Source organism: Nocardioides sp. (genome assembly GCF_016462705.1).
Lineage (GTDB): Bacteria > Actinomycetota > Actinomycetes > Propionibacteriales > Nocardioidaceae > Nocardioides.
This window is the reverse complement of record NZ_JAEMSS010000007.1, coordinates 1-44,941: the sequence shown is the minus strand read 5'-3', so window position 1 is coordinate 44,941 and position 44,941 is coordinate 1. Positions and strand designations below refer to the sequence as shown.

General features: G+C 71.8%; 48 protein-coding genes, 3 pseudogenes and 1 riboswitch. Of the genes and pseudogenes, 27 read left to right on the top strand and 24 right to left on the bottom strand.

Annotated elements, in window-relative coordinates; translation table 11 throughout:
• Positions 1-145: 145 nt before the first annotated feature.
• Positions 146-1,177, bottom strand: coding sequence for a phosphatase domain-containing protein (locus tag JHD21_RS01880; RefSeq protein ID WP_292671199.1), 1,032 nt, complete (start codon positions 1,175-1,177; stop codon positions 146-148).
• Between the two features lie 23 nt (positions 1,178-1,200).
• A complete protein-coding gene (locus JHD21_RS01875; protein WP_292671197.1) occupies positions 1,201-1,539 on the bottom strand; it encodes a hypothetical protein in 339 nt (112 codons plus the stop codon).
• Between the two features lie 141 nt (positions 1,540-1,680).
• Between JHD21_RS01875 and JHD21_RS01870 the strand changes: the two genes are divergently transcribed.
• From JHD21_RS01870 to gcvP, 14 genes and pseudogenes are all read left to right on the top strand, one after another.
• Positions 1,681-2,148 carry a hypothetical protein gene (locus JHD21_RS01870; protein WP_292671195.1) on the top strand — a complete coding sequence of 156 codons (468 nt, stop codon included), beginning with the start codon at positions 1,681-1,683 and terminating at the stop codon, positions 2,146-2,148.
• A gap of 115 nt (positions 2,149-2,263) precedes the next feature.
• Positions 2,264-3,610, top strand: coding sequence for a hemolysin family protein (locus JHD21_RS01865; protein WP_292671193.1), 1,347 nt, complete (start codon positions 2,264-2,266; stop codon positions 3,608-3,610).
• Positions 3,607-4,707 carry a hemolysin family protein gene (locus JHD21_RS01860; protein WP_292671191.1) on the top strand — a complete coding sequence of 367 codons (1,101 nt, stop codon included), beginning with the start codon at positions 3,607-3,609 and terminating at the stop codon, positions 4,705-4,707. The genes JHD21_RS01865 and JHD21_RS01860 overlap by 4 nt, the downstream gene beginning before the upstream one ends.
• 22 nt (positions 4,708-4,729) lie before the next feature.
• Positions 4,730-5,374: a CDP-alcohol phosphatidyltransferase family protein gene (locus JHD21_RS01855; RefSeq protein WP_292671189.1), complete on the top strand. Its 645-nt coding sequence runs from the start codon at positions 4,730-4,732 to the stop codon at positions 5,372-5,374.
• The gene (locus JHD21_RS01850; protein WP_292671187.1) at positions 5,367-6,248 is read left to right on the top strand and encodes a DUF881 domain-containing protein; all 882 of its coding nucleotides are present in this window, start codon (positions 5,367-5,369) and stop codon (positions 6,246-6,248) included. The genes JHD21_RS01855 and JHD21_RS01850 overlap by 8 nt, the downstream gene beginning before the upstream one ends.
• Entirely contained in the window at positions 6,245-6,577 is a 333-nt protein-coding gene (locus tag JHD21_RS01845) for a small basic family protein (protein ID WP_292671186.1), read from the top strand. The genes JHD21_RS01850 and JHD21_RS01845 overlap by 4 nt, the downstream gene beginning before the upstream one ends.
• Before the next feature lie 239 nt (positions 6,578-6,816).
• Positions 6,817-6,903 (top strand): annotated as a pseudogene (locus tag JHD21_RS01840) (DUF1290 domain-containing protein); the annotation flags it as partial.
• Positions 6,896-7,678 (top strand): DUF881 domain-containing protein, encoded by a 783-nt coding sequence (locus JHD21_RS01835; RefSeq protein WP_292671184.1) that lies wholly within the window; start codon positions 6,896-6,898, stop codon positions 7,676-7,678. The pseudogene JHD21_RS01840 and the gene JHD21_RS01835, both read left to right, overlap by 8 nt.
• Before the next feature lie 10 nt (positions 7,679-7,688).
• Positions 7,689-8,075 (top strand): glycine cleavage system protein GcvH, encoded by a 387-nt coding sequence (gene gcvH, locus JHD21_RS01830; RefSeq protein WP_292671183.1) that lies wholly within the window; start codon positions 7,689-7,691, stop codon positions 8,073-8,075.
• Between the two features lie 124 nt (positions 8,076-8,199).
• Positions 8,200-8,721 (top strand): FHA domain-containing protein, encoded by a 522-nt coding sequence (locus JHD21_RS01825; protein ID WP_292671181.1) that lies wholly within the window; start codon positions 8,200-8,202, stop codon positions 8,719-8,721.
• The gene (locus JHD21_RS01820) at positions 8,718-9,467 is read left to right on the top strand and encodes a MerR family transcriptional regulator (RefSeq protein ID WP_292671179.1); all 750 of its coding nucleotides are present in this window, start codon (positions 8,718-8,720) and stop codon (positions 9,465-9,467) included. The genes JHD21_RS01825 and JHD21_RS01820 overlap by 4 nt, the downstream gene beginning before the upstream one ends.
• A 66-nt stretch (positions 9,468-9,533) precedes the next feature.
• Positions 9,534-10,001, top strand: coding sequence for a bifunctional nuclease family protein (locus JHD21_RS01815; protein ID WP_292671177.1), 468 nt, complete (start codon positions 9,534-9,536; stop codon positions 9,999-10,001).
• A gap of 403 nt (positions 10,002-10,404) precedes the next feature.
• Positions 10,405-10,956, top strand: a complete 552-nt coding sequence (locus JHD21_RS01810; RefSeq protein ID WP_292671201.1) for a MerR family transcriptional regulator — start codon at positions 10,405-10,407, stop codon at positions 10,954-10,956.
• 26 nt (positions 10,957-10,982) lie between these two features.
• Positions 10,983-11,081: riboswitch (glycine riboswitch) on the top strand.
• Between the two features lie 67 nt (positions 11,082-11,148).
• Positions 11,149-13,974, top strand: a complete 2,826-nt coding sequence (gcvP, locus tag JHD21_RS01805; protein WP_292671176.1) for an aminomethyl-transferring glycine dehydrogenase — start codon at positions 11,149-11,151, stop codon at positions 13,972-13,974.
• 7 nt (positions 13,975-13,981) lie between these two features.
• On the opposite strand, the gene JHD21_RS01800 is transcribed toward gcvP, so the two are convergent.
• From JHD21_RS01800 to JHD21_RS01790, 3 genes are read right to left on the bottom strand one after another with little or no spacing between them, the layout of a single operon-like run.
• Positions 13,982-14,674, bottom strand: a complete 693-nt coding sequence (locus JHD21_RS01800; protein WP_292671175.1) for an Ig-like domain-containing protein — start codon at positions 14,672-14,674, stop codon at positions 13,982-13,984.
• A gap of 18 nt (positions 14,675-14,692) precedes the next feature.
• Positions 14,693-16,108 (bottom strand): metallopeptidase TldD-related protein, encoded by a 1,416-nt coding sequence (locus JHD21_RS01795; RefSeq protein WP_292671173.1) that lies wholly within the window; start codon positions 16,106-16,108, stop codon positions 14,693-14,695.
• The gene (locus JHD21_RS01790) at positions 16,105-17,625 is read right to left on the bottom strand and encodes a TldD/PmbA family protein (RefSeq protein WP_292671171.1); all 1,521 of its coding nucleotides are present in this window, start codon (positions 17,623-17,625) and stop codon (positions 16,105-16,107) included. Before JHD21_RS01790 ends, JHD21_RS01795 begins: the two co-directional genes overlap by 4 nt.
• Before the next feature lie 27 nt (positions 17,626-17,652).
• On the opposite strand from JHD21_RS01790, the gene JHD21_RS01785 reads away from it, so the two are divergent.
• Positions 17,653-18,354 (top strand): sulfotransferase, encoded by a 702-nt coding sequence (locus tag JHD21_RS01785; RefSeq protein WP_292671169.1) that lies wholly within the window; start codon positions 17,653-17,655, stop codon positions 18,352-18,354.
• Here the strand turns inward: JHD21_RS01785 and JHD21_RS01780 are convergent.
• The 3 genes from JHD21_RS01780 to JHD21_RS01770 form a co-directional block, all read right to left on the bottom strand.
• Positions 18,332-19,090: a class I SAM-dependent methyltransferase gene (locus tag JHD21_RS01780; RefSeq protein WP_292671168.1), complete on the bottom strand. Its 759-nt coding sequence runs from the start codon at positions 19,088-19,090 to the stop codon at positions 18,332-18,334. The two genes, JHD21_RS01785 and JHD21_RS01780, sit on opposite strands and share 23 nt — an antisense overlap.
• A 1-nt stretch (position 19,091) precedes the next feature.
• A complete protein-coding gene (locus JHD21_RS01775; RefSeq protein ID WP_292671167.1) occupies positions 19,092-20,579 on the bottom strand; it encodes a DNA recombination protein RmuC in 1,488 nt (495 codons plus the stop codon).
• A 72-nt stretch (positions 20,580-20,651) separates the two neighbouring features.
• Entirely contained in the window at positions 20,652-21,332 is a 681-nt protein-coding gene (locus tag JHD21_RS01770) for a hypothetical protein (protein WP_292671166.1), read from the bottom strand.
• Positions 21,333-21,428: 96 nt separating this feature from the next.
• Here JHD21_RS01770 and JHD21_RS01765 point away from each other — a divergent pair, with 96 nt between their 5' ends.
• Entirely contained in the window at positions 21,429-21,836 is a 408-nt protein-coding gene (locus JHD21_RS01765) for a hypothetical protein (protein ID WP_292671165.1), read from the top strand.
• 67 nt (positions 21,837-21,903) lie between these two features.
• Here the strand turns inward: JHD21_RS01765 and JHD21_RS01760 are convergent, their stop codons facing one another.
• Complete coding sequence (locus tag JHD21_RS01760) at positions 21,904-22,716, bottom strand: formate dehydrogenase accessory sulfurtransferase FdhD (protein WP_292671164.1); 813 nt, start codon at positions 22,714-22,716, stop codon at positions 21,904-21,906.
• 6 nt (positions 22,717-22,722) lie between these two features.
• A complete protein-coding gene (gene pepN / locus JHD21_RS01755) occupies positions 22,723-25,194 on the bottom strand; it encodes an aminopeptidase N (RefSeq protein ID WP_292671163.1) in 2,472 nt (823 codons plus the stop codon).
• A 135-nt stretch (positions 25,195-25,329) separates the two neighbouring features.
• On the opposite strand from pepN, the gene JHD21_RS01750 reads away from it, so the two are divergent.
• The 4 genes from JHD21_RS01750 to JHD21_RS01735 all read left to right on the top strand — a co-directional run bounded on the left by JHD21_RS01750 (position 25,330) and on the right by JHD21_RS01735 (position 28,922).
• Complete coding sequence (locus tag JHD21_RS01750) at positions 25,330-27,138, top strand: SpoIVB peptidase S55 domain-containing protein (RefSeq protein ID WP_292671161.1); 1,809 nt, start codon at positions 25,330-25,332, stop codon at positions 27,136-27,138.
• Positions 27,139-27,311: 173 nt separating this feature from the next.
• Positions 27,312-27,455, top strand: coding sequence for a hypothetical protein (locus JHD21_RS01745; RefSeq protein WP_292671160.1), 144 nt, complete (start codon positions 27,312-27,314; stop codon positions 27,453-27,455).
• A gap of 49 nt (positions 27,456-27,504) precedes the next feature.
• Positions 27,505-28,035, top strand: coding sequence for an OsmC family protein (locus JHD21_RS01740; protein WP_292671158.1), 531 nt, complete (start codon positions 27,505-27,507; stop codon positions 28,033-28,035).
• A complete protein-coding gene (locus tag JHD21_RS01735; protein ID WP_292671156.1) occupies positions 28,035-28,922 on the top strand; it encodes an oxidoreductase in 888 nt (295 codons plus the stop codon). Before JHD21_RS01740 ends, JHD21_RS01735 begins: the two co-directional genes overlap by 1 nt.
• A gap of 3 nt (positions 28,923-28,925) precedes the next feature.
• Here JHD21_RS01735 and JHD21_RS01730 read toward each other — a convergent pair whose 3' ends face one another.
• Genes JHD21_RS01730 through JHD21_RS01720 form a run of 3 tightly spaced genes read right to left on the bottom strand, consistent with a single transcriptional unit; the run spans position 28,926 to position 31,205 of the window.
• Complete coding sequence (locus tag JHD21_RS01730; protein WP_292671154.1) at positions 28,926-29,642, bottom strand: peptidylprolyl isomerase; 717 nt, start codon at positions 29,640-29,642, stop codon at positions 28,926-28,928.
• A 23-nt stretch (positions 29,643-29,665) separates the two neighbouring features.
• A complete protein-coding gene (locus JHD21_RS01725; RefSeq protein WP_292671152.1) occupies positions 29,666-30,721 on the bottom strand; it encodes an alanine racemase in 1,056 nt (351 codons plus the stop codon).
• Positions 30,722-30,752: 31 nt separating this feature from the next.
• Positions 30,753-31,205, bottom strand: coding sequence for a hypothetical protein (locus JHD21_RS01720; protein WP_292671150.1), 453 nt, complete (start codon positions 31,203-31,205; stop codon positions 30,753-30,755).
• Positions 31,206-31,242: 37 nt separating this feature from the next.
• Between JHD21_RS01720 and JHD21_RS01715 the strand changes: the two genes are divergently transcribed.
• Both JHD21_RS01715 and JHD21_RS01710 read left to right on the top strand, forming a co-directional pair.
• The gene (locus tag JHD21_RS01715; RefSeq protein WP_292671148.1) at positions 31,243-32,112 is read left to right on the top strand and encodes an LLM class F420-dependent oxidoreductase; all 870 of its coding nucleotides are present in this window, start codon (positions 31,243-31,245) and stop codon (positions 32,110-32,112) included.
• 56 nt (positions 32,113-32,168) lie between these two features.
• Positions 32,169-32,906 (top strand): sortase, encoded by a 738-nt coding sequence (locus JHD21_RS01710; protein WP_292671146.1) that lies wholly within the window; start codon positions 32,169-32,171, stop codon positions 32,904-32,906.
• 19 nt (positions 32,907-32,925) lie between these two features.
• Here JHD21_RS01710 and JHD21_RS01705 read toward each other — a convergent pair whose 3' ends face one another.
• Complete coding sequence (locus tag JHD21_RS01705) at positions 32,926-33,462, bottom strand: GNAT family N-acetyltransferase (RefSeq protein ID WP_292671144.1); 537 nt, start codon at positions 33,460-33,462, stop codon at positions 32,926-32,928.
• Between the two features lie 97 nt (positions 33,463-33,559).
• On the opposite strand from JHD21_RS01705, the gene JHD21_RS01700 reads away from it, so the two are divergent.
• A complete protein-coding gene (locus JHD21_RS01700) occupies positions 33,560-34,333 on the top strand; it encodes a class I SAM-dependent methyltransferase (protein ID WP_292671143.1) in 774 nt (257 codons plus the stop codon).
• A gap of 144 nt (positions 34,334-34,477) precedes the next feature.
• Here the strand turns inward: JHD21_RS01700 and JHD21_RS01695 are convergent, their stop codons facing one another.
• A complete protein-coding gene (locus tag JHD21_RS01695; RefSeq protein ID WP_292671141.1) occupies positions 34,478-34,705 on the bottom strand; it encodes a WhiB family transcriptional regulator in 228 nt (75 codons plus the stop codon).
• Between the two features lie 128 nt (positions 34,706-34,833).
• Positions 34,834-35,211 carry a nuclear transport factor 2 family protein gene (locus JHD21_RS01690; RefSeq protein ID WP_292671139.1) on the bottom strand — a complete coding sequence of 126 codons (378 nt, stop codon included), beginning with the start codon at positions 35,209-35,211 and terminating at the stop codon, positions 34,834-34,836.
• A gap of 39 nt (positions 35,212-35,250) precedes the next feature.
• Here JHD21_RS01690 and JHD21_RS01685 point away from each other — a divergent pair, with 39 nt between their 5' ends.
• The 4 genes from JHD21_RS01685 to JHD21_RS01670 all read left to right on the top strand — a co-directional run bounded on the left by JHD21_RS01685 (position 35,251) and on the right by JHD21_RS01670 (position 37,273).
• Positions 35,251-35,835: a TetR/AcrR family transcriptional regulator gene (locus tag JHD21_RS01685; RefSeq protein WP_292671138.1), complete on the top strand. Its 585-nt coding sequence runs from the start codon at positions 35,251-35,253 to the stop codon at positions 35,833-35,835.
• Positions 35,836-35,889: 54 nt separating this feature from the next.
• On the top strand, positions 35,890-36,366 hold the full coding sequence (locus JHD21_RS01680; RefSeq protein WP_292671136.1) for an SRPBCC family protein: 477 nt from the start codon (positions 35,890-35,892) through the stop codon (positions 36,364-36,366).
• The gene (locus JHD21_RS01675; protein ID WP_292671134.1) at positions 36,363-36,731 is read left to right on the top strand and encodes a helix-turn-helix transcriptional regulator; all 369 of its coding nucleotides are present in this window, start codon (positions 36,363-36,365) and stop codon (positions 36,729-36,731) included. Before JHD21_RS01680 ends, JHD21_RS01675 begins: the two co-directional genes overlap by 4 nt.
• Positions 36,732-36,820: 89 nt before the next feature.
• Positions 36,821-37,273 carry an SRPBCC domain-containing protein gene (locus JHD21_RS01670; protein WP_292671132.1) on the top strand — a complete coding sequence of 151 codons (453 nt, stop codon included), beginning with the start codon at positions 36,821-36,823 and terminating at the stop codon, positions 37,271-37,273.
• Between the two features lie 2 nt (positions 37,274-37,275).
• Here JHD21_RS01670 and JHD21_RS01665 read toward each other — a convergent pair whose 3' ends face one another.
• From JHD21_RS01665 to JHD21_RS01630, 8 genes and pseudogenes are all read right to left on the bottom strand, one after another.
• Complete coding sequence (locus JHD21_RS01665) at positions 37,276-38,109, bottom strand: alpha/beta fold hydrolase (RefSeq protein WP_292671130.1); 834 nt, start codon at positions 38,107-38,109, stop codon at positions 37,276-37,278.
• A gap of 10 nt (positions 38,110-38,119) precedes the next feature.
• Positions 38,120-40,513: an excinuclease ABC subunit UvrA gene (locus JHD21_RS01660; RefSeq protein WP_292671129.1), complete on the bottom strand. Its 2,394-nt coding sequence runs from the start codon at positions 40,511-40,513 to the stop codon at positions 38,120-38,122.
• Positions 40,514-40,599: 86 nt separating this feature from the next.
• Positions 40,600-40,863 (bottom strand): hypothetical protein, encoded by a 264-nt coding sequence (locus JHD21_RS01655; RefSeq protein WP_292671127.1) that lies wholly within the window; start codon positions 40,861-40,863, stop codon positions 40,600-40,602.
• 1 nt (position 40,864) lies between these two features.
• Complete coding sequence (locus JHD21_RS01650) at positions 40,865-41,275, bottom strand: VOC family protein (protein WP_292671126.1); 411 nt, start codon at positions 41,273-41,275, stop codon at positions 40,865-40,867.
• 10 nt (positions 41,276-41,285) lie between these two features.
• On the bottom strand, positions 41,286-41,729 hold the full coding sequence (locus tag JHD21_RS01645; RefSeq protein WP_365695331.1) for a helix-turn-helix transcriptional regulator: 444 nt from the start codon (positions 41,727-41,729) through the stop codon (positions 41,286-41,288).
• Positions 41,730-41,769: 40 nt separating this feature from the next.
• A pseudogene (locus JHD21_RS01640) lies at positions 41,770-42,492 on the bottom strand (phosphatase PAP2 family protein); the annotation flags it as partial.
• 440 nt (positions 42,493-42,932) lie between these two features.
• Positions 42,933-44,630 (bottom strand): alkaline phosphatase D family protein, encoded by a 1,698-nt coding sequence (locus JHD21_RS01635; protein WP_292671121.1) that lies wholly within the window; start codon positions 44,628-44,630, stop codon positions 42,933-42,935.
• Positions 44,627-44,941, bottom strand: a pseudogene (locus JHD21_RS01630) (IMP dehydrogenase); the annotation flags it as partial. The pseudogene JHD21_RS01630 and the gene JHD21_RS01635, both read right to left, overlap by 4 nt.

Sequence of the window (44,941 nt, the reverse complement as noted above, 5' to 3'; positions counted from 1 at the left end):
ATGTGGGGGACTCCCGAGGCAGGGGACAGGTCGCTGGGCTCCCCCCGCAGAGCTCCTGCAGCACCCTAGGGCAGGCCCAGGGGACTCCGCACGGGGTCTCCGGAATCGGTCACCCCGGGCGACCTGCCCCGGCGTGAGCCGTGGGTCAGGGCAGCAGCCCACGCTCCCGGAGCGCGTCGCGCAGGCCGAAGCCGTCCGGGGCCCGGACCTCGAGACCCGCTGCCGGACCGGCGGGCGTCTCGTCGCGGGCCACGGCCGTCCCGTGACCCACGACCTGCTCGCCGAGGCTCAGCTCGCGGATCGCGATGCCGGCGACCCGGTCGGGATGCTCGGCGGCCACGTCGGCGTAGATCGTCGGGTCGTGCTGCCCGTCGTCCCCCACCAGCAGCCACGCCAGGTCGGGCAGCTCCGCCAGGAGCCGACGGAGCTGGGCGTGCTTGTGCTCCGCCCCGGACCGGAACCAGCCGGTGGGGGTGGGTCCCCAGTCCGTCAGCAGCAGGGGGCCAGGCGGGTATCCGTGGTGGTGGAGGAACCGGGCCAGGGCTCCGGCGGTGTTCCAGGCTCCGGTGGACAGATAGGCGACGAAGACGTCCGGGTGCGCTCGCCCCACCTCGGCGTAGAGCTCGGCCATGCCGGGCACCGGCGTACGAGCGCTCTCGCGGAGCAGGAAGGCGTTGCGGAAGGCGACCAGCGGCCGCGGCAGCATCGTCACGATCACGGTGTCGTCGATGTCGCTCACCAGGCCGAGGCGGGTGCCCGGGCCGACGACCCGCACGGACGCGGATGCCTCGGGGGCGTCCCCGGTCCTCATCGCGACCCGGTGCCAACCCGGCTCGAGGCTCGCCGGGACCTGGACGTCGACGTAGCCGTCCCGGTCGCTGGTGACCTCGTGAGCGCGCCCGTCGACGGTGACGGTGACGGGCTCACCGACCGCGGACGTCGAGACGAACCGGCGCCAGCCCCGCAGGTCGCTCGGCACGCCCGGCCCCTCGCGGTCCGGGCGCGGGCCGCCGGGGGGCGCCAGCAGCACTCGCGCGAGCACCCGCACCCAGGTGGTCGTCCCGTAGCCGACGTGCGGCACCACCCGGGGGACCCAGCCGCGTCCGAGGAGGGTGTCCTCGAGGACGCCGTGGAGCCGGGCCTCGACGCGGGCGGCCCGGTGCGGCTGGTCGGTCACCGCCCCATCATGGGCCAGCCCGGTCAGGCGCCGTCGAAGCCGTTGAGGAGGAGGAAGAAGACGAGGGTGCCGAGGGCGACCATCGCCACGCCCACCAGGGCTCCCGTCCAGCGGCCCTTGGTGGTGCTGGCGTGCGGACCCGCGATGCCAGGGAGCACCGACCCGACGATCGCCCCGAAGACGGCCATGGCCACGAACGCCGCCGGGAGGACCCAGTTCTCCGTGTCCTCGCCGTCGAGGAACAGCGCGGCGAGCGGGAGGCTGAAGACTCCGGCGGCGAGCAGCACCACGACCGCGAGGGGCCGGTGGAGCCCGGGGTGGCCCTCGGCCATCGCCCCACGACTTGAATCCATCTGTGACACAGCGGGACCGTATCGGCTTCGGGCGGTCTTTGACACCCCCGATGTGGGTGGCAGGATGACCCCGCGGTCCACGCGGTCCACGCGGGTCCGGCCGACCGGGCTCCCGACGCCGGCGGCGCCGCCCTGTAGTCAGGAGTTCCTGTGAAGCGTTTGACGTCCCTGCTCGCTGTGACCGCGTTCTCCGCGAGCCTCCTGACCGGCTGTGGCGGCGACGGCGGCGGTGGTGACGCCGACAGCTACTGCGACTCGCTCGAGTCGATCCAGAAGGACTTCGAGGACTTCGAGGCCGCCGACTTCTCCAACTTCGACGAGTTCACCGACCGCGTGGAGGCGCTGGCGGACGACGCTCCCGACGAGGTCAAGGAGGACTGGGAGGTCCTGACCAAGGCGTTCACGGCGTTCGTCGACGCGCTCGAGGAGGCTGGGCTCGAGCCGGCCGATCTCGAGGGCCTCGCCAACAACGAGCTGCCCGAGGGCGTCGACATGGAGGCGCTCACCGAGGCGATGACCGAGGCGCAGGCGCTCGGCAGCGAGGAGGTCGAGAAGGCCACCGAGAACATCGAGAAGCACGCCAAGGACGAGTGCAACATCGACCTCAGCGCGTCCTGAGGCGTCGGGGCCGACGGCTGCGGTGGCCGCGACGGCACCGCAGCCGGCCCCGCAACCAGCCTCGCAACCAGCCCCAGGGGCCGGTGTCGGGCTCCGGCCCTAGACTGAGGGCCCCGTGACCGACCTGCTGCTCCTGGCCCTCGCGCTGCTGCTCATCGCGGCCTGTGGGGTCTTCGTCGCGGCTGAGTTCGCCTTCGTCACGGTCGACCGCAGCACCGTCGACCGGGCGGCGGCTGACGGTGACAAGGCTGCGGCCGGTGTCCAGGACGCGCTGCGCACCCTCTCGACCCAGCTGTCCGGTGCCCAGGTGGGGATCACCGTGACCAACCTGGCCGTGGGCTTCCTGGCCGAACCGGTCGTCGCCGACGTGGTGCGCGGTCCGTTGACGACCATCGGGGTTCCGGACGGGGCGGTCGGTCCCACGGCCGTGGGCCTGGGACTGGTGGTGGGCACCGTGGTCACGATGATCTTCGGCGAGCTCGTGCCCAAGAACCTGGCGATCGCGCTGCCGTTGGCCACCGCGCGCGCCACCCAGGGCTTCATGCGTGGGTTCACCCGGGCCATCCGGCTACCGATCCGCGTGTTGAACGACACGGCCAACGCCATCGTTCGCAGGCTCGGGCTCGAACCGCAGGAGGAGCTGCGCTCCGCACGCAGCTCTGCCGAGCTGGCCTCGCTGATCCAGCGCTCCGCGTCGGTCGGGACCCTGGATCCGGACACCGCCGAGCTCATGGAGCGCTCGGTGGAGTTCGGCACCCGGACGGCGGGCGAGATCATGACGCCGCGGGTGCGGACCCTGTCCCTCGAGGACGGGGACCGGGCGATCAAGGTGATCGAGCTGGCCAGGTCCAGCGGGCACTCCCGATTCCCGGTCCTCGACGCGGACGACGCCGTGGTGGGCACCGTCCACGTCAAGAACGCGGTGGCGCTCCCGGTGCACGAGCGGGCGACGACCAGGGTCAAGCACCTCATGGCCAAGCCGATCGTGGTGCCCGACTCGCTACGGCTCGACCCCCTGCTGACGCTGTTGCGCGAGGACGGCTTCCAGCTGGCGGTGGTGCTGGACGAGTACGGCGGCCACGCGGGCATCGTGACGCTCGAGGACGTGGTGGAGGAGATCGTCGGGGACATCGCCGACGAGCACGACCGGTTCGGTTCGCGGGCTCGCAAGCGACGGGACGGGACCTGGCTGCTGTCCGGCCTGCTCCGTCCGGACGAGGTGGAGGACCTCACCGGGGTCCCGCTCCCGGAGTCGGAGGACTACGACACGGTCGCCGGCCTGGTCCTGCAGGTGCTCGGCCGCATCCCCGAGCGCGGGGACATCGCCGAGGTCCCCGTGGCCGACACCTCCGACGCCGACCAACCCCGGCAGCAGCTCGCCGTGCTCAGCGTCGAGCACATGGACGGGCTGCGGATCGACCGACTGGCGCTCCGCCTCCTCGACGGGGGCACGGACGCGTGAGCCTCCTCACCGCCCTCCTGGTGACCGCAGGACTCCTGGCCGCCAACGCGTTCTTCGTCGGCGCCGAGTTCGCGCTGATCTCGGCGCGCCGCAGCCAGATCGAGCCGCGTGCCCAGCAGGGCTCCCGGATGGCCAGGACGACCATTCGCGCGATGGAGGACATCTCACTGATCCTCGCCGGCGCGCAGCTCGGCATCACCGTGTGCTCGCTGGCGCTGGGCGCCGTGAGCGAGCCGGCCATCGCCCACTTCATCGAGCCGGCGTTCGAGGCGGTGGGCGTACCCGAGGAGTTCCTGCACCCGATCGCGCTGGTCATCGCCCTGAGCCTGGTCGTCTACCTGCACGTCGTGCTCGGTGAGATGGTGCCCAAGAACATCGCGATCGCCGGGCCCGAGCGGGCGGCGATCGTGCTCGGCCCGCCGATGTGGGCGATCGTCACCGTCCTCCGGCCGGTGATCACCAGCCTCAACGCCATCGCCAACCTGACCCTGCGGCTGCTCCGGGTCGAGCCCCAGGACGAGGTCAGCTCGACCTACACCCGTGAGGAGGTCGCAGCCCTGGTCGAGGAGTCCCGCGGCGAGGGCCTGATCGAGCCGGGCGAGTACGACCGGCTCGCAGGTGCGCTGGGCTTCACGGAGCGGACGGTGTCCACGGTGCTCATGCCGCCGGACTCGCTCACCACCGTGCGGCGCGGGTCGACCGCAGCGGACGTGGAGGCGCTGTGCGCCGCCACGGGCTACAGCCGGTTCCCCGTGGTCGACGACCAGGACGGCGGCCTGCTCGGCTACCTGCACATCAAGGACGTGCTCGAGACCGACGAGACCCTGCGTCAGCGGGTGGTCGAGGACAAGTGGGTGCGCCCGTTCGCGTCGGTCGCCGCAGATGACCTGCTGCACGACGCGCTCGAGACCCTGCAGCGCAAGGGAGCGCACATGGCCGTGGTCGTCGACGGGGACGGTGCGACCTTGGGCCTGGCCACGCTGGAGGACGTCATCGAGGAGCTCGTCGGCGAGATCCGGGACGCCGCGCACCACGAGGACCGTCCCGACGAGCGGCCCCCCGAGCGGCCTGCCGAGCGGCCTGCCGAGTCACTGTGAGGCCCACCATTACCCTTTGGTCGTGACTGAGCAGGAGCGGGGGGCGGATCGCGGGACGGAGGCCCGGAGCACCCGCGTCTGGACGCTGCCCAACCTGCTCAGCATGGCCCGGCTGGCGGGCGTGCCGGTGTTCCTCTACCTCGTCCTCGGCCCCGAGGAGGACGGCTGGGCCCTGGCCCTCCTGATGGTCTCCGGCGTCACCGACTACCTCGACGGTTATCTGGCCCGCAAGCTCGACCAGCAGACGGTGGTCGGCCAGATCCTCGACCCGGTCGCGGACCGCCTCTACATCCTCGCGGTCGTGGTCGGCCTCGCCCTCCGCGACGTCATCCCGTGGTGGCTGGCGATCTCGCTGCCGCTGCGTGACCTGCTGATGTGGGGGCTGGTGCCGCTCCTGCGCACCCGCGGCTACAGCGCGCTACCGGTCCACTTCCTCGGCAAGGCCGCGACCTTCAACCTCCTCTACGCCTTCCCCCTGCTCCTTCTGGGCGATGGCGAGGGGACGGTGGCCCGGCTGGCCGAGGTGTTCGGCTGGGCGTTCGCCTTCTGGGGTGTCGGGCTCTACTGGTGGGCGGGCGTGCTCTACGCCTACCAGGTCCACCGGCTCCTGGCGACCACCGAGCGCCGTCCGGCACGCCACCATCACCCGTCGCCTGCCGATGACTGAGACCCGCGAGCGGACGGCCGGCGACCGGGCCCGCACGCCGTTGCTGGAGCTGGTCACCCGGGAGTCGCTCGACCTCGACTACCAGGACGTCGCCCGGCGTCGTGGCGGTGCGGGCGGTGCGGGCGGTGCCGGCGGTGCCGGGGGGCCGACCCCGCACCGCGGGGCAGCGGTGGCCGTCGCCGTCTTCGGCCTGCTCGTGGCCGTCGCTGCGGTACAGAACTCGCGCAACGCCGACGTCGACGAGGCCAGCCGGAAGGCCTTGATCGACCGGGTCGAGACGCGGAAGGAGTCGGTGTCCTCCCTCCAGGACCGGATCATCGCGCTGAGGGAGCAGAACGACACGCTTTCAGAGCGCCTGGTGAGCCTGTCCTCCACCGCCCAGAACCTCGAGCGGACCCGGCTGGAGCTGGCGCTCGGCACGGGGTTCGTCGCGGCGGAGGGGTCAGGCTTGCGGGTCACCGTCGACGACCAGCCGCGAGGCGACCCCGACGGCCTCGTCCGGGCGACCGACCTCAGGGTCCTGGTCAACGGGCTGTGGGAGGCGGGGGCCGAGGCGATCGCGATCAACGGGCGGCGGCTGACCGCGCTCAGCGCGATCGTCAACTCCGACATCGCGATCCAGGTCAACAAGGGACCGCTGTCCCCGCCGTACGTGGTGGCGGCGGTGGGTGGGCAGAACCTGGACGCGGATTTCGTCGAGACCCAGTCCGGCCTCACCTTCCTGGCCCTGGCCGACCAGTTCGGATTCGTCGTCGAACGTGACAGTGTGCCGTCATTGCTCGTGCCTGCCGCACCACCGTCGATGCAGCAGCTGCGCTACGCCGAACGACCGTCGGCTGCCGGACCTGATGACGAGGAGGGGACGACCCCGTGATCGCAGTGCTCGGACTGGTGGTCGGGATCGTGCTGGGCCTGGTCCTGCAGCCCGATGTGCCGCGCGGCCTGGAGCCCTACCTGCCGATCGCGGTCGTGGCCGCGCTCGACGCCGTGTTCGGCGGGCTCCGCGCCTATCTGGACGGCATCTTCGACGACAAGGTGTTCGTCATCTCGTTCGCCAGCAACGTGGTGATCGCCGCCGGGATCGTGTTCCTCGGCGACCAGCTCGGGGTCGGGGGACAGCTGTCGACCGGGGTCATCGTGGTGCTGGGCATCCGGATCTTCGCCAACGTCGCGGCCATCCGCCGCCACCTGTTCCATGCCTGAGCCGCACGGGCCGGTCGAGCCGAGCGAGCCGGGCACGCCCGCCGCCGACGCGGACCCCGCCCGGGGGCGGCTCTGGCGCGCCCTGGTCCGGCCGGCCCGTCGTCAGCTGATCGTGGCGGCGCTGCTGGCCGTGGTCGGGTTCGCCGGGGTGACGCAGGTGCGCACCAACACCGTCGACGACACGTACGACGGCCTGCGCCAGCAGGACCTCATCGACATCCTCAACGACCTCGCCGGGACAGCTGTCGACCGGGGTCATCGTGGTGCTGGGCATCCGGATCTTCGCCAACGTCGCGGCCATCCGCCGCCACCTGTTCCATGCCTGAGCCGCACGGGCCGGTCGAGCCGAGCGAGCCGGGCACGCCCGCCGCCGACGCGGACCCCGCCCGGGGGCGGCTCTGGCGCGCCCTGGTCCGGCCGGCCCGTCGTCAGCTGATCGTGGCGGCGCTGCTGGCCGTGGTCGGGTTCGCCGGGGTGACGCAGGTGCGCACCAACACCGTCGACGACACGTACGACGGCCTGCGCCAGCAGGACCTCATCGACATCCTCAACGACCTCGCCGGGACGACGCAGCGCGCCCAGGCCGAGATCCAGCGACTCGAGACGACCCGCGACGACCTGCTGTCCGAGACCAGCTCTCGCGAGGCGGCGCTCGAGGCGGCCCGCAACGAGGTCGACACGCTGTCGATCATCGCCGGGACCGTCGCCGTCACCGGGCCCGGTGTGCGGATCACGATCAAGGAGGTCGCCGGCCAGGTCCGCGTGGAGCCGTTCATCGACATGGTGCAGGCGCTGCGCAGCGCCGGCGCGGAGGCGATCCAGATCAACGGGTCGGTCCGGGTGGTGGCCTCGACGTCGTTCCAGGACGCCGCAGGCGGGATCCTGGCCGGCGGGCAGGTCCTCAAGGCGCCGTTCGTCGTCGACGTCATCGGCGATCCCGAGGCCCTGGGGGCGGCACTGCGCTTCCCGGACGGCCCCGAGGACCAGTTCGCAGAGGACGACGTCGCAGAGCTGACCTACGACGAGCTGACCTCGCTCGACATCGAGTCGGTGCACGAGCCCACCCCACCGGAGGTCGCCGAGCCCGGGGGTGATGAGTAGGTTGGCGGCCATGTATCCAGATGACCTGCTGTACACCTCCGAGCACGAGTGGCTGCGCCGTCCCGGTGAGGCCGAGGGCTCGGTGCGGGTCGGCATCACCCACTACGCCCAGGACGCCCTGGGCGACATCGTCTACGTCTCCCTTCCCGAGATCGGCCAGAGCGTCGAGGCCGGGTCGACCTGTGGCGAGCTGGAGTCCACCAAGTCGGTCAGCGACGTCTACGCCCCGGTGTCGGGAGAGGTGGTCGCCCGCAACGACTCGCTCGACGCGACCCCCGAGCTGGTCAACAACGACCCCTACGGCGGTGGCTGGCTCTTCGAGGTCGTGCCGAGCGACCCCGGGCAGCTCGACGGGCTGCTCGACTCGGCCTCCTACGAGCAGTCGCTCGGCGGCTGAGCCCCGATCCGGGCGCGGATCGGGCCCGGGGACCGCGTGTCCGTGATCGGATACGGGGCTTCTTGATAGGTTCCGAGGACAGCACCAGCACAGCCCAGCCGGCCGCTCACGAGGGGAATGCACGATGCCGTTCTGCACGAACTGCGGGCATCGCAACCCTGACGAGGCGCGCTTCTGCTCGCAGTGCGGCACTCGCCTGGAGACCGCCCCGCCGGTCTCGTCGGAGGGGGCGGGGGAGTCGACGGCCACCATCCAGATCGGTGGTCCCCCGGACGCGACACCCAAGACCGACACCTCCGACCGGCTCAACCCGGTCGACGCCGCGGCGGTCGACGCGCTGCCGAGCGGTCACGCGCTGCTCGTCGTCCAGCGCGGACCGGGCTCGGGCAGCCGGTTCCTGCTCGACAAGGACGTGGTGCACGCCGGGCGCAACCCCGACAGCGACATCTTCCTCGACGACGTCACGGTCTCCCGTCAGCACGCCGAGTTCCACCGCACCGGTGACTCCTTCACCGTGACGGACTCGGGCAGCCTCAACGGCACCTACGTCAACCGGGACCGCATCGACACGGTCCACCTCACCGACGGGGACGAGGTCCAGGTCGGGAAGTACCGGCTGGTCTTCTTCGCGGGACACGCGTCTTGACCCCGGGCGCCGCACGGCCGGGCGCCGAGGAGCCGGTCTCCGGGCTGATGAACATCGGGCAGGTCCTCGAGCTCCTGCGCCCCGAGCACCCCACGATCAGCATCCCCAAGATCCGCTTCCTCGAGGAGCAGGGCCTGGTCTCCCCGGAGCGCACGCCGGCGGGTTACCGCAAGTACTCGCACGCCGACGTCGAGCGGCTGCGCTACGTCCTGGTGCTGCAGCGGGACCACCACCAGCCGCACAAGCGGATCGCCGAGATCCTCGACGCCATCGACCGGGGGCTGGAGCCGCCTCCACTGATGTCGCTGACGCCGACCGTTCCCGAGGTGGCGCTGTCGCCCGACGGGATGCCGAGCCCGGAGTCGTTCCGGCGTCATGACGACCTGCGGCTCTCCCGCAAGGAGGTGCTCAAGATCGCCGAGATCTCCGAGGAGCTCCTGAGCCAGCTGGAGGACTTCGGTCTCGTGGCCGCCCGGCCCGGGACCGGTCACTTCGACACCGATGCGCTGGTGGTGTGCACGACCGCGCGCGAGCTTGCCGAGTACGGGCTCGAGCCACGGCACCTGAGGGCCTTCAAGGCCGCCGCCGACCGAGAGGTCGGCCTGGTGGAGCAGGTCGTCGCCCCGCAGCGGCGGGCCACCGACGCGGCGGCCAAGGCCCGGACCGAGGACACGGTCGCGCAGATCGCGGCACTCTCGCTGAGGCTGCACGCGACCCTGGTGAAGTCCGGCCTCACCCGTCTCTGACGAGACTCTCTCGAGTCTCCGGCATCGCCGGGGTCCACATCTTCCTCGGCGGCGTAGGCTGGCGACGTGCGCGAAGTGGACGTCATGGGAGTCAGGGTCGAGATGCCCTCCAACCAGCCGATCGTGCTGCTGCGCGAGGTGACCGGCGAGCGCTACCTGCCGATCTGGATCGGCGCCGTCGAGGCCACCGCCATCGCCTTCGCCCAGCAGGGCGTGATCCCACCGCGACCGCTGACCCACGACCTGATGAAGGACGTGCTGGAGGCGACCGGCAACGAGCTCGAGGAGGTCCGGATCACCGAGGTCCGGGACGGGGTCTTCTTCGCCACGCTCGTCTTCGGCTCCGGCGCCGAGGTGAGCGCCCGGCCCTCGGACTCCATCGCCCTCGCGCTGCGCACCGGCAGCCGCATCGTCTGCGCCGAGGAGGTCCTCGACGAGGCGGGACTGGCCGTCCCTGCCGAGCAGGAGGACGAGGTCGAGAAGTTCCGCGAGTTCCTGGACCAGGTCACGCCCGAGGACTTCGACGCGCACTGATTGAGCGCTTGTCTACCCCCGCGAGCTTCGGCCGGCACGCACGATGGACGCTCGCTCCGCTTCGCGGGCTTCGCAGTCCATCGTGCGCGACGGCCGATCGCGGGGCGCGCTCGCTCCGCTCGCAGATTCAAGCGCCTGTGACTTCGAGCCGTCATGATGATGCTGCTGAGGCCGCTGCCCCGCGTGGAGCCTCAGCACCCTCAACCTCAGGATGAGGGTGAGACACACCTAGGCCCGGTCGTTGACCCGCTCACCCGCCCGACGTACCTTGAACTGTCGCCGTTGTAACTCCAACGCTGTCGTACGACCCCAGTGGAGCGAGCGGTACCGGGACTTCAGAGGAGCAACCGTGAACGAGCACGGAACGCATGGGCAGGACCCGCAGGCGAGTGCCGACGCGGCGCTGGCGGCCGAGGCGGCCGACGAGCAGGGTCTGCTCTTCACCGACGACGTCTCACCGCTGCCCAGCGACACCGGCTACCGCGGTCCCACCGCGTGCAACGCCGCCGGGATCACCTACCGACAGCTTGACTACTGGGCACGCACCGGGCTGGTCGAGCCCACGGTGCGCAGCGCCACCGGCTCGGGGTCGCAGCGGCTCTACTCGTTCCGCGACATCCTCATCCTCAAGGTGATCAAGCGCCTCCTGGACGCGGGCATCTCCCTGCAGCAGATCCGCACCGCGGTCTCGCACCTGCGTGAGCGGGGCACCGACGACCTCACCCGGGTCACCCTGATGAGCGACGGTGCCTCGGTCTACGAGTGCACCAGCAACGACGAGGTCATCGACCTGCTCCAAGGCGGACAGGGCGTCTTCGGCATCGCCATCGGCGGTGTGTGGCGCGAGATCGAGGGCACGCTGGCCGAGCTCCCGAGCGAGCGCACCGCGACCGACGAGGAGCCGGTGGCCGGCGACGAGCTCGCCGCCCGCCGCGCCGCGCGCCAGACCGGCTGACCCCTGAGGTACGTTTGACCTGCTGACCATCCCGCACGGGAGAGTCCTCGGGTCTGGATGACCGGGGCGCCGAAGGGGCAATTCCTCCCCGGAACCTCTCAGGCGCCAAGGACCGAGCGGGCCAGGCAACTCTGAAGTCCCACTGTGGGGGTGACAGAGGGGGAGGTTTCCGAGCCGTTCCCGGGAGCCCCCATGTCAGGATTCGTCGACCGCCACATCGGGCTGCGCCCCGCTGACATCGAGCGGATGCTGGAGGTCGTCGGGCACGAGTCGCTCGAGGCACTCATGTCCGCGGCCGTGCCCGGTGGGATCCGCACCGCCGCGTCGCTGGACCTGCCCCCGGCAGCCACGGAGGAGGACGTCGCCGCCGAGCTCCGGGCGCTGGCCGCGCGCAACCGGGTCGCCGAGCCGATGATCGGCCTGGGCTACCACGGCACCCTCACGCCCCCGGTGATTCGCCGGAACGTCCTCGAGGACCCGAGCTGGTACACCGCCTACACGCCCTACCAGCCCGAGATCTCCCAGGGCCGGCTCGAGGCGCTGCTGAACTTCCAGACCGTCGTGGGCGACCTCACCGGCCTGCCGACCGCCAACGCGTCCCTGCTGGACGAGGGCACCGCGGCCGCGGAGGCGATGACCCTGGTCCGCCGGGGCAACCGGAAGGCCACCGGACCGTTCGTGGTGGACGCCGACGCGTTGCCCCAGACCATCGAGGTGGTACGCACCCGGGCCGACGCCATGGGGATCGACGTCGTGGTGGCGGACCTCGCCGACGGGCTGCCCGAGGGCGAGCTCTGCGGGGTCCTGGTGCAGTACCCGGGCGCGTCCGGCCGGATCATCGACCCCCGACCCGTCATCGAGGAGGCGCACCGCCGCGACGCCCTGGCCGTCGTGGCCGCCGACCTGCTGGCCCTCACCCTGCTCGAGGCGCCCGGCGCGCTGGGGGCGGACGTCGTGGTGGGCTCGACGCAGCGGTTCGGCGTACCGCTGTTCTACGGCGGCCCGCACGCCGGCTACATGGCGGTGGCCGCCGGCCTCGAGCGGCACCTGCCCGGCCGCCTCGTCGGCGTCTCCGTCGACGCCGAGGGCCGGCCGGCCTACCGCCTCGCCCTCCAGACCCGCGAGCAGCACATCCGGCGCGACAAGGCCACCTCCAACATCTGCACCGCCCAGGTGCTGCTCGCCGTGGTGGCGTCGATGTACGCCGTCTACCACGGCCCCGAGGGGCTGAAGGCCATCGCGACCCGCACCCACGGGCTCGCCGCCCGGGCCGCCGCCTCCCTGGCCCATGCCGGTCTCGACGTGCTCACCAGCGACTTCTTCGACACCTTCCGGGTGGCGGTCCCCGGCCGGGCGGAGGCGATCGTCGCGTCCGCACGGGCGGAGGGGCTGCACCTGCTGCTGGTCGACGCCGACACGGTCGGGCTGTCCTTCTCCGAGGTGAGCACCGCTGCGACGCTCCGGAGGATCCACGCGGCGTTCGGGGTGACCCCTGCGCAGGTCGACCCCGTCGAGTCCCTGCCTACGGAGCTGGAGCGCTCCACGCCGTACCTCACCCACGAGGTCTTCTCGAGCCACCACAGCGAGACCCAGATGCTGCGCTACCTGCGCCGCCTGTCGGCGCGGGACTACGCCCTCGACCGGGGGATGATCCCGCTCGGCTCCTGCACCATGAAGCTCAACGCCACCACGGAGATGGAGCCGGTGTCGCTCCCGGGCTTCGCCGACCTGCACCCGTTCGCCCCCGCGGAGGACGCGTCCGGCTACGCCGACCTGGTCGCGCAGCTGGAGTCGTGGCTGGCCGAGGTGACCGGCTACGACTCGGTCTCCATCCAGCCCAACGCCGGCTCCCAGGGTGAGCTCGCCGGTCTGCTGGCCATCCGCGGCTACCACCGGGCCAACGGCGACGCCGCCCGCAACGTCTGCCTGATCCCGTCGTCCGCGCACGGCACCAACGCCGCGTCCGCGGTCATGGCCGGCATGCGGGTGGTCGTGGTCAAGGCCAACGACGACGGGTCGGTCGACCTCGACGACCTCCGTGCCCAGTGCGAGACCCACGCCGAGGACCTGGCGGCGATCATGGTCACCTACCCGTCGACGCACGGTGCCTACGAGGACTCGATCAGCGACCTCTGCAAGATCGTCCACGACCACGGTGGGCAGGTCTACGTCGACGGCGCCAACCTCAACGCCCTGCTCGGCTACGCCAAGCCGGGGGAGTTCGGCGGGGACGTCTCCCACCTCAACCTGCACAAGACGTTCTGCATCCCGCACGGTGGTGGAGGCCCCGGCGTCGGTCCCGTCGCGGTGCGTGCCCACCTGGCGCCGTACCTGCCCTCCCACGGGATGCACCCGGACCCCGCGAAGCGGGCGGGCATCGGGCCGATCAGCGCGGCGCCGTACGGCTCGGCGGGGATCCTGCCCATCTCCTGGGCCTACGTCCGGCTGATGGGCGCCGAGGGGCTCACCCGAGCGACCGCAGCCGCGGTGCTGTCGGCCAACTACGTCGCCGCCCGCCTCGGCGAGCACTTCCCGGTGCTCTACCGCGGCCACGGCGGGCTGGTCGCCCACGAGTGCATCCTCGACGTGCGCGGTCTGACCAAGGACTCCGGTGTCACGGTGGACGACGTCGCGAAGCGGCTCGTCGACTACGGGTTCCACGCCCCGACGATGTCGTTCCCGGTCGCGGGCACCCTGATGGTCGAGCCGACCGAGTCCGAGGACCTCGGCGAGATCGACCGGTTCTGTGACGCGATGATCGCGATCAAGGCCGAGATCGACCGGGTCGCTGCGGGGGAGTGGGCCCCCGAGGACTCCCCGCTGCGCGGGGCTCCGCACACCACCCGTGCTCTCGTGGGTGAGTGGGACCGTGGCTACTCACGCGAGCTCGCGGTCTTCCCGACCGGCCCCGACCCCGACAAGTACTGGCCACCGGTGGCCCGCATCGACCAGGCGTACGGCGACCGCCACCTGGTCTGTGCCTGCCCGCCGCCGGAGGCCTTCGCCGAGAAGGACTAGGACGGTCCTAGACCGCGCTCGACCAGAGCTCGGCGAGCCGCGGTGCGAGGGACCTCCCGGCAGCGGGAGGCGTGGTGCCCGGGGGCAGCGTGATGTTCTTGATGGTGCCCTGGCGGATGAACTCGCCCTTGCGGGTGTAGGCGATCCAGTCGATCCGCGTGCGACGGACGTTGAGGACGACCGAGCTGTTCTTGGTGACCTTGACCGTGCCGTCGGGCTCCTCCTCCTCGAAGGAGCCGTACAGGAACCGGATCTTGACGTCGGCCGGGTTGGTGACCTTGATCTTGCCGGGCTTGCCGGGCAGGGCCTTCGCGGTGACCTCCGGCTCGGGCTCGATCGTCACCGTCACCGTGCCCGGCACCAGCGTCTCGAAGTCGCACGCGTAGTAGGTGAAGGTGTAGGTGCCCGGCTTCGCCTCGGGATTGGCGTAGATGAACAGGAGGCCCTCGCCGACGGGGTCGGCGAACACGTGCCGGTAGGTCTTCTCACCCATCCGGCAGACAGCCAGGTCGTCCTTGCCGTCGGCGTCCGAGTCGTTCGCGAGCACGTCGACCTCGCGGACGTTGCCGGCGTACATCGAGGTGGCGTCAGGGACCGTCACCGGCGGCGCGGCCTGTGCGGCGGGGGCGGTCACGGCCAGTCCGAGCGCCGAGAGCGCCATGGTGAGCAGGGTGGCAGCGGCACGACGGCTCCGGGTCATGGCCGGAGCCTAACCCGGCTACTGGGCCGGAGAGACGCTCGACATGTTGAAGTCGGGCACCCGGATCGCGGGGGTCGCGGTCCGCGAGAAGTAGTCGTCGCCCCACTCGCGGCTGAAGCTGGGCTCGGTCGCCGACGCATGTGAGAACCGGCGGAGCAGGTCGACCGGGCTCTCGTTCCAGCGGAAGTTGTTCACCACGCCGACGATCTCGCCCCGCTCGACCTTGTAGACGCCGTCCCGGGTGAGCCCCGTGAGCAGGAGGGACTGCGGGTCCACCTCGCGGATGTACCAGAAGCAGGTCACCAGCAGGCCGTCGTCCATGCCCGCCACCAGGTCCTCGACCGAGCCGGACCCGCCCTCGACGTCGAGGACGAGGTTGTCGATCGCCGGCGTGACCGGCTGGCTGGTCATCGCGGCCGAGTGCCGGGTCTGGATCAGCGACGTGAGCTCGCCGCCGCGGATCCAGTCGGTGCGCTCGAGGCCGATGCCGTTGTCGAAGACCGAGCTCTCGTTGGACGACGACGTCGCCAACGTGAACGGGGCGCACTCCAGCCCCGGGTAGGCAGGCTCGGAGTAGAGGGTCACCTCGGGTCGGGTGATGCTCTCGCCGATCCGGGTGCCGGTGGGCCGGCGGCTGTAGACCGACTGGCCCTCCCAGGCGACCCGCGCGCCGGCGTACCAGTAGGCGTCGATCATCACGTCCGCGACCGAGCTCGGCGGCAGGATCGTGTCGTAGCGGCCCGCCTCGAGGTGGTGGCGGTGCTTGCCCCAGCCGAGGTGCTGCGCCAGCGTGGCGTCGAAGGCGAGAGGATCGACGTCGGCGAAGTCCCGGGTCGCGCCGCCCACCCAGGCGCTCTGGCTCAGGTCGGCAGGCTTGCCGGTGCACGCCCAGTGCCCGGTGGGCTGCACGTGGCGCAGCCGCAGGCCCGTCGAGGACCCGAGGTAGGTGGTGGTGACCTCGTGGTTGACGAAGCCGTAGAGCACCCGGCTCTCGGCGCCGGCACGGCCGAAGGCCTCGCCGAGGGCGGGCGCGAACTCGTCGTAGACGGTGATGTCGGTGCGGGCCGGCTCGGTCTCCCAGTCGCCGGACTGACGGTCGCGGACCAGCTCGGCGGCGTCCTCGGCAGGTCCGGCCGCCCGGGCGGCGGCGTAGGCCGCCTCGACGAGGTCGGTCACCTGGGCCTGCGTGCTCGCGCTCCCGCTCACCGAGCCCACGGAGGTGCCGCCGGTCTGGTTGACGAAGGCGATGACGGTGACCTGGATGTGGTGCATCACCCCGTTGGTCGTGAGGGTGTTGTTGGCCCAGCGCAGGTTGGCGCTGGTGGCGTCCCGGACGATGACGACCGTGTCGTCGGCGACCGAGGTCGCGAGCGCGTGCTCGACCAGGGACTGTGGCGTAGCGGTGCCGGCGGTGCTGGCGGTGGGGGAGGTCACTGGCCACCCTCCTCGGTGGTGTTGAGGATCCGGATGTCGCGGAACAGGGAGACCGGCGCGCCATGGCTGACCGCCGCGACCTGCCCCGGTTGGGCCTTGCCACAGTTGAAGGCTCCGTGCAGCTCCCAGGTCTGGGGGCCGCCGACCGCCTCCATGGCGCCCCAGAAGTCCGTCGTGGTGGCCTGGTAGGCGACGTCGCGCACCTGGCCGACGAGCTGGCCCTTCTCGATCCGGTAGAAGCGCTGGGCGGTGAACTGGAAGTTGAACCGCTGCATGTCGATGGACCACGACTTGTCACCGACGACGTAGAGGCCGTGCTCGACGCTCCCGATCAGCTCCTCGCGGCTCGGGCCGTCGGGGGCGGCCTGCAGCGAGACGTTCGCCATCCGCTGGATGGGGATGTGGCCGGGGGAGTCGGCGTAGGCGCAGCCGTTGGACCTCCCGCCGTTCAGCTCCGGCTTCATGTGGCCCATCGGGCGGTCGAGCTGGTAGCCGACCAGTACGCCGTCCTTGACGATGTCCCACGACTGGGTCTGGACGCCCTCGTCGTCGTAGCCGACGGTGGCCAGGCCGTGTTCGACGGTGCGGTCGCCGGTGACGTTCATGATGCGGGAGCCGTACTGGAGCGTGTTGAGCTTGTCGTACGTCGCGAACGAGGTGCCCGCGTAGTTGGCCTCGTAGCCCAGCGCGCGGTCCAGCTCGGTCGCGTGCCCGATCGACTCGTGGATGGTGAGCCAGAGGTTGGACGGGTGGATCACCAGGTCGTACCGGCCGGCCTCGATGCTCGGGGCCTTGAGCTTCTCCGCGAGCAGCTCGGGAACCTCGTCGAGCTCGGCGTCCCAGTCGTGGCCGCCCGCCGAGACGGGGTCGGTGAGGTACTCCCAGCCCCGTCCGACCGGCGGCGCGATGCTGGCCATGGAGTCGAAGGTGTCCGCACCCGCGCCCATCGCCTCGAACGTCGGGTGGATCCGGATCCGCTGCTGCGTCGTCGCCGTGCCGGCCAGGTCGGCGTAGTACTTGTTCTCCTGGACCTGCTGGGCCGAGGCGGAGGCGTGGTCGACGGCGGCGCCCTGGCGCAGCCGGTCGGTCCAGTCGACGAGCAGGTCGACCTTCTCCGCGGTCGGCACGTCGAGCGGGTTGACGACGTAGGACGAGACCCAGGTGACGTCGTCGTGGACCGGCTCGGGCGCGAGCTCGACGGGGACGGTGGTCATCTCCGCGGCCACCGTGGCCACGGCGACCGCGCTCTCGGCGAGCCGGACCGCCTCGTCCGTCGTGAGAAGCACGCCGGAGGCGAAGCCCCAGGCTCCGCGGTGGATGACCCGGACCGCGAAGCCGAGGTCCTCGGTGTCGCTCGCGCCCTGCAGCGAGCCGTCGCGCACGCCGACGTGCTGGTAGCGCACCCGCTCGAACCGGAAGTCCGCGTGGGTGGCGCCGAGCTCCTGGGCGCGGGCGAGGGCCGCGGCCCCCAGCTCGCGGTAGGGGAGCGCGGTGAAGGTGGGGTCGATCTCCGGCATGTGCCGAACCTATCTAAGGTTCTCCCCATGGCGGCTCCCGCATGGCTCGGCATCGGTGCCCAGCGCAGCGGGACGACCTGGTTCACCGACCTCCTGACCCAGCACCCGCAGGTCGGCCTCGGCACCAACGGCAAGAAGGAGCAGCACCTGCTCCACAAGGTCGCCGACGGCCGGGAGCCCGCGTCCGCCTATCTCGACCTCTTCCCCGACGACGGCGTACGCCGGGGGGAGTGGACGCCGCAGTCGCTCCGGCACGCCTCGGCACCGGCTGCCGCCGCGCGTCACGTGCCGGACGCGCCGGTCCTGGTGCTGCTGCGCGAGCCGGTGGAGCGGTTCCGGTCGGCGATGCGGCTGCACGCGACCCGGTTCGCGGCCACCGGCAGGTCGTCCTGGCCCTACCCGGTCCCGATCACCGTCCAGACCTGGACCGGTTTCTACGCCGACCAGCTGGCCGCGTGGGCACACCACGTGGGGCGGGACCGGATCCGGGTGATGGTCTACGAGACCGTGCGCGCCGACCCGCAGGCGTACGTCGACGAGGTGTGGCGCTCGCTGGGCCTGGATCCGGTTCCCCTCCACGACGTCGAGAGCGCCTCCGGGTCGAGCAGCCGCGCGGGCTGGGACTGGCCTGAGGGGCTGAGGGAGTCGCTCGAGGTGCTCTACGCCCCGCAGGTCTCGCGGCTGGCCGACGAGTGGGGGCTCGACCTCAGCGTGTGGCAGCCCCGGTAGCCACCCAGGCCCACGCGGTCACCTCGAACGGGCCGTCGCCGAGCCGCTCCCGGCACCGGTCGCGGAGCGCGTCGACCTGTGCGGGCGTGCGGGTGGCCAGGTAGTCGCCCACCGACCCGGCCGGCTCGCGGTAGGGCGCCCACCACTCGTCGAACGAGGCCATGGGGACGGTGACCGACAGCTCACCACCCCGGACGTCGGTGAGTCCGGCCTCCTCGAACATCCGCACCAGCTCGCCCTCGTGCGAGCCGGCCGAGGCCTCCGCCACGCCGCCGGGGTCGAGGTCCTGCACCGCGGCCCAGAACGGCGTGAGGGGACCCCGGCCCCCGGGGTGGTCCCAGACGCTCGCAGCCAGGGGCGCGCCCGGCTTGGCGACCCGGTGCATCTCGCGCAGCCCGCGCGCGGGGTCGCGCATGAAGTGAACGACGAGCTGGGCCAGGACGGCGTCGTAGCTGTCGTCGCGCCACGGCAGCTCCTCGGCCGAGCCCTCGCGGACGTCGACCCCGGGCAGCCGGGCGCGGGCGGCCTCCACGAAGCCGGCAGCCGGGTCGATCGCGTCGACCCGGTCCGCGCCGTACCTCTCGGCCAGGACGGCGGTCAGCACCCCCGGTCCGCAGCCCACGTCCAGCACCCGTCCGCCCGGTGGCACGTCGACCAGGTCGGCGAAGGCGGGGGCGAGCGGTTCGGAGAACCGCCCCATGAAGCGCGCGTAGGCGTCTGCGTCTCCGAAGGCCACGTCAGGACCCTACGGCGGACTCCCCGGTCTGTCCCCGGTCCGCTTCCCCGGAGACGAGCTCGTCCACGTCGGGGTCGGCGCGGAACAGCGCCTCGGCCTCCGGGGGCTCGGTGCGCCGGGACCTGGGAGTCCTGCCGACCATGGGCGGGACCTGGGCGGCGTCGTCGACCAGCTCGGGCGCCTGGATCTGGCGGACCGGCTCGTCGACGCTGGTGAGTGCCTCCAGCTCCTTCTCGGTGACCTGGAGGTCGCGGAACCGGCGCGCCTGCACGAGCACCCGGCCCTCGACCGACGCGATGGTCTCGTTGTAGGCGTTGACGCTGCTGCGGATCGCCCGGCCGAGCTTGTCGAACCGGCTGCCCATCTGGCCCAGCCGCTCGTGCAGCTCGCGACCGAGCCGGAACACCTCGGCGGCCGTCTCCGCCAGCGCGGCCTGCTTCCAGCCGTAGGACACGGCGCGCAGCATGCCGATCAGGGTGGTGGGCGTCGCGATCACGACGTTGCGGCCGATGGCGTACTCGTAGAGGTCGGGGTTCTGCTCGAGCGCGGCCACGAAGAACGCCTCGCTCGGGAGGAACAGCACCACGAACTCGGGGGACTCGCCGACCTTCCAGTACTTCTTGCCGGAGAGCTGGTCGACGTGGGTGCGCACGTGCCTGGCGAACGAGGTCAGGTGCGCGGCGCGCTGCTGCTCGTCCTCGGTCTCGGCGGCGTCCAGGAACGCCGCCAGCGGGACCTTGGAGTCGACGAAGACGTACTTGCCCTCGGCCAGGTGCACCCGCATGTCCGGCCGCAGCGACTGGCCGTCGCTCTGGGCGGTCAGCTGCACGTCGAAGTCGCAGCGCTCGACCATGCCGGCCATCTCAGCGACCCGCTTGAGCTGCGTCTCGCCCCACGACCCGCGCACCTGGGGCTTGCGCAGCGCGGTGACCAGCGACGCGGTCTCCTTGCGCAGCGCCTCACCGGTGTCGCGCACCTCCCGCACGTGGGCGCGCAGGTCGGTGGTCATCGCGACCCGCTCCTTCTCGACCTCGATGAGCCGGGCCTCGAACTTCTGCAGGCTCGCGGCGACCGGGGCGAGCAGCTGCTCGGTGGCCTGCAGGCGCTGGGCGGTGACCGTGTCGACGGCCTTGCCCTGGCGCTCGGCGGTCTCGCTGGACAGCGCCTTGAACTGGGCCAGCATCGCCTCACGGTCGGCTGCGATCTCCTGGGCGCGCGCCACGGCACCGTCACGCTCGGCGACCGCCTTGGCCACCTGGGCCTGCGCGTGGGCCACCATCGCCTCGGCCTCGGCGGCGCCGGTGCGGGCCTCGGCGGCCTCGGTGCGGACCTCGGCGGTCTCGGTCCGGGCGTTGGCCAGCTCCTCCCGGGTGCGGGCGAGCTCACGCTCGTCGCGGCTCGCCGACTGCTGGCGGCCGAGCAGCCAACCCACCGCCAGGCCGACGGCACCGAGGGCCAGGGCGAGGATCAGGAGCAGCGCGGTGGTCATGGAGGCATCGTCATACAGGGCACCGACAGAACCCCGGACCCCACGCCCGGCGATGCCAGGATCGGCCGAGGATCACAGGGTGAGACGCCAGCCGGCGACGTCGATCAGGAAGTGCGCGAGCACGAGCGCGCCGAGGTAGAACGTCGAGACCGCGAGGGCCGCGCCGACGCGGAGGACGAGCGAGCGGCGTCGTACGTGCGCGAACGCCGTCGCCGCGGCCCAGCCGAGCGCAGCCTCCGCGGGCACGACGTAGACCGCCACACCGAGCAGCCGGTGCGTGTCGCCGGTCGGCTCCCAGAGGCCCAGCGTGGGGGCGAGGAGCTCGGCGCCGAGGAAGATCCCGCCCGACAGCAGTGCCGCCCGCCACGGACGGCCGCCGCTCAGGGCGATGGCGGCGAACAGCGGCGCGACCCACATCGCGGCCATGGCGAGGGGGATCACGTCGTCGACGCGCGGGCCGCCCCGGTCGGGGAAGCGCAGCGTGCCCAGCAGGTCGGCGAGCACCCAGTCGGGGAGTACCTGGAAGACCGAGACGAGGGCGAGGAATCCCGCCAGGGCGAGCAGGTCGGTGTGGCCGGTGGCGCGACAGACCCAGAGCAGCGCAGCCACGTAGGCCACGACGCACGCCAGGACCCCCCAGCCCTCGGCCGGCGGGTCGAGCGACAGTGCGACCGCTCCACCGGCCAGCAGGGCGGCGTGCACGCCGATGACCGGGGCAGCCCCACGTCGGGTCGTGGCGAGGGTCGCGGTCACGGCGACAAGGTAGCGGTGACCGAGGCACGCGTCGGTCGGGTACCGCACGCCCCGCCGGCTCCCGTCGGCCCGACGAAGAGGTGGATCGTGGCACTGGTGACCGAGGTACTGCTCGTGAGCGGGGTGGCGCTGGACCTGGTCGGTGCGGGCGTCCTGTCCCACGCCCACAATGCCGAGTCGATCGTGGAGCTGCGCGAGGAGATCGACGACGGCGACGAGGGCGCCGCAGTCGGCGAGAGCGACGCCCTGGGCACCCACGCCCAGCTGCTGGCGGAGAAGCGGATCGGGTTCTTCCTGCTGACCGTCGGCCTGGTCCTCTACCTCACCGGCCTGGTGACCAAGAGCCCCGAGGGGGTCGCGCTCATGGGGACGATCGCCGTCGCGGTGGTGCTGGCCGGCCTGGTGACCAGCGTGGTCTTCACCCGGGTGGTCGGCAGCCGGGTCCACGAGCAGGCCCGCCGGGCCCAGGAGCAGGACGACCCGGACGCGCTGCCGGAGCAGTAGCGGCTGGCCGCGGCGGCCCGACGGCCGGACCTCGTCGCTCGTGAGGGCCCCTGGGTGACGAGACCGGTCAGCAGTACTTGACGGTCCGCTCCGACGAGGTGAAGCCGAAGAGCCCGAGCCCGGCTCGCCGGGCCAGGTCGACGGCCAGGCTGGTCGGCGCGCCGACCGCGACCAGGGAGCCGACGCCCGCCGCCACCGCCTTCTGCACCAGCTCGAACCCGGCCCGGCCGCTGACGACCAGGCACGCCTCGGCGGGGGAGAGGCCGGCGAGGACCCGCGAGCCAGTCACCTTGTCGACCGCGTTGTGCCTGCCGACGTCCTCGCGCACGACCACCACCTCGCCGGCGGCCGTGACGAGCGCGGCGGCGTGCACGCCTCCGGTCCGATCGAACACCGGCTGCTGCTCGCGGACCAGGTCCGGCAGGCGGCGTACGACGCCGGGCTCGGGCAGCGCACCGGACCAGCGGACCGCGGAGGGAGCCGCCAGGGCCTCGGCGATGCTGTCCTTCCCGCACACGCCGCAGGCGGAGGACCCGGACGACGACGCGGGGTGCCGGTGGCCGGGGTCCCGCGGTGGCGCCCCGCCGAGGGTGAGCGTCACGACGTTGAACCGTTCGTCCTCGCTGAGCTCCTGGTCCGTGCAGTAGGCGACGGTGTCCACGGCGGTCGCGAGCCCCTCGTGGACCGCCCAGCCGGCCGCGAGCTCGAAGTCGTGGCCGGGCGTGCGCATCGTCACCCACACCCGTCGAGCCGGGGAGCCGGGCCAGGCCAGCCGGATCTCGAGCGGCTCCTCGGTCGCCAGCCGGTCCTCGTGGTGCCGGTCCGCCGAGTCGGTGAGCTCGTCGACGGTCGTGCGCACCGTGGGTTTGCGACGGCTCACCGCTGCTCACCCATGGGGGTAGGCGCGCCGCACCGCGAGCAGCCGCTCGAGCCCGGCGGCCTCGTCGGCCAGGCGGCGGCGCAGCGACAGGTCGAGCGAGCCGTCCGCCACCAGCGCCTGCGCCTTGTCGAGCGTCTCCTCCTCGAGCGAGGTGACCGGGAAGAAGTACTGCGCGGCGTCGGCGAGCATCCACCCGCTGCGGACCCGGACCGTGTCGGGGAGGTCGGCGAAGTACCTGTCGACGTACGGCGCGGTGACCGCGTCCTGGCCGCCGCGCCAGAGGCCCTCGCCCGCGGCCGACAGCTCGTAGTTGGCGACCTCGGTCTCACCGGTGAAGCAGGACCACGCCCAGGCCTTGGCCTCGGGACTCGGCAGCGAGGCACGCGCCTTGGCGTGACTCACGCGGGCGTCCCCGGTGGGCTCGAGGGCCAGCTCGGAGTCGAGCCGGGCCAGGTCGACGGCCCCGAGGGTGGCGAGACGGCTCAGGACCCGCCACCGGAGGTCGACGTCCAGCGCGGTGCCGTCGGGCAGGTCGGAGCCGCTGCACCACCGCTCGAGGGCGGCGACATCGGTGGAGGTCGCCACGACGGTGCGGAAGGCAGCGAGCTGCTGACCAGACCCGGGTTCGATGGCTGCGAGCTTGCGGACCGCCGCGTCGTGGACGCGCTCCAGGGCTCCCGCGCCCGCCAGGGGGACGACCGAGCCGAGGAGCCAGTGCATCGTGCGGCGCTCGGCGTCCTCGGTGTCCTCGATCGGCAGGCTCGCGACGGCGACGTCCAGCACGTCCGCCGGGTCCAGGCCACCCTGGTGGTAGCCGCTGCGCAGGTTGTCCCAGATCCCGGCGCGCAACAGGCCGTCGTCGACGCCCGGCAGCAGGTCGACGAGCGCACGTACGGTGGTCCGGTCGGGCACCGACGCCACCCAGCTCTCGGCGTACGCGTCGAGGATCACCGCCGCGTCGGCCGGCAGGTCCACGATCGGTGTCTCGGGCGAGTCCAGCACGAGCGTGCGGTCGGTCCAGACGCCGTCGAGGCCGACCGCGGCCCGGATGGTGTGCGGGCGGTCGGCCGGGTGCATCGCCGGAGGGGTACGTCGCACGACCCCGGCAGCGCGGTCCAGCGTCAGGGTGTCCGGGCCCGACGTGCGCAGCCAGTTGGTGGTGAAGGCGTCCAGCTCGCCGGCGCCGGCGCGCTCCCAGCTCCCGACGAGGTCGAGCATCGTGGCGTTCGCGAACCGGTGCCGGGTGAGGTGGTCGACGACGCCGTCGAAGAAGACCTGGTCACCCATGGAGGCGTTGAGCTGCTTGAGGATGCTCGAGCCCTTGGCGTAGGAGATGCCGTCGAAGTCCTGAAGTGCGGCGGACGCGTCGACGGCACCGTTGCCGGCGACGGGATGGGTGTTCGGCCCCTGGTCGGCCACCAGTCCCCACTGACGCCGGGCATAGGTCATGTCGGTCCACACGTCGTCGAACTCGGTGACGTCGGCGGTGACCCGGTTGCCGAGGTACTCGGCGAACGACTCGTTGAGCCAGAGGTCGTCCCACCATGCCGGCGTGACGATGTCCCCGAACCACTGGTGCGCCATCTCGTGCGCGATCGTGCTGGCCCGGGCGATGTGCCTGGCCCGGGTGACCCGGCTGGAGAAGACCAGCGGGTCCCGGAAGGTCACGCAGCCGGGGTTCTCCATGGCACCGGCGTTGAACTCCGGCACGAACGCCTGGTGGTAGTCGCCGAACGGGTAGCGGATGCCGAACAGCCGGTGCAGCTCGTCGAAGGACTGCTTGGTGACGGTCAGGATCTCCTCGGCGTCCTTGTCGAGGGCCGTGGCGAGGCTCAGCCGCGCGCTGAGGCCCAGGGGGATGCCGTCGTGCTCGTCGCGGATGACGTGGTACGGCCCCGCGACCAACGTGACGAAGTAGGTCGACAGCGGGGGAGTGGGCGCGAAGTCCCATCGCGACCTGCCCGCCCCGTCGTCGGCGGGCTCGACCCACGGTGCGTTGCCGATCACCACCCAGTCGGAGGGTGCGGTGACGTGCAGCGTGTACGGCGCCTTGAGGTCCGGCTGGTCGAAGCACGCGTAGACGCTCGGTGCCGCGTCCATGAAGCTCATGCCGTAGACGTAGGGACGGCCGTCCGCGGGATCGACGCTGCGGTGCAGGCCCTCGCCGTCACGGCGGAACGGCATGGTCGCGTCGACGACGACCTCGTGGTGACCCTCGGGCAGGTCGAGGGGGAACCGGCCCCGGTCCAGCAGGTCGACGTCGAGAGGTCGGCCGTCGAGCCGGACCGCGTGCAGGACCACCGGCTTGACGTCGAGGAAGGTGGCGCCACCCCGGCTGTCGAGGCTGATCGTGGTGACCGATCCGAACGTCCCCTCGTCCCGGGACAGGTCGAGCTCCACGTCGTACGACGTCAGGGTGAGGAGCCGGCGGCGCGCCAGCGCCTCGGTGTGCTGGAGGGAGGCGTGGGGAGAGCTCACCGAGCCAGCGTATGGATACGTGGTTGAGTGCCCGCAACCATTCCCATTGCCAGCGCGTCTACCGATCATCAGGGCAGCACCGTGTGAGTGTGGCGGCCCGCCACCTCGCCATGTCCAACGAGAAGGGATCCCTTCATGTCCGTACCGTCCGCCCGCCGCCGAGGCCGAGCCCTCGCGTCGCTCACCGCCGCCGCCCTCGTGGCCGGCACGGGCGCCGCCACGCTCGGCTCGTCCGCGCAGGCAGCCCCCACCCCCGACTGCAAGGCGCCCTACCCGATCGCCAGCCTCGCCCAGGGCGACCCGGTCAACGGTCTGACCGTCGACCAGGGCGTCACCCCCGAGCCGTTCACCGGTGAGGTCATCGGTGTCCTCGACGACGGCATCGCACCCGGCCTCGACATGGTGATCGTCGACCTCGACTCGCCGGCCATCCAGGCAGCCGGAGGCATCTGGCAGGGCATGTCCGGCTCGCCGGTCTACGCCGACGACGGCCGGCTCATCGGTGCCGTCTCCTACGGGCTGGCCTGGGGTTCCTCGCCCATCGCGGGCGTGACCCCCTTCGAGGACATGGATGACTACATGGCCTCCGCCAAGCCCGGGGCCGACGTCGACCGCGACACGGCCCAGGCGATCGCGGCGGCCTCGGACGTCTCGGCCGCGCAGGCGTCCCAGGGCTTCGAGCAGCTGGGCGTCGCCACCGGCGTGTCCGGCGTGGGCGCGTCCCGGCTCGGCAAGCTGACCCACGCCGAGCGCGACTACCTGCCCAAGGCGGCGTACGCCGCCGGTCGGGTCTCTCCCGGCGTCGCCTCGGTGGATGACGTCGAGGCGGGCGGCAACCTGGCCGCGTCCTTCTCCTACGGGGACATCACCATGGGTGGTGTCGGTACCGCGACGTCGGTCTGCGACAACGTGGTCGTGGGCTTCGGGCACCCGATGAACTTCCTCGGCGAGACGTCGATGAGCCTGCACCCGGCCGAGGCGCTCTACGTCCAGCCGGACCCCCTCGGGGCGCCGTTCAAGGTGGCCAACTTCGCGCCGCCGGCCGGCACGGTGAGCGAGGACCACCTGACCGGGATCACGGGCCGCTTCGGTGCGGCACCGTCCGGCACGACGGTCTCCTCCGACGTGAGCTACGCCGGTCGCAACCGGGTGGGCACCTCGACCGTGACGGTCCCCGACGCCTGGCCGTCGGTGACCTTCTACCAGCAGCTCGCCAACCACGACCGGGTGGTCGACGCGATCCGCAAGGGCTCGGAGAGCCAGTCCTGGGTCATCAAGGGATCCCAGGCCGGGACCCCGTTCACGTTCAGCCACAGCGACCGGTTCACCTCGAGCTACGACATCTCCTACGACGCCTCCTACGAGCTCGCCGACCTGGTCTACCTGCTCAGCAGCGTGGAGGGCGTCGACGTCGACAGCATCAGCGTCGACGGCGACGTCACCAACAGCTCGGCGACGTACTCCGTCGCCGGCAACGAGCAGTGGGTCAAGGGTGCGTGGACGAAGGTCAGCAACCGCAAGCCGGCCACCGTGCGCGCGGGTGGGAAGCTCCAGCTCCGCGTCGTCCTGCGTGGGACCGACGGCACCATCGCCAGGGTTCCCTACTCGTTCAAGATCCCGAAGCGAGCAGCCGGCAACCGCGGGCAGATCTACCTCACCGGTGGCAACGACTTCTTCTCGGGCGAGTTCTTCTACGAGGAGTTCGGTGGTCCGATGAGCCTGGGCGACATCAAGTCCTACATCGACGGGCTGGTCCGCAACGACCAGATCGCCGCCCAGCTGTTCATCGGTGGCGGCGGTCCCGGCGGCGAGGAGGAGTGCCGCGGCTGCAAGGGCTCCGGTGAGATCCAGAAGGACGCCACACTCGGTCCGGCCGACAAGGTCGTGAGCGGGTTCAAGCGCCTCAAGGTCGTCGTCAAGCCGGCGAAGAAGGCGAAGGGCTGACCGATCGGCCCGGTCCGGGCGGTGGTGGTGGACGTCACCTCCCGGACGGGCCGAAACGGGCATGGATCACTCCCCGTCTCGGTTAGGATGTAAGGGTCGCTTCGGCGATCTACTAGTTACATCCAGTCACACCGAATCATGGCTCCCGAGGGAGTCGAAGGGATGAGTCTCCAATGACCACGCAGCTGTACCTGGCCCGCGGGATCGTCGAGGGACGAGTTCACACGGATCAGGACCACGCTCTGGTCCGTTCCGTGGAGCTCGCCCGCCACCAGCAGCGACGCGCTGCGCGCGCGCTCCGCCGCAAGGCTCGCTGACCACCAGCGCCAGCGCCTGGCCGTCGGCCGCTCTGGCAGGCTGTGCGGCATGACCGACACCGGCATTCCGAGCGACGCCAGCACCGGCCCCGAGACGCTGCGGACGGTGGACCTCACCATCATGGGGGAGGGGCGCTACAAGGCGACCAACGTCCGCGGCGGCGTGCTGCCGATCGGCCAGGGCGAGGACCCCGACTTCACGCCCGTGGAGCTCCTCCTGGCAGCCCTCGCCGGCTGCGGGGCCATCGACCTCGAGTGGGTGACCAAGAAGCGCGCTCCGTTCTCCTCGTTCGCCGCGCGCGCCCAGGCGCACAAGGTGCGCGACGAGCAGGGCCGCCACCTCGTCGACATCACGGTGACGCTGGACGTGGGGTTCCCCGACGGGGAGGACGGCGACCGGGCCCGGGAGGTCGTGCCGCGCACCCTGCAGCAGGTCCAGGACCGGCTGTGCACCGTGGGGCGCACGGTGGCCCTGGGCGAACCGGTCAGCTACGTCGCCGGGCCGGTCGTCCCGCACACCGAGCACGGTGCCGCGGACCGGGCCGAGACCGAGGCGAGCGTGGGCTCGCTGCCCACCTGATGCCTCGCGTCCAGGCGTGGCGCGAGGTCCCGCGACAGGACGGCCGGACGTTCGTCGTCACGGGCGCCAGCAGCGGGATCGGCCTCGAGACCGCCAAGGCCCTCGCCGGGGCCGGCGCCCGGGTGGTGCTGGGCGTGCGCGACCCGGCCAAGGGACGCGCGGCCGCCGAGCAGATGACCGGCGAGGTGGAGGTGGCGCAGCTCGACGTCGCGGACCTCTCCTCGGTACGCGCGTTCGCGGACGGGCTCGATGCGGTCGACGTCCTGGTCAACAACGCCGGCGTGCTCGGTCTGCCGTACGGGTTGTCGCCCGACGGGGTGGAGCTGCACTTCGCCACCAACCACCTCGGGCACTTCGCGCTCGCCAACCTGCTGCTGCCGCGGCTGACCGACCGGGTCGTGGTCGTCGGCTCCGCCTCGCACCGGGCCGGCCGGCTCGACCTCGACGACCTCGGGTGGCAGCGGCGTCGCTACGTGCCCTACGCGGCGTACGGCGCCTCCAAGCTCGCCAACCTGCTGTTCCTGGCCGAGCTCCAGCGGCGTCTCACCGCGGTGGGCTCGAGGTTGCGGGTCACCGGAGCCCACCCGGGCACGACCTCGACCGCCATCACGTCGGGGTCGGGCAGCAGGGCCAAGCAGCTGGTCGGGAAGTACGGGCACCGGCTGATCGGCATGCCCTCCTGGCAGGGCGCGCTGCCGACCCTCTACGCAGCGACGATGGACGTGCCGGGCAACACCTACCTCGGTCCGCACCGGCTGCGCGAGATGGTGGGGTGGCCCACTCCCGTCGGCCGCAGCGACCGGGCACTGGACCCGGACCTCGCCAGGGCGCTCTGGGACGAGTCGGAGCGGCTCAGCGGAGTGACGTTCCCGTTCGTCCAGCCGTAGCCGTCACTGCCAGACGAGCTGCTGGATGTCGACGTCCTCGGTCGGGGCGGTGACCCCGGTGTCGAGCGTGACGGTCCCCTTGTCGGCCAGCTCGACCACGGGCGCCACGTCGGCGATGCTGCCGAAGACCGTGTAGCTCGGGGGCAGCGGCGTGTCGTCGTAGACGATGAAGAACTGGCTGCCGTTGGTGTCCTCACCGCGGTTGGCCATCGCCAAGGTGCCGGGCCCGTAGGTCTCGGCGCCGGTGAGCTCGTCGGCGTAGTGGTAACCGGGTCCGCCCGTGCCCATACCGGTGGGGTCGCCGCACTGAAGCACCGCGATGCCGCTGTCGTCCAAGGTGGTCAGCCGGTGGCAGGGCGAGTCGTCGTAGTAGCCCTGCTCGGCGAGCGAGACGAACGAGTTGACGGTGCACGGGGCGGCGTCCGCGTCGAGGGTGACCTCCAGGTCGCCCAGGCTCGTCACCATCGTCACCTTCACCTCGCCGCCGACGGTGGGCTCCTGGGGCGGTGCGTCGACCTCCCGGGCGACGGGCATCTCCGGTGGGTCGGCGGGGTAGTCGCAGGCCACGGCGGCCGGGTCGCCGCTTCCCTCGGGAGTGCCCGAGCTGCGCGCCGACGGGTTCGCCGAGTCCTTGGCGGTGTCGTCCTCGCCGTCGTCGCCACCACAGCCGGCGAGCACGACGACGGACAGCAGGGCGAGGGCAGCCAAGCGCGTCAGCATGCCGTGAATCGTAGGGGTGTGGCTCACCCGTTGCGTCCGCGGGCCGAGGCCGGCCAGGCGCGCAGGGAGCCGTGCTCCTCGACCCACAGGCTGTCGGCGAGGTTGACCGCCGCGCAGACGTGGTTGGGCACGACCCGGACGGTCTCGCCGAGGCGGGGGAGCGGGGCCCCGCCGAGGTCGACGACGGCGTGGTGCTCGGACAGCGCCGCGATCCTGGCGTCAGGATGGTCGAGCAGGCGCCCGAAGCCGGTGGCGTAGGGCGCGCGGTCGGCACCGAGCACCTTGCTCCCCGCGTCGAGGACGGCTCGGCCACCCGCGTGGCTGACCACGGTGGCGACCGCGGTCAGCGAGATGTCCTCCGGCGCCATCGTGCCGAGCTCCCACTGCTGGGCGTCCCCGAACACGTAGACCCCCGGCCGGACCTCGGTGACGGTGCGGGTGTCGGTGTCCCACAGGCTCGGTGTCGAGCCACCACTGACGACCCGGACGTCCAGCCCGTGGGCCTGGACGGCGTCCCGGGCCGCGGCCAGCGCGCGCCGCTCGTCCTCGGCCGCGGTGGCGGCGCCGCCGGGGGAGTAGGCGTGGCCGGGGAAGGTGAAGACACCGCGGACCCGCATCCCGGCGCGGGCGGCCACCGCCGCGACCTGGCCGGCGTCGTCGGGAGGGCAGCCCGTGCGGTGCTGCCCGCTGTCCACCTCGACCAGGACCTCGACGTCCGTGCCGCCGAGCAGCCGCCCGGCGTTCGCCGCCGCCGCGACGGAGTCGACCCCGAAGGCGACGGCGGCCCGGTTGGAGAGGTCGCGGAGCCGTCCGGCGGCGCGGTCGTCGAGCCACAGCGGGTAGGCGATGAACACGTCGGTGCACCCGTGCCGGACGAAGACCTCGGCCTCGCCGATCGTGGCGACGGTCAGCCCGGCGGCGCCGGAGGAGAGCTGGAGCCGGGCGATCTCCACGCTCTTGTGGGTCTTGGCGTGGGGCCGCAGCGCGACCATTGCGACACCGGCCCGCTCGGCGGCGTCCCGGACGTTGCGCCGCATCCGGGCCAGGTCGACCTGGAGGTAGGGCGTGGGCGCAGGCACGGGACCAGGCTAGGGCTCGGCTACGGCTCGGCTACGGGGACTGCGGTCCGCTGTCGTCGGGGACCGCCTCGTGACCGGGGTCGCCGGCGGTACGCCGGTCCTCCTTCATCTCGGCCTCGTAGAGGTGGCGCCGGCCGCCGACCAGCTCGTCGCGCGCCGCCTGCTCGAGCTCCTTGAAGGTGGCGTAGTAGCCGTCGTCGTACTCCTCCATGATCTGGAACGTCCAGCGTCCCTGCAGGACGTTGCGGCCGACGAGCTCCCGGTCGATCCGGTCCGCGAGCTGGGTGTGCCCGGCCTTGCGCAGCCCGTCGACGCCCTCGCCCAGGGTCAGGTCGGCGGTCCCGGACAGTCGGTGGAAGCTGTAGAGGAACCCGCGGGCGGCCTCGACGGCCTCCAGGGCCTCGCTGACCCTTCCGAGGGCCTCGACCGTCGCGTCGCTGACGCCGTCGGGGCGCTGGTGCTGGGGGAGTGGCTCGTCCGTCACGGGCCACAGGTACCCAGGGCACCCCTAGTGTCGATGCATGCAGCTCGGCGTTCACTACGCGAACTTCACCCACCCGCAGTGGCAGGACCGCCTGGCCGACCGACTGGCCGAGACGGCCAGGGTCGCCGACCAGGGTGGCGCCTCCCTCTTCACGGTGATGGACCACTGGTTCCAGATGGAGGACCTCGGTGGGCCCGAGCAGCCGATGCTCGAGGGCTACACGACGCTCGGCTACCTCGCGGCGGTCACCGAGCGGGTGCGTCTGAGCCTCCTGGTGACCGGCACGACGTACCGGTACCCCGGCCTCCTCGCCAAGACGGTGACCACCCTCGACGTCCTGTCGGGCGGCCGCGCGATGCTCGGGCTCGGCGCCGCGTGGTACGACCGCGAGCACGCCGGGCTCGGCGTCCCGTTCCCGTCGACCGCCGAGCGGTTCGAGCGGCTCGAGGAGACCCTGCAGATCTGTCGGCAGATGTGGAGCGGCGACGACGGCGCGTTCGAGGGTCGGCACTACCGGCTGGCCGAGACGGTCTGCGTGCCGCCGCCGGTGCAGCGTCCGCACCCGCCGATCCTGGTCGGGGGGAGTGGTGAGCGGAAGACGCTGCGGATGGTCGCCCAGTACGCCGATGCCTGCAACCTGTTCGCCCAGGGCCCCGAGACGGTCGCCCACAAGCTCGAGGTGCTGCGCGGCCACTGCGACGACCAGGGCACCGACTACGACCGGATCGAGAAGTCGATCCTCGGCGTGTTCGACCCGGTGGGGGACCCGGACGGGTTCCTGGCCGAGATGGAGCAGTACGCCGCCCTCGGGATCACCTTGGTGACCACCGTCCCCATGACCGACGACCCGGTCGCGTGGGCCACCACTGTCTGCGACGGCGTGCTGCCCCGGCTCGCGACGATCTAGCCCGGGCAGCGCCTGGACGGGGCTCCGGGATTGGGGGCGCGCGCCATGCTGGTCGGATGACTGCCCGGGCACTCCTCGGCCTCACCCTCGCACTCGCCCTGCAGGCGTGCGCGGGGGACGCCGCCACGCAGGCGGAGCCGGAGCCCAGGAGATCGACCGGCTCCGCCGGCTCGTCGCCACTGCCGGCTCCGAGCACCGCACCGCCCGCGACCGGCACGCCCGAGGTCGAACCGGTCGCGGAGCCCGTGGGTCCGCAGCCAGGTGACGGCCGGCCGCGCCGCGCAGTCCTGCGGATCCCGTCGATCGACGTGCGGGTCGCCGTGGTGCCGTACGTCGGCTGGACCGACGACGCCCCCGGGACGGAGATCCAGAACGGGGGCCTCGCCGCCAGTCCGCACGGGCCGCGGGGCGGCGTGGGGCCCGGCGGCATCGGCAACTACCAGGTCACCGCGCACCGGACGTCGTCCACGCGGGCCTTCGAGTTCCTCCCCGACGTACGCCGTGGCGAACGGGTGCTCGTCGACGTCCGCGAGGCCGGGGGAGCCACCACACGTTATGTCTACCTGGTCACCGGCACCCGCGAGACATCGTTCCGATCGCCCGCCTCGCTGCGGGCGCAGCGGGCGGCGGTGCCGGGTCGTCCCGGTGCGTCACCCACCGAGGCGATGATCACGCTGTCGACCTGCGCGACGCAGGAGGACCACGCCGAGGGGAACTACTGGGCCGACGAGTTCGACAACCCGGAGCACCGGATCGACAAGATCGGGGTGCTGGTCGCAGTCCGGCAGCGCTGAGCCGGACCGACCCGGGTCGTCACCGGTCGCTGCGGAGCATCGCAAAGGTCAGGCCGTCGACCCAGCCGAGCTCGGCGTGCCAGGAGTCCTCGACGCCGTGCTGCTCGCGGCGCATGCCGACCTTCTCCAGGACCCGCACCGACGCGATGTTGTCGGCGAAGCAGCCCGCGGTGACCCGATGGACGCCGAGCTCGTCGAACGCCCTCGCCAGCACGGCGCGCACCGCCTCGGTGGCGTAGCCGTGGCCGCCGTACGCCGGGTCGAAGGTGTAGCCGAGCCCCGCCTCGGTGCGGGTCGGCATCCCGGGCTGCCCCATGCCGTCGGTCAGCTCGAACGAGACGGTGCCGATGACGACACCGTCGAGGAGCACGGCGACGCTGTGGTCGTCGGGGTTGTCGCCGGCGGCGCGCCACGCCTCGCGGAACGCGTCGGGATCCACCACGGTCCGGAGCAGCCACTGCGTGACCTCGGGCAGGTTCCGGTACTCCAGCATCCGGTCGAGGTCGGACTCGCGGACCGGGCGCAGGAGCAGACGGTCAGTGCGGAGCTCGGTCACGCCGCAGGACGATACGTGTCCGGAACCATGGAACGCGCGGCAATACCGACCAGGTCCGCAGCGGGAGCGGTGCCCGGGCGTCAGGCATGATCCCGTCATGGTGGAGGGGCACTCGGCACGTCACACGGCCGACCTGGCCGACGGTGACTCGAGCCGGCCCTGGCAGGCGCTCGCGTCGGGCTACGAGCGGGCGCGCACTCGCGAGGACTCGCTGGACCGGCTCGTCGAGTGGCCTGCGCAGCGCGCCATGCTCGGGGACGTCACCGGACTGGCGGTCCTCGACGCCGGCTGCGGCAACGGGGCCAAGCTCGCACAGCTGGCCGGGGAAGGGGCGACCCCGGCGGTCGGGGTGGACATCAGCGGGAGCTTCATCGCACCGCCACCGGGCGTCCAGCTCCTCGAGGGCGATCTCTCCGACCTGGCTGCGGTGCCCGGGCTCGCGGGCCGGAGGTTCGACCGGATCCTGTTCCTGCAGTCCTTCGGGTACGCCGCAGACGGGGTCGAGGCGTTGAGGACCGCGCGCGCGATGCTGACCGAGGACGGCTTCATCCTGCTCACCCGGACGCAACCGGTCCGGTACGCGATCGAGCGAGCGGAGCAGAACGGGACGACGCTGGGCGAGGAGTACTTCGCGACCGAGTCGTTCGCGTACCGGCACCGCAGCTGGGACGAGCAGGTGACACTCACCAAGCGCCCGTACACGATGTCGGACCTGCTGAACACGTTCAGCGCGGCCGGGCTGTGGATCGAGGCCGCCGCCGAGCCGCGGATGACCGATGACGCCGCCGCACGCCACCCGCACAAGCAGGCGGTGCTGAACAAGTATCTCGGCATCCTGGTGTTCCGGCTGAGGCCGATCCCTCATCGCTGACCGGCCCGGCCAGTGGGGCAGTGGAGCGCGGTCCGGGTCAGGTGGTGGGACCCCTCTCGCGGAGACGTATTGACATAATGTCGCTTATCGGCGATACAGGAACGGGCTGAGGCCCTGCCTCCTGAGCTTGGCTCGGCCGGCGCTTCAAGCGGCGCGGCGCGGGCGGCCGGGGCCTCGCTTCACGGCGACGATCGCGCCGTCGATCAGGATCTGGCCGCTCCACACGCCGTGCGGCTCACCACGCTCGAGCGCCGCGGAGAGGCACTCGCGCCGGATCGGGCAGTCCGCGCACAGCTCCTTGGCCAGGTCGAGCGCGCGGCCGTAGGTCTCGAAGAACAGCTCCGGCCGACGTTGGCACGGTAACGACAACACTGTCTGGCACTTCCTCGCTCGGCGTCCTGAGGTGCCTCAGGATGCCGATCTGAGGTAGGCCGAGACATCGGGAGAATGGCTTAGATCGCGATCGCTCTGAGGTGGCCGGACCGGTCGGAAGCCGTGCCTCAGAGGGTCCGGGTGATCTGGTCGGCGCGACGTAGCCGACCGTCGGGCGCGAGGGTGCCGAACATGTGCACCTCCGTCGCGACCTCGGTGCCCTTGCGCAGCTGCGCCGTCAGCACGAACCGGGCCGCCACCCGGTCGCCGACGACCAGCGCGTCGTGCACCTCGACGCCGACATCGGCGGCTCGCTTGCGTGCCGGTCGCACGTGGTCCAACAGCCGTTGGCGATCCAGCTCGATCCCGTCGTTGACCACCACGTAGTCGGGGGTGTGATACCGGTCGAGCACCGTCTCCGGGGGCTCGTCCCCGAAGGCGATCTCCCGCGGGTAGTCGATCAAGTATTGCGCCAGGTCGTCGGCGGTCCTGATTATCTTTGACATGAGTGTCAAGGTAAGCCCCTCGGACTAACATTGACAACCATGTCAGGAAAAGGTCGAGTGCGGCGCGGCGACGCGACCGCCAACCGCGCTCGGCTCCAGGCGGCGGCGCTGGACCTGCTCGGTCGCATGTCCGACCCGTCGATGGGTGAGATCGCCGCGGCTGCAGGTGTGAGCCGTCAGACCGCCTACAGCCACTTCCCGTCCCGGCAGGCGTTGTACGACGAGCTCGTCGCGTTCCTCGTGGCCCGGACGGCCGACGCGCTCGACGCGGACCTGCCGACCGATCCGGTCGCCGGCCTCGGGTCCTGGCTGGAGCGGGCGTGGGGCCTCATCGACCAGCATCCCGCGCTGCTCAACCCGGCGCTGTTCGCAGGCAGCTCGCGTGCGACCGACCCCGACGTGATGGCCGAGCACGAACCCATCGTGGGCGGGTTGCGACGCCTGCTCACGCATGCCGGTGAGGACGACCTGCTGCCCGACGGCTCGTCGCCCGACTGGCTGGTGGCCGCCGTCATCGCGCTCGGGCACGCTGCGGGTCTCGAGGTGGCAGCCGGGCGGATGAGTGCCACCGAGGCGGGCGCCGGCTTCCGCTCGGGGGCGCTGCGGCTGTGCTTGCGCAACTAGGGGTTGCGCGTCGGACCGGCCTGTCCTAGATTATGTGCAACCAAAGGTTGCGACATGAGGAGCGTCATGGAGACCGGCACCATCGAACGAGAGATCCACATCGAGGCGACACCCGACGTCGTCTACCAGGTCGTCAGCCGGCCCGAGCACCTCCGCGAGTGGTGGCCCGACGATGCCGAGCTCGACCCGGTGCCCGGGGGCACCGGCGTGATCCGGTTCGGCGACGCGGCGTCCCCGGACAGCGTCGTGGAGCAGCTGACGGTGGTCGAGGCCGACCCGCCGCGGCGGTTCTCGTTCCGCTGGGTGACCGACGAGGGTGCCGTCGCGGGTCCCGGCACGTCGCTGCTCGTCACGTTCGACCTGGAGCCCTCCGGCGCCGGGACGCTGCTGCGGCTCAGCGAGACCGGGTTCCGGGAGAAGGGCTGGGAGGCGGCGGTCCTCGAGGAGCAGCTGCGCGAGCACGTGAGCGGCTGGGACTACTTCCTCCCCCGGCTCGTCGGTTACGTCGGCCGGCTGGTGTCCACGCCATGAGCCCCACGACCACCGCGGTCGACGACGACCTCTGGTCGGCGGTCGGAGACCCGACCCGGCGCCGCATGCTCGACCTGCTGCTGGGCGACGGCGGCGGCACCGCGACCACCCTGAGCGGCCGGCTCCCGGTCACCCGGCAGGCGGTGGCCAAGCACCTCGGCGTGCTGGACCGGGCCGGCCTGGTGCACGCCACCCCGGCCGGACGCGAGCGCCGCTACGAGGTCGACGAGGCCCAGCTCGCCCGGGCGGTCGCCCAGCTCTCGTCCGTGGGAGCCGCCTGGGACGCCCGGCTGCAGCGCATCAGGCGGATCGCCGAGGCGATCCAGCGCGCCGAGCGGCAGACCGGGGAGAGCGCCGAGGACTGAGGTCCTCCCCCACACCCACGACGCCACGTCCGTGGCGCCGTCGATGAGCCGCGCCCACGAGGCCGGCCGACACAGGAAGAGGTAGTGCCATGGTCGACATCCTGCACCGGGTCGGAGTCACGAAGCCGCCCGCCGACGTCTACGCAGCCCTGACCACGCTGGACGGGCTGGCGGCCTGGTGGACCGGGGACACCACGGGTGACCCCGGCCCCGGAGGCGTGGTGAGGTTCCGGTTCGGCGGAGCACCCGAACCGGCCGGGTTCGACATGTCCGTCGTGGAGGCCGTGCCCGACAAGCTCGTGCTCTGGGAGGTGGTCCACGGACCCGAGGAGTGGATCGGCACGACCGTCCGCTTCGAGCTCTCCCAGGACGCCGGGTGGACGATCGTCCTCTTCCACCACGCCGGCTGGAAGGAGCCCGTGGAGTTCATGCACCACTGCAGCACCAAGTGGGCGACCTTCCTGCTGAGCCTGAAGGAGTCCCTCGAGACCGGCGCGGGCGCGCCCTGGCCCCACGACGTGAAGGTCGACAACTGGAACTGAGGTCATCCGCCGGGGGCGGCGAGGCGCGACCCGCACAGCTGGGAGACGTGCTTCCAGGCGGCTCGTCCGAGGCGCCGGTCCGCGGCCTCGGTGCCGCCGCGCCGCATCCGGGCCCCGCCGGAGACCACCGGCTCTCCCGGGAGGACGGTGCGGTGTCCCGCGTCCGGGTCGGTGACGAGGGTGGTGTCGAGGCCTCGGTCCGCGCGATGTCGGCGGATCCGTTCGGCATGCTCGAGCGCCGGCCACACCCGGTCGTCCCCTCCGGCGACGAGCACCACCGAGGGGATGTCCTCGACGGGGATCCTCGCCGGCTCCACCGAGTCCGGGAACCGCGCCCGCGACCGCCGGTAGAGGTCCACGTACGCCGGTGGGTCCTCCGCCGGCCGCCAGTCGTCCGCGAACGGGACGAACGGGAGCGGGACCCCGTCCCGGGTCCAGTGCGAGGTGACCCGGCCTTCGCGGGTGGCCCCCGCCCACACGACGTCTGACGGCGCGAAGGCGACGACCGCGGACACCTGGTCCGACACGGCGCCCGTGAGGAGCGCCGCCTCGGACCCGAAGGACGTCCCGAGGACGATGACGCGGTCGCAGTCCCGGCGCAGTGCGGCCACCCGGTCGAGGAACAGCTCGAGCGGGATCTCCCACGGTCCGTCGTGCTGGCCCTCCCCGCCGAACCAGCGGATGGACTCGGCCAGTGCGCCCGTCTCCGCGAGCACCCGCGCCCGGCCGGCGTCGACCCGTCCGCTCGAACCGGCCAGGACGAGCGCACCGACCCCGGAGGCGTCGTCCGGGACGACCCGGACGCCGTCGACGCCGTCGAGGGCGACCTCGCGCACGACCGGACCGTCAGCCGGCGACGTACTCGGCGAGGTGCTTGCCGGTGAGGGTCTTGGCCTTGGCTCCGACGAGCTCCGCTGGTGTGCCCTCGAACACCACCCGGCCGCCGTCGTGACCGGCTCCGGGACCCAGGTCGATGATCCAGTCGGCGTGCGCCATCACCGCCTGGTGGTGCTCGATGACGACCACCGAGCGCCCGGAGTCGACCAGGCGGTCCAGCAGTCCGAGCAGCTGCTCGACGTCGGCGAGGTGGAGCCCGCTCGTGGGCTCGTCGAGGACGTAGACCTCGCCCTTCTCGGCCATCTGGACGGCCAGCTTCAGCCGCTGCCGCTCCCCTCCCGACAGGGTGGTGAGCGGTTGGCCCAACGTGACATAACCGAGACCGACGTCCGCGAGCCGCTCGAGGACCTTGTGGGCCGCGGGTGTTGCCGCCTCGCCCTCGCCGAAGAAGTCCAGCGCCTCGGCGACCGGCATCTCGAGGACCTCGGCGATGTTCTTGCCGCCGAACCGGTGCTGCAGCACCGAGGCCTGGAACCGTCTCCCCTCGCACTCCTCGCAGGTCGACTCCACGGTGGCCATCACCCCGAGCTCGGTGAAGATGACCCCGGCGCCGTTGCAGGCGGGGCAGGCCCCCTCGGAGTTCGCACTGAAGAGGGCGGCCTTCTCCCCCGTCGCCTTCGCGAACGCCTTGCGGATCGGCTCGAGCAGGCCGGTGTACGTCGCCGGGTTGCTGCGGCGGGACCCCTTGATGGCTCCCTGGTCGACCACGACCACGCCGTCGCGCCCGGCCACCGAGCCGTGCACCAGCGAGCTCTTCCCCGACCCGGCCACGCCGGTGAGCACGCAGAGCACGCCGAGCGGGATGTCGACGTCGACGTCCTGCAGGTTGTGCGTCGAGGCCTGGCGCACCTCCAGCGCCCCGGTCGGCGAGCGGACCTCGTCCTTGAGCGACGCGCGGTCGTCGAGGTGCCGGCCGGTGACGGTGTCGCTCCTGCGGAGCTGGTCGTAGGTGCCCTCGAAGACCACCTCTCCCCCGGCCGTGCCGGCGCCCGGACCGAGATCGACGACGTGGTCGGCGATCGCGATCGTCTCGGGCTTGTGCTCGACGACCAGCACGGTGTTGCCCTTGTCGCGCAGCTGGAGCAGCAGCTGGTTCATCCGCTCGATGTCGTGCGGGTGCAGGCCGATCGTTGGCTCGTCGAAGACGTAGGTCACGTCGGTGAGCGACGAGCCGAGGTGCCGGATCATCTTGGTCCGCTGGGACTCCCCGCCGGACAGGGTGCCCGCGGACCGGTCGAGCGACAGGTAGCCGAGACCGATGTCCTCGAACGAGTCCAGCAGGTGCTGCAGACCCGCGAGCAGCGGTGCCACGCCTGGTTCCTTCACCCCGCGCAGCCACTCGGCGAGGTCGGAGATCTGCATGCTGCAGACCTCGGCGATGTTCTTGCCCTTGATCTTCGAGGCCAGGACCTCCTTCGTCAGCCGGGTGCCCCCGCACTCCGGGCAGGTCTGGAAGGTCACCGCTCGCTCGACGAACCGCCGGACGTGCGGCTGCATCGCCTCGGGGTCCTTGGAGAGCATCGACTTCTGGATCTTGGGGATGATGCCGTCGAAGGTGAGGTTGATCCCCTCGACCTTGATCTTGGTCGGCTCCGCGTAGAGCATCGTGTCGAGCTGCTTCTTGGTGAACTTCGCGATGGGCTTGTCCATCGGCAGACCGACTCCCTCGAAGAGCCGGCCGTACCACCCGTCCATCGAGTAGCCGGGGACCGTCAGCGCGCCTTCGCTCAGCGACTTGGTCTCGTCGTAGAGCGCGGTGAGGTCGATGTCGCTGACGTTGCCCATGCCCTCGCACCGCGGGCACATGCCGCCGAGGTAGACCGCCTGGCTGACGACGTTCTTCTCGACCCGGCCGCCGCTCTTCTCGGTCGACATGACGCCGCTGGCCTTGCGGGTCGGCACGTTGAACGAGTACGCCGTCGGCGGGCCGACGTGCGGGGTGCCGATCCGGCTGTACAGGATCCGCAGCATCGCGTTGGCGTCGGTGGCGGTGCCGACGGTGGACCGCGGGTTGGCGCCCATCCGCTCCTGGTCGACGATGATCGCCGTGGTGAGGCCCTCGAGCCGGTCGACCTCCGGCCGGGCCAGGGACGGCATGAAACCCTGCACGAACGCGCTGTAGGTCTCGTTGATCAGCCGCTGCGACTCGGCGGCGATCGTGTCGAAGACCAGCGAGCTCTTCCCCGACCCGGACACGCCCGTGAACGCCGTCAGCCGGCGCTTCGGCAGCTCGACGCTCACGTCCTTGAGGTTGTTCTCGCGCGCCCCCTGCACGGAGATGGTGTCGTGGCCGTCGGCCGCGTGGGCGGTGGGAGTGCGGGGCATCGTGTCCTTCGTGGGCATGTGGGTGGGAGCCTCCTGCTCGGTCCGTCCGGGTCGGCGAGCCTACTGACCCGGACGGACCCGTCGGTTCATCGATCGCGTGCGGGTCAGTCCTCGGGGAGCGCGGCGAAGGTCCGCTTGGTGTCGCGGTACCAGCCGAGGTTCTTCAGGGGGTGGCGCCAGCGGTTCTTCATGTCCTCGTGCGCCGGCTCATGGGCGGTGTCGCCGGCCCGGACGGCCTCGCGGAGGTGTCGGTCCTGCTGCTTGATCACGTCGTCCGCGCTCTCACCGCGCAGGGCGAGGTCGCAGGCGCCGCCGAGCTGGGCGCAGGTCATGGTCCTGGTCGGCTTGCGGTGCACGGTGGCGGCCACGTCACTTCACCTCCTGGATGCGGACCATGTTGCCGGAGGGGTCGCGGACGGCGCAGTCGCGCATGCCCCAGTCCTGCTCGATGGGCTCCTGGACGATCTCCACGTCCTTGGCCTGCAGCTGCTCGAACGTCGAGTCGAGGTCCGGGGTGGCCAGCATGATGCTGGCGTAGGTGCCCTTCGCCATCATCTCGGTGATGGTGCGCCGCTCCTCGTCGGTGACGCCCGGGTCGGCGGCCGGCGGGTGCAGGACCAGGTTGACCGACGGCTGGTCGGGCGGTCCGACGGTGAGCCAGTGCATGCCGTTGTAGCCGACCTCGTTGCGCAGCTCGAAGCCGAGCGCGTCGCAGTAGAACGCGATCGCTGCGTCCTTGTCGGAGTGCGGGAGGAACGTGGTGTGAATGTTGATGTCCATGCCGCTCACGCTAGGTGCGGACGGACGGCCGTGCTTCTCGATTCCTGATCGGTCTGGTGACCTTCTTCGTCTCGCACGACGGGACCCCGGCCAGGGCACTGCCGGCCTCGCGGCGGTAGGCGCTCGGCGAGACGCCGACGAGCTCGGTGAACCGGGTGCTGAACGTGCCGAGCGAGGAGCAGCCCACGGCGAAGCACACGTCGGTGACGCTCAGGTCACCTCGCCGGAGCAGCGTCATCGCCCGCTCGATGCGCCGCGTCATCAGGTACTGGTAGGGCGACTCGCCGTACGCCTTCTTGAACTCCCGGCTGAGATGGCCGGCCGACATGTGCACTCCTCGGGCGAGGGCCTCGACGTCCAGCGGCTGCGAGTACTCGCGGTCCATCCGGTCCCTGACCTGCCGCAGCCGACTCAGGTCGCGCAGCCGCTCGGCTTCCGACGAGGTCCCGGTCACGGGACCGATGGTGCCACGTCGCGAGCCGCAGCGAGGCCAGCACGATGGCGTCGCCGACCACGGCGTCGACCAGGTAGTGGTTCCCGGTCGCCACGACGGTGACCAGCATCAGCAGCGGTAGCGCGGCCCCGACCACGCGCAGCCAGGCCCGGCCGCCCTCGCGGACCAGGGCGATGCCCATGAGCAGGTCCCAGCCGACGTGGAAGCTCGGCATCGCGGCGTACTGGTTGGTGAACGCCGGCGGCTGGAGGACTCGGTAGGCCTCGGAGTGCATGGTGACCGTGTCGAGGAAGCCGAGGTCCATGAGCCGCGGTGGTGCGACGGGGAACGTCGCCACGATGACCATCCCCACGAGACCCGAGATCAGCAGGGCGTTGCGGTAGACCGGGAAGACGTCGCGTCGACGCCAGGCCAGCCAGCCGAGGACGGCCGCGATCACCGGCCAGTGCCCCCAGATGTAGATGGCGTTGAGCACCGGCACCGCGCCGTCGATCGCGAGGACGAGCCGTTGCACGTCCTGCTCCACGAACACGCCCAGGGAGCGTTCGAGCCCGACCAGCAGGTCGGCGTTGCGCTCGGCGACCGGCGCACTCCCCGCCGTCAGGCTCCGGACGACGAAGTAGGTCGCGACGGCCGCCGCCAGCAGCACCGCCTGATGAGCCGCGAAGACCAGGGCCGGACGCGACCGCAGGGACCGAGCCCTCCTGGTGGCGACCACCTCCCGGGCCCGCGAGACCGCCGGCGCGGGCAGCAGCAACGTCATGCCTCCACCTGACCACCGGCGGCCCGCCGCGTGAATCGGGGCGATCACCCCCGCAGCCCTGACGTCCTCTCAGGGTTGTCCCCTGGGTCGGCCGACGGTGGCGCCCGCCCCCAGGTATCAGGTAGCCCCTTCGGGCCATCCGAAGGACAGACGTTCGGACAGACCTTCCTCGGGTGCGGCGATTCTGCCGTGCTCGACCGGTCGGTCTCCTTACTGTCATGAGTACGAACCGTTCACTTCACCTGGGGTTCGAGGCCACGAGGGAGGCCGATGAAGATGTGGGACACCGTCCAGACGAGCCAGCCGAACGCAGATCACCTGTCGCATGACATGCCGTGCCAGCGGTGCGGCCACGCCCCCCACACGTTCCTCTCGTGCGGAGACGGCTGCGACTGCCGACCCACTCTGATGCCCGGCGAGTCGACGCTCGCTGCGGCCGTCTAGTCCTCTCGCGCGACAGGCCCCAGCGGCACGTCCACCGTCGCCACCCGGTGCAGGGTCGGGCGGTCCGTGTGGCCGTCGCGGATCTCCCCGCGGGACCAGCGGAAGTGCAGCCGGTCCGGGAGCAGCTCGAGCACTGCGAGGTTGTTGTCGTACCAGGGCCCACTGGTGAGCCGCCACCGAAGTGGGGAGCGCGGCACCCGGCCCGCCAGCAGTCGGCCCGTCGGTCTCGCCTTGCCGCGCGCCGCGCCCCGCAGCAGCATCGTCATGAACCTCGGCAGCGGGTTCCGGATCGGTGAGCAGGTCGCCTGCACCACGCGGCCGACGAGTGGAGCTCCCGCCCTGGGGTCCGCCCAGGCCTCCGCGACGTAGCTGTGGTGGACGTCGCCGGACAGGAAGGTGACCGACCGGGGTGCCGTACCCCGGAGCCCGGCAGCCACCTCGACGGTCATCCGGCTGAGGTCGACGAACCCCTGTTGGAACGCCGCCCAGTGCTCGAGGTCCGCGGTGGTCCGTGCCCACTCACCGAAGCGTGCGGCGACCCGTCCGAACCGGCCCTGTGCGAGGGCCTCGCTGAGCGCCTCGGCGTGGTGCAGGGCCGGCGCCAGCAGCACCGGCAGCGACGTGCCGACCAGCACGTGGTCGACGTCCCCCTGCATCCGCTCGTCCAGCCAGGCGAGCTCGGCGTCGTCGAGCATGGCGCGCTGATCGGGCTGCAGCACGCGCGCTGCGCGCGAGTCGACCACCACCAGGCGCGCCTGGGTGCCGAAGTCCCGGGAGAAGCTCCAGCGGTACGACTCCGGCTCCCGGTCAGCGCGGTCGGCCAGTGCGTCCAGATCCGCGGTGATGTCGAGCTCCTCCTCGGAGGCGTGCCCGGCGATGCGCTGCCACAGGGCGTCGCCGGCCCGGTCCTCGGGCCCGAGGTTGCCGAGGTGCTGGTAGACCCAGTAGGAGCCGAGCCCGGCCACGACCCGTTCGTGCCACCAGGTCGTGGCCTCCATCTCGACCCGCCAGTCGTGGCTGGTGTTCCAGTCGTCGCGGATGTCGTGGTCGTCGAAGATCATGGCGCTCGGCAGCGTGGAGAGCAGCCAGCGGTTGGCCGGGTCGCTCCACGCCAGGCCGTAGAGATGCGCGTACTCCTCGTAGTCCTTGAGCTCGGTCCACGGCGGCTTCGACGGGTCGCGCCGGGCCGCGATGAACTCCTTCATCAGTGGGCTGGTGTCGTCGGCGTAGACCTGGTCGCCGAGGAACACCACGAGGTCCGGCCAGCGGTCCGGCTCGCCGGTCAGGCCGGCCATCCGCAGCGCGTAGGCACGGAGCGCGTCCACCCCGAACTCCGCGTTGCCCTCCTCGTCGTGCGACACGCTGACCCGGCAGGAGCCGAAGGCCACCCGCAGCGGCTTGCCCGGCTCGAGGGTCGGGATGACGGGCGGCGGGAACTCCGCGAGGTCGGGGTCGTCGGAGGGCCAGACCCGCTCGTCGTCCACGAGCACGGTGTACGGCGTCGCCTGCCCGGTGGGCAGGCCGGTGACGTGGACCAGTGCGTAGTGGCGGCCGTGCGCGGCGAACGTGCGGGCCCGCGCCGTCCGGTCCCCCGCCCGGACCTCCACCTCCGAACACTCGAGTGTCTCGACCCACACCGTCGCCGAGGTGTCGTCGACGTAGCGCAGCAGGGGGCCGAGGCGCAGACCGCTCACGGCTCGAGCATGACCTTGACGGCCCGGCGCTCGTCCATCGCGCGGTAGCCCTGGGCCACGTCGTCCAGTGGGAGCGCCAGGTCGAAGACCTTGCCGGGGTCGATCCGCCCAGCCGTCACCAGTTCCAGCAGGTCGGGCAGGTAGCGCCGCACCGGCGCCATCCCGCCGGCGAGGCCGACGTTCTTGGAGAACATCCGCCCGAGGGGCAGCTCGACGCCGTGGGGGACGCCCACGAAGCCGACCGTCGCGCCCGGGCGCGCCACCGCGAACGCCAGGTCCATCGCGTCGCCGGTCCCGACACACTCCAGGAC

What these genes read in the sequence shown, in the direction of transcription:
- JHD21_RS01835 (WP_292671184.1), top strand. Translation starts at nt 6,896, where the DNA reads ATGCCTGAGCCGCACGGGCCGGTCGAGCCGAGCGAGCCGGGCACGCCC.
- JHD21_RS01660 (WP_292671129.1), bottom strand. Translation starts at nt 40,513, where the DNA reads ATGCCCACGAAGGACACGATGCCCCGCACTCCCACCGCCCACGCGGCC.
- JHD21_RS01750 (WP_292671161.1), top strand. Translation starts at nt 25,330, where the DNA reads ATGTCCGTACCGTCCGCCCGCCGCCGAGGCCGAGCCCTCGCGTCGCTC.
- JHD21_RS01715 (WP_292671148.1), top strand. Translation starts at nt 31,243, where the DNA reads ATGCAGCTCGGCGTTCACTACGCGAACTTCACCCACCCGCAGTGGCAG.
- JHD21_RS01775 (WP_292671167.1), bottom strand. Translation starts at nt 20,579, where the DNA reads ATGACCACCGCGCTGCTCCTGATCCTCGCCCTGGCCCTCGGTGCCGTC.
- JHD21_RS01710 (WP_292671146.1), top strand. Translation starts at nt 32,169, where the DNA reads ATGACTGCCCGGGCACTCCTCGGCCTCACCCTCGCACTCGCCCTGCAG.
- JHD21_RS01825 (WP_292671181.1), top strand. Translation starts at nt 8,200, where the DNA reads ATGCCGTTCTGCACGAACTGCGGGCATCGCAACCCTGACGAGGCGCGC.
- JHD21_RS01740 (WP_292671158.1), top strand. Translation starts at nt 27,505, where the DNA reads ATGACCGACACCGGCATTCCGAGCGACGCCAGCACCGGCCCCGAGACG.
- JHD21_RS01650 (WP_292671126.1), bottom strand. Translation starts at nt 41,275, where the DNA reads ATGGACATCAACATTCACACCACGTTCCTCCCGCACTCCGACAAGGAC.
- JHD21_RS01745 (WP_292671160.1), top strand. Translation starts at nt 27,312, where the DNA reads ATGACCACGCAGCTGTACCTGGCCCGCGGGATCGTCGAGGGACGAGTT.
- gcvH (WP_292671183.1), top strand. Translation starts at nt 7,689, where the DNA reads ATGTATCCAGATGACCTGCTGTACACCTCCGAGCACGAGTGGCTGCGC.
- JHD21_RS01785 (WP_292671169.1), top strand. Translation starts at nt 17,653, where the DNA reads ATGGCGGCTCCCGCATGGCTCGGCATCGGTGCCCAGCGCAGCGGGACG.
- JHD21_RS01680 (WP_292671136.1), top strand. Translation starts at nt 35,890, where the DNA reads ATGAGGAGCGTCATGGAGACCGGCACCATCGAACGAGAGATCCACATC.
- JHD21_RS01735 (WP_292671156.1), top strand. Translation starts at nt 28,035, where the DNA reads ATGCCTCGCGTCCAGGCGTGGCGCGAGGTCCCGCGACAGGACGGCCGG.
- JHD21_RS01800 (WP_292671175.1), bottom strand. Translation starts at nt 14,674, where the DNA reads ATGACCCGGAGCCGTCGTGCCGCTGCCACCCTGCTCACCATGGCGCTC.
- JHD21_RS01850 (WP_292671187.1), top strand. Translation starts at nt 5,367, where the DNA reads ATGACTGAGACCCGCGAGCGGACGGCCGGCGACCGGGCCCGCACGCCG.
- JHD21_RS01790 (WP_292671171.1), bottom strand. Translation starts at nt 17,625, where the DNA reads ATGCCGGAGATCGACCCCACCTTCACCGCGCTCCCCTACCGCGAGCTG.
- gcvP (WP_292671176.1), top strand. Translation starts at nt 11,149, where the DNA reads ATGTCAGGATTCGTCGACCGCCACATCGGGCTGCGCCCCGCTGACATC.
- JHD21_RS01670 (WP_292671132.1), top strand. Translation starts at nt 36,821, where the DNA reads ATGGTCGACATCCTGCACCGGGTCGGAGTCACGAAGCCGCCCGCCGAC.
- JHD21_RS01675 (WP_292671134.1), top strand. Translation starts at nt 36,363, where the DNA reads ATGAGCCCCACGACCACCGCGGTCGACGACGACCTCTGGTCGGCGGTC.
- JHD21_RS01700 (WP_292671143.1), top strand. Translation starts at nt 33,560, where the DNA reads ATGGTGGAGGGGCACTCGGCACGTCACACGGCCGACCTGGCCGACGGT.
- JHD21_RS01690 (WP_292671139.1), bottom strand. Translation starts at nt 35,211, where the DNA reads ATGTCAAAGATAATCAGGACCGCCGACGACCTGGCGCAATACTTGATC.
- JHD21_RS01685 (WP_292671138.1), top strand. Translation starts at nt 35,251, where the DNA reads ATGTCAGGAAAAGGTCGAGTGCGGCGCGGCGACGCGACCGCCAACCGC.
- JHD21_RS01730 (WP_292671154.1), bottom strand. Translation starts at nt 29,642, where the DNA reads ATGCTGACGCGCTTGGCTGCCCTCGCCCTGCTGTCCGTCGTCGTGCTC.